The organism is Nonomuraea sp. NPDC050540 (genome assembly GCF_044457485.1).
Classification (GTDB): domain Bacteria; phylum Actinomycetota; class Actinomycetes; order Streptosporangiales; family Streptosporangiaceae; genus Nonomuraea.
Map to the genome: position 1 here is coordinate 357,224 of NZ_JBITHA010000007.1, position 56,096 is coordinate 413,319.

The following is a 56,096-nucleotide window of genomic DNA, read 5'->3' on the forward strand; positions in this document are numbered from 1 at the left end:
CACCGCCGTCACGAACGCGTCCATCAGCGCGGCGTCGCCGCCGCCGTGCCCGCCCGCGACCGTCGCGTCACCGGCGGGCGCCGCCTCGGCGACGCGGGTGCGCTCGCTGACGAAGTCGAAGACCTCCGCGCGCTCCCCGTCGCCCTCCAGCGAGCCCCGGGTCCCGAACAACCGGGTACGCCGGTGCCCGCCCTTGACGAAACCCGTCATGGTCAGCGAGCCCGTCGCCCCGCCCTCGAACTCCAGCGAGACCACCTGGTGGTCGACCACGTCGTTCCTGCCCAGGTAGACGCACTCGCCGTACGGGCCGGTGCGCAGCGCCCGCAGGATGGAGCCGTCGTCCGGCTCCGGCGTCAGCACGTTCATCGGCCAGCCGTGGCCGCGCTGGTTCTGGAGCCTGAGATAGATGCGGTCGGCGGCGTAGGGGCAGCCGGCGGAGACCCCGCAGTCGAGGCAGCGATCGGCCGCGCCCTCCGGCCGGTTCTCCGGGCGGAAGTGGGTGAGGGAGCCGAAGCTGGAGACCCTGGCGATCGGGCGATCCATCACGTACCGCAGCCAGTCGACGTCGTGGCACGACTTGGCCAGCAGCATCGACGAGGACGCCTCCTCGCTGCGCCAGTTGCCCCGGACGTAGGAGTGGGCCTGATGCCAGTAGCCGACCGGTTCCAGGTGCTGGACGGAGACGAGGTCGCCCAGTTCGCCCGAGGCGACCACGTCCTTGATCAGCTCGGTGTATCGCGTGTACCGCATCACGTGGGCGACCGCGAAGAGCACCCCGGCCTCCAAGACCGCGGCGACGACGCGCTCGCAGCCCTCGGCCGTCGGCGCGAGCGGCTTCTCCAGCATGATGTGGTAGCCCTGCGCGGCCAGGGCCTCGGTGGGGCCGACGTGCTCGCGGTCGGGGGTGGCGATGATCGCGGCGTCGGCGAGCCGTCCCGCCCGCGCGAGTTCCTCCCACGAGCCGAACCGCGCTCCGGCCGCGACGCCGGGGAGCGCGTCCGGCCTGGGGTCGGCCACGGCCACCACTTGCGCCCGGTCGGGATGCCCGGCCGCCCAGCGGGCGTAGCCGGACCCCCGGCTGCCCGCGCCGACGATCGCCAGGGTGACGGGGCTCATCGGTTCTTCCAGTACGTCACCGTCTCGTCGGCGAGCTTCCGGACGAACTCCGCCGCGGTGATCCTGCCGAAGATCAGCTCGTCGTTGACGGGGAAGATCACCTTGGTCTGGTACTCGGAGAAGTCGGAGCCCGCCCGGACCTTGACGATGCGGCCGGCGTCGAGGAGCTTCTTGATCTCCGCCACCTCCGGCGCGGCGGGGACGTCCGGCCTGATCGCGATCTCCTTCGCCGTAGAGGCCAGCTGATCCTGGTACTTCTTCTGCAGGAAGAAGGAGATGAACTGCTTGGCGGCTTCCTGGTTCTTCGCCTTGGCCGGGATGCCGAACCCGACCAGGGCCACGTTGGCCGGTGGCGCGGGCCTGCCGCCGACCGCCGGGAAGGGGAAGGCCCGGTAGTCGAAGCCCTGCTTCGCGTATGGCAGCGTCTCCCTGGGCAGCCAGGTGCCGCCGTAGATGAAGTCGGCGTCGCCGTTGGCCCACTTCTGCTGCTGGGCGGGGAACTTGCTCGCGGTGTATCCGTCGGCGAAGTAGCCGCCCTTGGCCAGCTTCTCGATCAGCTTGGCCGCCTCCAGGTACGCGGGCTTGAGCCAGGTCTGCCCGGTCTTGTCCTTGACCGCGTTCACGTAGCCCTCGTCGCCGGCGACGGCCATCGTGAAGTAGGTCAGGTAGTAGGCGTTGTAGCCGGTGAGGCTGCCGTCCTGGGCGATCGGCCGGCGTCCCTTGGCCTTCTCCGCGTCGAGCGCCGTGAAGAACTCGTCCCAGTTCTCCGGCGCCGTCGCCGCCAGCTCCGGATGGCTCTTGCCGTCGTAGAAGAAGGCGTAGCTGGAGGCCTGGTAGGGCACCATGACCGGGCTCGTGCCGCCGACGGGCGTGGCCACCGTCTTGTAGGCGTCGCCGACCAGGTCGCCCACGGTCTTGTCCTCGCCGGGAACCTTCGCCGCGTAGACGGGGGTCATGTCCAGCGCGTTGCCCGTGGAGGCCAGCGCGCTGACCAGTTCGGTGTTGTTCGTGTCGAGCAGGTCGGCGGGGACGTTGCTCGTGTTCAGGGTGGGCAGCAGCGCCTTGGTCGGGTTGCGGCCCTTCCACTGCACCTTCACCCTGATGCCGGTGGCCTTCGTGAACTCGGCGACGGCCTGCGCCATCACCTTCTGGTCGGCCTCGCCCTCCGACCACATGCTCCAGAGGGTGAACTCCTTGCCGTCCCCCGAGGAGGACGAGCCGCCGCAGGCGGCCAGCGTCAAGGTCAGCAGGGTCGCCGTGCCCGCGGCGAGAAGTCTCGTGGTGGTTCTCATCGGGATGCCTGTCTGTTCGGTCGGTCAGGAGTTCTCGTCGTGCAGGACGACGTCGTCGAGGTGGATCGCCGGGCGGGCGGGGTCGTGGTCGATGATCGTGACCACGAGCAGGACGTGGTCGACGGACTTGGCGCCGATGACGGCGGGGACGTCCTCGACGACGCCGAGCCAGGCCCAGCGGCCCGTCGTCTCCGCGGTGAACCGCAGCGGCTGGGCGTAGACGCGCAGGGTGGCGCCGGCGGCGTCGCGGGCGATGAACCGGGTCGCGGCGACGGCGGGCGACCTGCCGGTGGAGCGGTAGCGGAACCTGGCGGCCACCAGTCCCGGCTGGATCTTGACGCTCTGGGTCGCGTCGACCTGGGGGCCGGTGAGCGCCAGGCTGGCCGTACCGGAGAAGGAGGGGCCGCGGACGATCGCGGCCCGGGTGGAGGAGATCGTCCAGGGGGCGGGCGTGCCGTCTTCGAAAGAACCGTTGACCACCCGGTTGGGCGCGGCTCCCGACGCCACGCGCAGGATGAGCCTGGCCAGCCTGGCCTGGTCGCCCGTGCCGGCGGCCGCGGTGGTGAGGCGGTCGTGCAGCGCGCCCCTGTTGCCGTCGCCGCGCACGCGGTCGGCCAGCGTCCAGAACCGGTAGGGGTCGAAGCCGGTCCAGTTCAGGAAGAGCCGCTCGGGTTCGAGGCGGTGGCGCAGGATCGGGTCGGGCTTGACCTCCTGGACGATCTGGATCCGGCGTCTGGCCAGCCGTACCTTCTCGTCGAGGGTGGTCAGGGTCTCCTCGGCCAGCGCGAGCGCCTGCCGGTCCGTCCTCGGGACCGGAACGGGACGGAAGTAGCTGAGGGCCGACGCCTCGTAGTACTCGAAGGCGCGCAGCAGGATCGCGGCGCGTTTGACCTGGGCGGGCGTCTGGGCCTTGGCCGCGGCCGCCTCCAGTAACCGGCGGGCCCGCGCCACCTCGGCGGGCGTGATCTCGGCGAGGTAGTCGGCGAGGTTGAGGGAGAAGTAGGTGCGGTGCCTGCCGAGGGCGAAGAACGGCGTGCGGGGCACGCGCCCGGACCAGAAGGAGTCCCAGAGCTCGTAGTAGCGCACCAGGTCGGCCGCGCCCGCCGGGCCCACCGCCCGCTCGCACCACTCCCGCAGCAACGCCCGCACGTCGGAGCGCACGTCCCAGGTCAGCCGCGCGAAGATCCACGCCTTCGGGCCCTCACCCCAGTTCGGGTACAGCTCCGCGTAGTGGAAGGCGACGCCGTTGGCCCTGGCCCACGACCACGCCTGGCGCATGCCGTCGAGGTCGAGCCTGGGCAGCGTGTACGGCGTGCCGTAGGCGTAGTCGTACCACCCGATCCTGGTGGCCACCCGCCGCCAGGCCCTGGTGTGCCGCCGGTCGATCTCCCTGCCCTCCTCGTTGGCCCAGATGTACCTGTCGCGGGTGAGGAAGGGGACCACGCTGGGGTGCAACGGGAAGGGCGGCGGATCGACGACGTGGGTGTAGGCCAGCAGGCCGATGGTCTTGCCGGGGAACTCGGCGGCCACCCGCTCGGCGACCGCGTTGACGAAGCCGTAGTAGGCGCGTGAGGCGGAGGCGTAGCCGAAGGAGTTGAGCGCGGGCTCGAGCTCGTCCTCGCTGTAGCCGTTCAGGTCGTTGGCGCCCAGGGAGATCGAGGTCACGGCGGGGTTGTCGCGGAAGAACGTGAGCACGTACTCGGCGGCGCGGTCGACCACGTCCTTCCGGCTGTAGCGCGGCTGCCATCCGGTCGTCTGGTTCGGTCCGGGGAGCACGGTCTTCCCGTCCTTCAGCGGGTAGTAGTCGGGATGGAAGCCGGGGAGGTCGGGATTGGCGTACACCTTGGGCGGGAAGATGGCCGCCATCTTGTGGTGGAACTCGACGGGCCAGTGCGCCCGCGCCGCCCTGGAGGCCCACCGGAGGTTGATGTCGGCGCTGTCCCAGCCGTCGCCCTTGCCCAGGTCGCTGAAGACGCGCATGGAGAAGGCGGGCGTGGTGGACAACCGCTCCGCCGGTACGGCGAGGTCGCCGCGGGCCGGCACGTCCTCGCCGTCGGGCCCGGGGAACAGCCAGCGGACTCCGGCGTAACGTTCCAGGAACTCGTAGACGCCGAACCTGGTGCCCCATGAGCTGGCGCCGGCTATCACCAGGCCGTCGGCGTCGGGGCTGATCGCGAAGCCGTCGCCCGACACGTCCGCCGGTGGCGGGCCGCCGAGCCGTACGCTGGTCTGGCCCGCCGGGGCCTGGCCGGTCGTGATGGGCAGGCGCGCTCCGGTGGACTTCTCCACGTAGTCGGCCAGGGTCTTGGCGGCGCTGGTCAACTGGGCGTCGGCGGCTTCGGGAAGGACGATGACGGCGGTGGCCGTACCGGCTCGCACGAGGAAGAGTCCGGCCGACGCCCGCGCGGGCACGGCCAGGAAGGCCGGGAGCATGGCGCCCATCTTGAGGACGGTTCTGCGTTTCACAACTACCTCCGCGACTGGCTACCTGCTGTAACCCGCGGCGATGCCTTCGATCAGCCGCGTGCCCATCCACAGGTAGAGCATGAGAAGCGGGATCACGATGATCGTGATGCCGGCGAAGAGCACCGACCACTGGGCGCCGGTGTACTGCATGGTCTGCATGAAGTGCAGGAGCGACAGCGAGATCGTCGTCTTGTCCTGGAGCAGGACCAGGGCGAAGAGCGTCTCGCCCCAGTGCGAGATGGCCTGCAGGACGAACAGGGTGAGCAGCCCCGACCGGGTCAGGGGCAGCATGATCTTCACGTAGGTGCGGGTGGGCGAGGCGCCGTCGATCGCCGCGGCCTCCTCGAGCTCGCGGGGCAGCGAGGCGAAGAAGGCCGTCAGGAAGAAGACGGCGAAGGGCACGCTGGTGCCGATGAAGACGATGACCAGCCCGGTCAGCGAGTTGACCAGGCCGAGCTTGTCGAGCGCCACGAAGATGGGGATGAACAGGGTCTGCGCGGGGATGCCGAGGCCCATCGCGAAGAACACGGTGGTGGCGTTCGACCACCGCCAGCGAAACCGGCTCAGCGCGTACGCGGCCGGCGCCGCGATGACGACGGTGACCACCCCGCTGACCAGGACCAGGATCAGCGAGTTGAGCACGCCCTCGCCGAACTTGGCCGCGTCCCACGCCGTGGCGTAGTTGGACCACTGCGGCGAGGCGGGCAGCCCCCATGGATCGTTGAACACCTCGCGTGTGGTCTTCAGCGAGCTGAGGAACATCCACAGGACGACGAGCATGTCGAACACCGCCAGCGACCACGCGGCGGGCATGGCGATGAAGAACAGGGGTCCACGTGAGCGCCGGGCGCGGGACATTTTCATGATCGACTCCAGTCCTTCAGTAGTCGACGTCGTCGCGACGCTGGGTGGCGTGCCGGGCCAGAAGCGTCAGCCCGACGGTGAGGACGAGCATGAGCACGGCGCAGGCCGCCGCCATGCCGAATCCGGCCTCGCCCTCCGAGGGGAAGGCCGTGGCGTAGGAGTAGAGGGAGAAGTTCCAGATCTTGGTGGAGGGCAGTTGCCCCGTCGCGCCGGAGAAGGTCAGCAGAAACTCGAAGACCTTGAGCGCGCCGATCATCCACAGCACCATGCAGACGCCGACGACGTCCCACATGAGCGGTAGCGTCACGTACCTGAAGCGCTGGAAGGCGCTGGCGCCGTCGAGGTCGGCCACCTCGTAGTAGTAGCGGGGGATGCGGTCGGTGGCCGCCATGAAGATCACCGTGTAGCCGCCCGAGCTCAGCCACACCATGCCGAGCATGATGGTCTTGAACGCGTTGTCGCTGGACAGCCACTCGGGCACCGAGCCGAACCCGATCGCGCGCAGCCCGGCGTTCACGAGCCCGTCGGGGTCGTACATGAACCCCCACAGGATCGAGATGACCACTCCGGGGATGAGGGTGGGAAAGAAGATCACCGCTCTGACGAACTTCCTGCCCACCATGTCCTGGAGCAGCATCGTCAGGACGAAGCTGAGCAGGAACACGCCCGCGCCGACCCCGAACACGATGAGGAAGGTGTTGACGAACGAGGTGTGGAAGACCGGGTCCTTGAACATCCGGGTGTAGTTCTGCAGCCCGACGAACTCCATCGGCCCCACGCCGGCCCACTTGTTGAAGCTGATCCACACCGTGAAGACGGTGGGCGCGATCATCACCAGCAGGTAGATCACGAGCGACGGCATGATGAACGGGGCGAGGAGGCGGCGCCGGCTGCGGTCGAGCGGGCTGCCCTGGTTCTTGCGGGCCGCTCGTTCCGCCTGCCGGTCTTCCGCGCGGGTTTCGACGAGCGTGTCGACCACCATGGAACCTCCGTGGGTTGTGACCGGGGTGTGGGGATCGCGCTGCCGAGGTTGTGATCACTTCTGTCGGGGCGATGGAAGGAAGTCTGTGACCGAAACCCAGCTAATGTCAACAGGCAGAATTCATGTTTCATTTGATGCAACCGACTCGCTACGCCTGACCCGGCGGTGGTAGAACCCGCCGGGTCAGGCGTTTCAACAGTCGGCACAGGCCGTCGTTCAGCGGGTCATGGCTGCGGCGTCAGCGCGTCCGCGTAGCCGAAAAGCGCGGGAAGGCCTCCGGTGTGCACGAAGACCACCCGCTCCCCCGGCGCGAGCAGGCCCCGGCTGCAGTGGTCCAGCAGGCCGGCGAAGCCTTTGCCGGAGTAGACCGGGTCCAGCAGGATGCCCTCCGCCGCGCCCAGCGTGGCGATCGCCGCCAGGCTCTCGGCGCTCGGCACGCCGTAGCCCTCGCCCACGTAGCCGGTCAGGTTGACGACGTCGGCGGGCTCGATGGCGCTCGCCAGCCCGAGCAGTTCGGCCGCGCCCCTGGCCAGCGCGGCGATCTGGGCAGGGGGCAGGTAGGCCTCGTGGGCGGCGGTCATCGGGTTGACTCCCACGACGCGGGTCGGCAGCCCGAGCAGCTCGCAGCCCAGCTGGAGCCCGGCCTGGGTGCTGCCCTGGGAGGTGACGAAGATCCAGTCCGGCGCCTCCCCCGCCTCCACGATCTCGACGAGGGCCTCGACGTAGGCGAGCGCGGCGAGCGTCAGGCTGCGGGTCGCCCCCATGCCCACCACGTACGGCCGGCGCCCCCGCTCGCGCAGCCGCGCCGCCAGTTCGTCCTTGCGCCGCGTGCTGCTCTCCGCCGGGTCGATCGGGGTGATCGTCGCGCCCAGCAGGTGCGAGACCAGGTGGTTGCCCTGGACCGGAGCGCTCATCGCGTCCCGCTTGGGCAGCAGGAACACCTCCAGGCCCAGCTTCGCGCCGGCCGCCGCCAGCTGCCTGGAGTGGTTCGACTGCGAGGCGGAGCCCTGGATGACGCAGTCGGCGCCCTGGGCGATCGCGTCGCCCAGCACGTACTCGTGCTGGCGCACCTTGTTGCCGCCGAAGGCCAGCCCGGTGCAGTCGTCGCGCTTGACGCTGATCGCCGGGCCCTCAGCCGCCGACAGCCTCGGGCAGGCGTCGAGCGGGGTGGGCAGGTGCGCGAGCCGTACCCGCGGCAGGCGGGCGAGCCGCTCCCTCACCGTCGTGATCATGTTTCCTCCATGGTTGACGCGATGGGCGCCGATCCTTACAGTCAGGGACGCCATTCACAATCGAGGACCGCATTCACATATGTGGAGGAGATCGTGACACCAGGCCGATGGATACGATGCGGCAGCCTCGTCGACGGCCACGGAAAGTCCCCGCTCACCGACATGGCCGTGGAGGTGAACGGCCCGCTCATCGGCCAGGTCATCCCCTGGGCACAGGCGCCGGACGGCGCCCGCGCGCACGCCGTCGACCTGTCCGGGCACACGCTCGCGCCCGGATTCGTCGACGCCCACGTGCACCTGCTGTTCACCGCCCGCGAGACCCACGCGGCGACACGGGCCGCCATGCGGGCCGCGACGCCCGCGCACCTCGCCTTCACCGCCGCGCGCAACGCCGCCGAGTGCCTGCTCGGTGGCGTGACGACCGTCCGCGACTGCGGCGACCAGGACTTCCTCACCCTGGAACTGCGCGACGCGATCGCCGCCGGCCTCCTGCCGGGACCGCGCGTGCTCGCCGCCGGACCGCCGGTGACGGTCACGGGCGGGCACCTGTCGTGGTGCGGGAAAAGGGCCGACTCCCCCGACGAGGTACGGCGGGCCGTACGGGAACTGTGCGCCGCGGGCGTGGACCTGGTGAAGATCATGGCCAGCGGCGGCAACATGACCCACGGCTCCAACCCGCGCATGCCGCAGTTCGACGAGCACGAACTGCGCCTGGCCGTGACCGAGGCGCACCGTCTCGGCCGCAGGGTGGCGGCGCACTCCCAGAGCGCCGAGGCCACCCGCCGCTCCGTGGCCGCGGGGGCCGACACCGTCGAGCACTGCGGCTGGAACCTGCCCGACGGCTCGGCCGAGCTGGACCCGCGGACCGTGGACGCCATGGCGGAACGGGGCACGTGGGCGGTGCTGACCTACTCGGGAAGCACCCGGCCGATGCTGCCCGAGTACGCCGGCCACCCGTCCGGGGAACGCGCGGCGGCACTGGCCCTGTCCGCCACCGGTGACCTGCACGGCGACTACCGGTGGGCGCGCGCCATGCGCGATCGCGGAGTACGCATGGCGCTCGCCAGCGACGCCGGGGTCCGCTACACCCCGTTTCGCGCCTTCACCGACAGCATCAGGTGCGGCATGGTCTCGCTGGACCTCCGCGCGGCCGAGGCCATCGGCCTGGCGACCAGGCAGGCCGCCGAAGCGCTCGGCATCGCCCACGAGGTGGGCAGCGTCGAGCCGGGCAAGCAGGCCGACCTGGTGGTGCTCGACGGCCTCGTGCACGCCGCCACCACCAGGATCGGCGCCGTCCGCCAGGTCTGGCGCGCGGGCACGCCGGTGGTGGATCACGGCAAGCTCACCCTGCCCACCGGCCCGGAGGCGCACGATCCTCCTCGCGGAGGATGACACGCGGTATGACCAGATGCTTCGTCACGACTTGCCTCTCACAGGCGTTCACATGCGGTGAGGCACATCGTTTCAGCAGGTAGCCGCCATATTCTTCGCCAATCCGGATGAACCGCCGGGGCTATCCCCCTCCGGAGGACCTCCTCCCACGGGCGTACAGACCAGCGCCGGGGGGACGGTCTACTTGCCGGCGAAGTTCGTGACGAGCTTGTCGAACTCGCGGTCCGTCAGCGTCCTGTTGAGCTCCAGGAGCCGGTCGGCCATCCAGCCCACCGCGTAACGCGTGGCGGGCTTGCCGGCCTCGACGGCCTCCCGGATCGCGGCGGCGACGACGCCCGGGTCGGAGCCCTGGGTGTCCTCGCCGAGCTGCGACTCGGCGCGCTCGGCCATCGCCTCCGCCATGGCGCCGTAGGCGGTCGCGCCGGAGATCTCGCGCAGGTCCCGCGGCGTGTGGTCTTCGAACTCGGTCTTGATGATGCCGGGCTGGACGATCACGACATCGATGCCGAACGGCTCGACCTCCATGCGCAGGGTGTCGGAGTAGGCCTCCAGCGCGTGCTTGGTCGCGTAGTACCAGCAGCCGAGCGGCAGCGCGATCTCGCCCCCGATGGAGGAGATGTTGATGATCGTGCCGGACCCCTGTTCGCGCATGTACGGCAGGGCGAGCTGCACCAGTCGCGCGGGTGCGAACACGTTGACCTCGAACTGGTCGCGCGCCTGGTCGATGGAGACGTCCTCGGCCGCGCCGTGCACGACGGTCCCGGCGTTGTTGATCAGCACGTCGATGCGGCCCCGCTCCCGGGCGACGGTGCTGATGACCCGTTCCAGGTCTTCCGGCCGGCGTGCGTCCAGCGCCAGCGCGTGCCCGCCGGCGTCACGGATGTCCTCCATCATGTGGACGCGGCGGGCGGCGCCGTAGACGATGTGGCCGGCGCGGATGAGTTCGAGGGCGGTGGCCTTGCCGATCCCGGCGGAGGCGCCCGTGACGATGACGACCTTTTCCATGATGACTCTCCTCTTCGTTCAAAATGAAGGCTAGGATCGCGCTTGTCTTGGGACAACTCACGAAACATATAGACGCAGGCAGACAGCCTCATACTGGTGCAATGAACGTGCAGCTGAGTGCAACAACGGGAAGACTGATCACATGCCAGGAGACCGGCTGACGGCCGAGGAGCGCCGCCGTATCGCCGAGGGGATGGCGGCCGGCCTGACGTACGCGGAGATCGCCCGCAGGCTGGGCCGCTCCAGGTCCACCGTCACCCGCGAGATCGCCAGGAACGGCGGCCCGCACGGCTACCTGGCCGCCCGCGCGCAGCACGCGACGAGCTGGCGCGCCCGGCGGCGCAGGCGCGCTCCCCACGCCGGCGACGTCCCGGGCGCCCACGCCGGTGACACCCCCACGGTCAGGGAGTTCGAAGAGCGGTTCGTCGCCATGATGATCGAGACCGGGATGGCGCCCATGACGGCGAAGGTGTTCGCCGCGCTGTTCATCAGCGAGGGCGGCAGCCTCACCGCCGCCGAGCTGGTCCAGCACCTTCAGGTCAGCCCGGCTACCATCTCCCATGCCATCAGATGGCTGGAGCTCAGGGAGATGGTCACCCGGGAGCGCGAGGCGCGCCGGATGCGGTACGTCGTCGACGTCGACGTCTGGTACCGCACCTGGGCGGCCAGCGCCCGGTCGATGGCGATGTGGGCCGCCACCACCCGGCACGGCGCCGGGATCTTCGGCCCCGACACCCCCACGGGCGACCGGCTCCACACCACCAGCCAGTTCTTCGAACTCCTCGGCCACGACATGGCCCAGGCGGCCGAGCACTGGCGCCAGGCCCTTTCCATGCACCGCCGGCGGTGAACGCGCCGGCTCCGGCAACCCCCTGGGACGCGTACCGTGCGCGGATGGCCCGTGGTCGAAGGATGAGCGGATAGAGAGGCCGTCGGCGTCCGGATGGGCGGCATGCGCCCGCTTCGCAGCCGAGACGACCTACGGGATCCCGCTGGATCCGGATCCCGGAAGACTGGACACCCGCCGCCCGATGCCACTTGGCGTGCCGGTGGACGACGTGTCCGACGACCGGCTCCCCGGGGGAGTCCCCGGTGCGGGCGGCGGCAGACCGTGCACCGTGGTCGCCACGGTCACCGGACCTCGATCGCCGGCCGCCGGGCACGTATCCGAGCCGGGCCTTCCTGCCGCAGGGATCGGCCGGGCCGGCGGATCCGGCCCGTGACCTCGGTGAAACCGGCGCGGACCACACTGAGCAGATGCGTCTCCTTTTCGCGCTGCTGGCGCTGATCGCCCTGTCCGGCTGCGGCTCCGGCGCGACGCTGAGCCAGGCCGTCATCGACCGGGCCGCCCGGCAGGGTGTGGCGCCCGAGCTGATGTACGTGGTGGAACTGCCCGGGTTCACACTGGCCGAGCAGTCGGTGGGCGCGGTCGGCGACGACGGGTTCGGCGCCGTCTACACCTCCGCGGACGGCGGGCAGGTGGAGTTGCGGGTCGACCGGACACCATACAGATGTGTGGGGACCTGCGAGCGCGATGGCGACGGCTGGTACACCGAGCACGAGGGCCGTCAGGAGTACGTCGCGGTCCGCGCCAGCCACTACGTGCGGCTGGTCTGCCAGGCCGGGCAGGTGGACCGGGCCGTGCTGAAGCGGGCGGCCGAGGAAGCCAAGCCGGCCGTCGGCGACGGAACACCCTCGCCGCCTCCCAGCCCCGTCGAACGCGGCGACCTGCCGCGCGACGGCGACGGCGCGCCGATCCAGCCGACCGGCCCCGGCGGCTGAGCCACCCGACGGGCCTGCCACCGCCTGATCAGCCGTTGCAGGGCACGTCAGCGAGGTTGATTGGAATTGATTGTCTTTTCCGCGCGCCCTGAAGCCAATCAACATCCGGGTGGTAGACCGAGATCGACCCGCACTCCGTCGCACAGAGGAGATCCATGAAACGGATGATGAGCCTGGCCGTCATCGGCGCCGTGGCCGCCACCCTGTCCGCAACCGGTCCCGCGCAGGCCGAGCCAGTCCTCCAGTCGAGCGCCACCGCCTCATGCCCCAGCGGGGCGGTGTGCCTCCAGGAGCCGGACGGCTCCATAGCGCGCCGGAACATCTGGTACTCGTACGGGGCACACAATCTGGTGAACGTGTACGGCACCAAGATCCTCATCAACAGCCAGACCGGCGGAGCCGGCTTCCAGATATGCAAGGGCTACAACGGCGCCGATTGTTACCCCGTGCAGCGCGCCACGGGTGCCTACGGCGCGTACGACTTCACGCCCATCAACTCGATCGTGCTGGTGCGATAGCCGCGCCGGTCCCCGATGGAACGGAGCCGTGCGGCTCGCCCTCCTCGCGGAGGGCGCGCCGCACGGTGCTGGTCAGTCCGCCGGCAGGATGATGAACGAGAAGTCCGTATGTATCCGTCGGACGAGGGATATTTCGGATTTTATGCGGCGCTCGGTCTCGCCCCTGCTGATGCCCAGCCCCTGGGCGATCAACCGGTCGGGCCGGACGGGAACCGGGTCGGCGAAGGACACCTCCACCTTCACCGGCCAGCATGGATCCGGCCGCTCCGGCGGCGTGACGAGGCGCCAGGCGTCCGTCCAGTCCAGGGTGAAACGGTTGCGCCGGGCGAAGAACGGGTCGAGCAACCAGCGCGCGACCAGCTCGGAATCGTTGTTCTCATACGCCCGAAGGTCCGCGACCGAGCGGGCCGGAGTCCGCTCGTGCACGGTGAGTTTGCCGGTCCGGTCGCAGGCGGCGCAGCGGACCAGCAGCCAGACGTCGAGGAGCTTGCCGTTGGCGTTGACGCGGAAGCGGCCCTCGCCCGTGGTGGCGGACGCGGCCCCGCAACCGGCGCAGCGCAGCGTCAGCAGGGGCAGGCGGGTGCGCCGGACGATCCAGGGCAGCACGACATGATCGATATGGGGTTGTGAAGACATGATCTCTCTGAAGACCTGACGGGCACGCCGAAGCAGCCGGCGGCTGCGCGGCGTCGGGAAACGGGGTCAGGTCTAAAGAGCGGGCGGGGTCAAGCCGGTGTCCTCACGTCGATGGCGTGACCGCACCCTAATACCGCGTTCGCGGCCCGATCAACGCGTTTTCACGTGCGGATCATGAGCCGGTGTGGAGAGTCCGGAAGCGGCCGGGTTCCGCGGGATCCCGGTCGGCGACCTGGATGGGCGGCCAGGCCCACTGCCAGACGCCGATACCCGGTGTGCGGGAGAACCGGATCTGGCCGCGGGTGCCCTCGACCGCCACGTGCGGCCAGGATTTGGCGATGCCCGGCCGGTCCACGCCCTGGGAACGCAGCACGCCGGCCAGGACCGTGATCGTGTCGTAGCCCTCGAAGGCGACGAAGGACGGCGTTTCGGCCAGCCGTTCGCGGAGGGCGGTCTCGACGCGTGCTCCCAGGGGGCTGAGGCGCTCGGGCAGGTAGCGCAGGAACGGGATCGCGGCGCCGTCCTCGCCCAGCAAGCTCGCCCATCCGGCGAACTCCGGCTGTCCGGCCGGAGCACCGATCAAGATCCCGGACAGGCGCGGGTCGCGGCGCACGGCCCTGACGATCGGCACCGCCGGGTCCGGGTGGCCGACCAGGAGCAGGAGGGCGGTGGCGCCGTTTCCGGCGAGTTCGTCGCACACGTCCGCAGGGGCGAGCGTGCCCATGTCGAGGTCGATGACGTCGAGGTGTTCCCGGAGGATGCGGGCCCCCGACGCCCAGTAGACACTCGGCTGGGCGGCCACGGCGATGCGGCTGTGGCCCGCGCCGAGAAGGAAGTCCGCGTAGATCCGCCAGCCGCGGGACTGCGCCGGGGCCAGGCGCGCGACCCAGTCTGTCGGCTGTTCGGTGAGCGCGTCGAGAACCGCCGACGAGCAGAGGTACGGCAGGCCGAGCGCGTCGGCCCTGGCGGCGACGGCACGGGCGACGACGCTGTGGTACTCCCCCGCCAAGGCGGCCACGCCCAGGCCGGCCAGTTCGTCCACGGCCGCCGCGGCCTTCGCCGGATCGGCCGCGGTGTCCCTGACCACCAGGTCGAGCGGCCGTCCGCCGATCCCGCCGGTGTCGTTGACCTCACCGGCGGCCAGTTCGAGTCCGGCGAGCAGGTGGCGGCCCGCTTCTGCCCATCCCGGCCGGGTCAGCGGAACAAGAGCTCCGACCCGGACGGGCGATGCGTCGGCAGGTGGTGTGTTCATGTGGTGGTGTCTCCCGTGCGGCCCGGACCTTGGTACTGGTGTGCTCGCCTATTCAACGCGCACGAGGGCCGGAGACGTCAAGCTCCCCGGCGGCTATCAGGTGGGTGAGCAGGCCGTCCAGGAGCGCGGAGGCGGGCGGGCAGGTCAGGCCGGCCCCCGCCAGCGTGCGTTCGGTGCGGGAACAGTCGAAGCCGGGGCCCTTGGCCTGGCCGTACTCGGTGAAGGAGCGGGGGTAGGCGGCCACGGGGAGGGGTTCGCCGGCCGCCAGCCGCGCGCGCACCTCGGCCCGCCAGCCGGCGCCCGGGACCAGCCGCAGCGTGAGGCCGCGTTCCCGCAGACCGGCGACGATGTGGGCGGAGCTGAGCGTGTGCGGGTTGTAGTAGTGGAAGTCGCCGGTGGCGCCGCCGCGGGCGAGGTGGATGATCGCCGCCGCCACGTGGTCCACGGGCGTCATGTCCAACCGCTCACCGTCGGGGACGGCGCCCAGCGTGACGCAGGTGGCGAGGAACCTGCCCAGGAAGTCGCCGGGCGGGCAGGCGCCGGTGGCGGTGTCGCCGCTGATCCTGGCCGGTCGATGGATGCCCACCGGCAGCCCGGCCTCCCGGGCCGCGGCGGCGAGCCGGTCGGCCGCCCATTTGCTCTGGTCGTAGCCGGGGTGCAGCAGGTCGGGCTCGGGCAGCGGGTCGTCCTCGCGCACCACCCGCTCCCCCGGCGCCAGGTGCACGCCGAGCGTCGAGACCAGGTGCACGGGGATCGCGGCCGTGGCGGCCAGGCGGAGGATCTCCAGCGTGCCGCCGACGTTCGCCGGTCGCAGTCCCGCGTACGGCTTGGCGAAGTCCACCAGGCCGCCGCTGTGCACGATGAGGTCGAGGGTCCCGGCCAGGTGGCCGAGCCGCCCGGCGAGTCCATCCATCGCCAGGTCACCCGGTTCTGGCACGATCGTGCCGGCCAGGTCGGGTTTCCACAGGCCGTAGCGCTCCAGGTTGGCCCGCAGGCGAGCCGCCGGATCGGACCCTCTGACCAGGCAGTGCACGGTGATCCCCGCCGAGGCCAGCCCGGCCAGCAGGTACGCCCCCAGGAACCCGGTGCCCCCGGTCAGCAGCACTCGCCGGGGCCCGGTGACCCGGACCGGGACCCGGGAGACCACCAGGTCGTCCGGCAGCACCGCGTCGGCCCGCACGTCCGGCCCGCGCACCGCCTGCCCGTCCAGGCGGGCGGCCAGTTCGGCGAGGTCGGCGGCGGCGAAGAAGACGTCGAGCCCGACCGGCCGCCCGGTGCGCGCGGCGATCCGGCCGGCGGTCTTGGGCGTGAGCAGCGAGTGGCCGCCCAGGTCGAAGAAGTTGTCCCGGCGCCCCACGGGCACGCCGAGCGTCTCCTCCCACACCGCGGCGACGGTCCGCTCGGTGGGAGTGCGCGGGCTCTCGTACGGCACCGCCTCCACCTCGGGCAGCGGCAACGCCCGGTAGTCGATCTTCCCGTGCGGCGTCATGGGCACCGCGTCGAGCATGACCAGGTCGTGCGGCACCATGCCGGCCGGGAGCTTGCCCGCCAGGAAGGCGCGCAGCTCGGCCCGGGTGATCCGGTCCCCGGTGAGGTAGGCGACCAGCCGCCCGCGCACCCCGGTGACCACGGCCTCCCGTACGCCTTCGTGAGCCAGGCAGGCCGCCTCGACCTCGGCCGGTTCGACCCGCACGCCGTTGATCTTGAGCTGCCGGTCGTCGCGTCCCAGGAACTCCAGGTTCCCGTCGGCCCGGCGGATGGCCAGGTCCCCGGTGCGGTAGACGCGCTCGCCGCGGAAGGTGACGAAGCGCTCCGCGGTCAGCTCGGGCCGCCCCAGATAACCTTCGGCCAGGCACGGCCCGCCCACATACAGCTCGCCGGGCGCCCCGATGGGCGCGAGCGCGCCGTGCCGGTCCAGGACGTAGGCCCGCACGTGCGGCAGCGGAGTGCCGATCGGCAGGTGGGGACGCGGGCCGAGTTCCGACCCGTCGACCGTCCGGTAGACGGTCGCGCACACGGTCGCCTCGGTGGGGCCGTAGTGGTTGAAGAACGACAGGCGTCCGCCGGTCAGCCGGGCCCAGGTGCGCAGCCGGTCCACGGGCACGCTCTCGCCGCCGACCATGACGGTGGTCAGCGGGCCCGGGTCCACCGCGTCCCGGCCGGCCAGGTCGTCCACCCACTGCCGCCAGAGCGCGGTGGGCGTGTCCACCATCGTGATGCCGTGCCGGGCGCACAGCTGCAGCGCCTCCGGTCCGCTCAGCGCGAAGGGCGAGGGGTGCAGCACGATGGCGGCGCCGCTGAGCAGGGCCGGATACAGGTCGCCGGCCGAGGCGTCGAAGCTGAGCGGCGGCACCATGAGCACCCGCTGGCCGGGGCCGAATCCGTGCAGGTCGATGAAGGCCCGCGCGAGCCGTACGACGGTGTCGTGCGCCACGACGACGCCCTTCGGCGCGCCCGTGGAGCCCGAGGTGTAGATCACGTAGGCGGGACCGTCGGACGGCTCGCGCGGAGGCGCGGGCAGGTCTCGCTGAGGCGCGGGCAGGTCGCGCACCGACGTGCCGATCGCGACCGCGGCGCCGCAGTCGGCCATGAGCGCGGCCAGCCGGTCGGCGGGCTGATCGGGGTCGAGGGGCACGTAAGTCGCGCCGGCCTTGAGGGTGCCGAGCAGCGCGACGATCGCCTCGGGGCTCGCCTTGAGGCACACGGCCACGCGCGCGCCGGGCCGTACTCCTCGCTCGCGCAGTTTCCCGGCCAGGTCGCCCGCGCGCGCGTCCAGCTCCGCGTAGGTGAGCACGTCGCCGGGCGTGATCACCGCGGGCGCCTGGGGTGTACGGCGGGCCTGCGCGGCGATCAGCTCCTCCAGCCGGAGCTCCGGCTCGGCCAGGGGCGCGCCGGAGCCCAGCAGCATCGCCTGTTCTCGCGGCGCGAGCATGTCCAGCTCGCTCAGCCTGGCCTCCGGCCGGGCGGGCATCTCCCGCAGCAGCCGTTCCAGATGCGTGGCCAGGCGGGCCACGGACTCGGCGTCGAAGCGCTCGGTGCTGTAGGTGATCACCAGGTTGAGCGCGTCCGTGCCGACGACCACGTCCACGGCCAGGTCGAAGGTGGCCCGCTCCGGTCCGGTCCCCACCGTCTCGCCGGCCAGTTCGCCCAGCCGCAGCGGCTGCTCGCCGACCAGCCCGAGCATGAGCATGGTCTGGAATATCGGCGTACGCGCGGGATCGCGGCCCACCCCGAGGTCACCGACGACCTGCTCGAAGGGCACCGCGGCGTTGGAGAACCCGCGCAGCAGCCGCCTGCGCACCCCTTTGAGCAGTTCGCCGACGGTCGGGTCGCCGTCCAGCGCGGCGCGGACGGCCAGAGTGTTGATGAACAGGCCGAAGACGTTCTCGAACTCCTCCTGGTCCCGTCCGGCGACCGGGGTGCCGACGCAGAAGTCCTCCTGGCCGGTGTGGCGCATGAGCAGGGTCTGGTAGGCGGCCATCACCACCATGAACGGCGTGCACCGCCGGGCTCTGGCCAGTTCGGCGACGCCGTTCCAGACCTCGATCGGCATCGTGTGGACGAGCTTGGCGCCCGCGGTGCTCCTGACCGCCGCCCGCGGCCGGTCGGCCGCCAGTTCCAGCACGGGCGCCCCGTCGAGCTCGGCGCGCCAGAACGCGCGCTGCTCCTCGTGCTCCTGCCCGCGTCGCGCCGCGGCGTAGTCCCGGTACGGCGGAGCCTCCCGCGCCGGCGGCGCCTCGCGACCCGCGGCGAAGGCGGCGTAGAGCTCGTCGAGCTGCGGGAACATGACACGTTCCACCGACCAGGCGTCCCCGATGAGGTGGTGCATGGTCATGACCAGCACGTGATCGGCAGGTGTGAGCCGCAGGAGCGAAGCCCGGAACAACGGCCCCCGGGCGACGTCGAAGGAGGCGTCGGCCCTGGCTGAGATCAGGTCGCCCAGCCCGGCCTCGTCCGTCTCGACGACCTCCAGGTCAACCGGTACGGCCGGCCGTACCTCGGCCACGGGCGTCTCGTCCACCTCGGGGAAGACGGTGCGCAGCGACTCGTGCCGGGCGGCCAGCTCGCCGAGGGCGCGGGAGAGTGCGGTGACGTCGAGCTGGCCCCTCAGCCGGGCCGCGACCACCATCGTGTAGCTGGAGTCGCCGCCGGCCAGGCGGTCCAGGAACCACATCCGCTCTTGCGCGGGTGACAGGGTGGCGAACATCGTGGCCGATACTCCCTTTGCGGGTGCGTGCGTTCTGACCCCGGACCTGACAAATTTTCTTATAGGAAAGTTTCCTATTTGTTTGTTAGCGTGATGCTACACAGCTCCAGTGGACGTGGACAATGGACGGGCTCCGTTGAATCTGATCGTGCACTTCGATGGCCTGCCGGACCGGCAGGGCGCGCTGACCATGGGCCAGGCGAACATGGCGCGCTGCGTGCGCCGGGATCCTCCCGAGCACATGAACTTCCTGATGATCAAGCGCGTGCCACGGCGGATCGGTCTCGACCGGATCGCCGACGCCACCCTCGCGCTGCTGTCCCGGCACGAGGGCCTGCGCACGACCTTCACCGCCGACACACAGCACGTGCACGGCAAGGGCGCGCTGGAGGTCGTGGTCGTCCCCGACCACGGCGGTCCGCCGATGCGCGCCGCCGAGGAGACGGGCGCGCTCCTGCGCGCCCCGCGCTTCGACCTCGAAGGCGAGTTCCCGCTGCGCATGGCGGTGATCTGCACGGAGGCCGAGCCACGCCTGGCGGTCTTCGTGCTCCCGCACACCGCCGTGGACGCCATCAGCCTCGCCCACCTGCTACGCGAATGGGAGACGCTCCTGCACGGCCGGCCGTTGCCCGGCCCCGAACCCACCCAGCCCATCGACCTGGCCGACGGCGAACGCACCCCGGCGGCGCTGCGCCGCGCCGAGGCGGCACTCGAACACTGGCGTACCGGCCTGGCCAGGTCGCCGCAGACGATGTTCCCGATCGCCTTCGACACCGAGCACGCCATGGTGGCGCGACTGCGCGTCCGCTCGGCCGCCGTCACGCCCTGCCTGGAACGTGCCGCCGCCAGGACCGGGGCCAGCCCCTCGATGATCGTGATGGCCGCGCTCGGCACCCTCGTCGGCCACCGTACGGCCCAGCCGACCTGCCTGCTGGCCTCCCTGTCGAGCAACCGCGCCCACCCCAGGCTGCGCACGCACATCGGCCCGCTGGCCCAGGACGCCCTGGTCGTGACCGATCTGCGCGCCGCGACCTTCGACGAGCTGATCGCCCGCTTCCGGGTGGCCGCGCTCGCCGGGTACCAGCGCAGCCGCTTCGACTCCGAGGCGCTGTGGGAGGCGATCCACGCCATGGACGCCGAACGCGGCACCCGGTACGCCAGGGACTGCGTGTTCAACGACATGAGCGCCCAGGTGCCGCCCGACGACGACGAGGACCCCGTCGACGAACCCGAGCTGACCTGGCTGCCCGAGGCGGCGCTGCCGGCCAACCTCTCGCTCTGGATCAACCGGCTCGACACCGTGCTCGACCTCACCCTGTGGGTCAACCCGGCGGCGCTGTCCGGGGACGAGGCGGAGGCGTTCGGGGCGGGGCTGGTCAGGCTGCTGACGGCGGCGGGCGATCGGGTGGTGGACGTCGCCGAGATCGGGGCGGTCACCGGGGTGGCGGCCATGCCGTACGGGCCGGAGTGGGTGCGTTCCGGCACCTCGTGGGTGCGGCCGGAAGCCGTCCGGCGGCTGGTCGAGCGCGCGGTGCCCGGCGCGACGGCGAGCGTCACGCTCGACGGGGACGGCACGTTCACCTGCCACCTCGTCACCGGCACGGCCATCACCCCGGGCCAGGTGCACCGGGCCTGTCTGGACCTGCTGCCCGGCCACCCGGACGCCGTCGCCCCCCGCCGCTACGTCATCGAGCCCCTGGAGTGAGGGACCGCAGGACTGGGCAACGCCGCGATCACCCCGGCGAGCACCGGCAGCCCGATGGCCAAGAGGAGGACGACGCTCATGATCACCAGCGAAGGGTGGGCGCCCCCGCGGGAGAACCGCGGGGGCGCCGGTGCCGGTGGCTAAGGGGTGAGGCGGACGGGCAAGGGGCTCGCGCCCAGAGCCGACACCTCCACCGCCGTGCGGACATAGGTGGTGTAGCCGGACGCCGACACCGTCAGGTTGCGGACGCCGGCGGCGGCGGGCAGCCGGTAGTGGCCCGAGGCGTCGGTGACGACGCCGGGGCCGCCCGCGGTGACCGTCGCGCCGGCGATCGGGGTGCCGTCGGTCTTGGTCACCCTGCCGACGATCACCGGCGCCGCGACGGCGGGCGCCGCGATGTCGAACGTCAGCACGGTGAACGAGTGCGCCGGGAAGGTGTGGGCGTTCACGCTGGTGGTCGTGGTGGTCGTGGTCTGGATGGCGGTCGGCTGCCGCCAGGTGTTGCGGTCGAGGTAGCCGGGCGAGCCCACCGTCGAGACGGTGGCGGTCGAGCCGACCGTTCCCGCTCCCGCGAGGTTGATCGTCGCCGCCTGCGCGGCCGACGGATCGCGGTTGACGACCGACACGTAGAGCTTGGTGCCGTCCGCCGATCTGGTGGAGGTGACGTCGAGCATCGGCACGCCGTTGCGGGCGGGCAGGTTGCCCATGGCGGGGGCGTTGTAGGTGGGCCCGGTGACCGTGGTGGGCAGCAGCAGCGGCCCGTGGCGGTCGGCGATCAGCTTCTGCACCAGGTACGTCGGGGTGACGAAGCTGCCCCTGTTGCCCAGCCGGATGGCGCTGCCGTCCCAGAACTCCATGAGGGTCGAGGCCGCGTTCACCTCGTTGACGTCGCTTCTGCGCATGAACAGGTTGAGCAGCCCGGCCTCCTGCAACGCGCCCTCCAGGCTCCTGGACCTGCGGTGCTCCTCGTTGAAGTACATGGCGTTGTGCTCGGTCACCGCGATCTTGATGTCCCGGCTGGTGCCGTTGAGGATGGTGTCGGTGACCGTCGCCATGCGGTCGCCAATCACCGCGGGCGCGCCGACGGAGGCGGCGTAGACGGCCGCGCTGTCATAGGCCTGCGGCAGCGGCTGCGGGCTGTAGTAGTGGATCGACAGGTGGTCGAGCTTGGATCCCGCGTTGGCGATCATCGTGGTGTTCCAGCTCTGGTCGTTGTTGGTGCCGTCGCCGCCTTCGCCGATGAAGGTGATCGTGGCGTCCTTGGCGGCCATCGCGTCGCGGAAGGTCACGTAGCTGGCGGCGAAGGCCGCCGCGCCGGTGTGACCGGGCGTCCAGGAGCCCCACACCTCGTTCCCGATCTCCCACGTCTTCACGTCGTACGGCGCGCGCCCGCGTTTGGCGCCCCAGGTGGTACCGGCGGCGCCGTTGGTGTACTCGACCCAGTTGGCCGCCGTCGCCGCGGTCCCCTGACCCCAGTTGACGTTGAGCACCACGGGGATGTTCAGCGCCTCGGCCAGGCCGAGCACCTCGTCGGTGCCGACGTCGTTGGTCATCCACCCGGCTTCCCACTGCCCGTAGTACATGGGCGGGCGCTGGTCGCGGGGGCCGATGCCGTCGCTGAAGGTGTAGCTGTCGGCGATGATCCCGCCGGGCCACCGGATCGAGCCCGGGTTGAGCGCGGCCACCCGGTCGACGAAGTCCTTGCGCCAGCCGCCGTGCACGACCTCGGCCGGGTCCTTGGGCATGACTCCCGCCATGTCGATCCAGAGGGTGCCGGTGCCGGCCGTACCGATGAAGAGCTTGGCGTAGCGGTCGGTGACCGACGGGGTGAGCGTGACCGTGTGCTTGGACCACGTGCCTGCGACGCCGGTGACGTTGGCGGTGGCGTAGGGCGTGTAGCCCGGCGAGTCGCCGGTGTCGGGGCCGAGCGCGAGAGTGACGGGCGCGCTCAGCCCGGTCTGCTTGAGGTAGACGCTGACCTCGTACGCGCGGCCGGCGGTGAGGGCGATGCCGCCCTGGCTGATCCCTCTGCGCCCGCTGGTGTGCTGGACGTCGACGCGCTGGGCGTAGCTGCCGTTGGAGGCGGTGCGCTCGCGCTCGTAGGTGGCGACGTCGGTGTGCCCGTCGGGACGCCAGGCGTTGTCGGTGCGCCACCAGGTCAGGTAGTCCCACTTCGTCACGCTGGTGCCGTAGCCGTAGAGGAAGGCGTGGTACTCGGTGTTCTGCAGGACGGCGGGCTTGGGGAGGCTGTGGACGAGACGGCCGTTGGCGAAGAAGGAGACGGTGTCGCCGACCTCGACGCGCAGGGTGACGGGCAGCGAGATCGCCGGGCCGGTCCACGGGGTGACGCCGTCGCCGAAGACGCGCAGGGTGCCCGCTTCGACCCCGAATTCCAGATATTTCGAGAAATCGCCGCGTCCGGTGCCCGCGTACAAGTTGAGCAGGCCGTTCACTCCGGTGTAGGAGTCGAGCTTGGCCTCGACCGCGTAATCCTGCACGTCGCTCTCGACGAGCGGCTGGGACATGAGGCCGTAGCGGCTTCCGGCCGCCCCGTTGATCGTCATCTGGCTGTTGGCCGCGCCCGCGCTGCCCCAGCCGCCTTCGAGCGTGGTCGGCGTCCAGGCGCCCGAGACGCCGCCGCCCTCGAAGTGGTTGTCCCAGCGGTCGAGCATGTGCACCTGGCCGACCTTGACCTCGTCCCAGACGGTGGCCGAGGTGCCGAAGCCGTACAGGAAGAGACGGAAGTCCTGGTGGGGGACGTCGGTGCGGGTGGCCAGCTCGTGCACGCGCACGCCGTTGACGAAGAACCTGAACAGCCTGCCGTTGGACCAGTACGGGCTGACCTGCACGCTCAGCGTCGCGGGCAGGGTGACCGCGCCGCCGGTCCAGTTGCCGGTGCCGTCGCTGGTGAAGACCCTGGCCACGCCGCCCTCGACGCCGAACTCCATGAAGCGCTCGAAGCCGCCGGCGCCGCCGTAGACGTTGATGAGGCCGTTCGTGCCCGTGACGCCGTCGAGCCTGGTCTCGATCGTCGTCCAGTCCACGGAGCTGTTGGCGATGGGGTCGGACAGCAGGCCGTAGCGTGACTGCGCGCCGCCGGTCACGGTGGCGCGGCCGCCGCTCACGCTCACGCTGCCGTTGGCCGTGCCCTCCAGGCGGGACGGGGTCCAGCGGGGCGACAGGGAGGTTCCGGAGAAGGAGTCGTAGGTGCCGTCCGGGGTGAGGGCGAGGTAGTCGGCGGTGACCGTGCCGCTCCAGCCGTACAGGAAGGCCCGGTAGTCGCCGGGCAGGCCGGTGAAGCCCGTCAGGGTGTGCACCAGCGTGCCGTTGTGGAAGAAGCGCAACGTCCGCGCGGTGCCGTCGCGGCCGGAGACGTCGACGCGCAGCACCGACGGCGTGGTGGCCGCGCCGCCCGTCCAGGTGGGGCGGCCGTCGGCGTGGACCTTCAGCACGCCGCCCTCGATGGCGAACTCGGCGAAGTTCGTGAACGCGCCGGAGCCGCCGTAGACGCTGAGGATCGCATTGGCGCCCGTGGCGGAGACGATCCTCGTCTCGACGCTGACCGTGGCGTACCTGCTGCCGGGGACCGGGTTGGACATGATGCCGAAGCGGCCGGGCTGGGCGGCGGTGATGGCCGCGGTGCCGCCGGAGACGGTGAACGTCCCGGCCGGCGCGCCGTCCAGGCTGGTGGGGGTCCACTTCGAGCGGTCGGCGGTGTCGAAGCCGTCATAGAGGGTACTGCGGGCGGGTTCGGTCTCCAGGGAGCGGTTGGCGACCTTCTCGGCCCAGGCGTTGTTCATGGAGTCGGAGGCCCACTCCATCATCTGGCCGGTGACCGACGGCTGGACGACGCCGATCGGCTTGCCGGCGTCGACGGAGATGACGTTGGCGTTGATGGTGGCGGCGGCTTCCGCGGTGGCGCCGGTGAGGGCGATATTTCCGCATAAAAGGGCTAGGCAGGCAAGGACGTGCTTCACCATGCGTGGTACCTACTTCATTCCGGTGGTTGCGATGCCTTCGATGAAGCGCCGTTGGACGAGCAGGAACGCGGCGACCATCGGCAGGAGGGTGAGCACGGCGCCGGCCATCAGCAGGCCGTACTCGATGACGTGCTCGCCCATGAACAGCGCCAGCCCCGCGGGCAGCGTCTGCATGTCGGTCTCGGTGGTGAACACCAGCGGCCAGAGCAGGTCGTTCCAGTTGTACATGAAGTGGAACAGGCCCAGCGTGAGCAGCGCGGGCCCGGACAGCGGCAGAATCACCCTTCGGTAGATGCCGAACTCGGACGAGCCGTCGATGCGGGCGGCCTCGTCGAGTTCGCGCGGGATCGTCAGGAAGTACTGGCGCAGGAAGAAGATGCCGAACGCGTTCGTCGCCCGCGGCACGATCAGCCCCTGGTAGGTGTTGATCCAGTCCATGGAGCTGAGCAGCTGGAACAAGGGCACCAGCGTGACCTGCGGCGGGATCATCAGCAGGAGCAGGATCAGGACGAACACGGCGTTCTTGCCGGGGAAGTCCATCCTGGCCAGCGCGTAGGCGGCCAGGGAGTCCAGCAGCAGCGACACGGCCGTCACACCGCCCGCGAACACGACGGTGTTGAGGAACTGCCGGCCGAAGGGGATCCGCTCCCAGATCTGCGTGTAGTGGTCGGTGGTGAAGCCGCCGGGCAGCAGCGAGGGCGGATAGCGGACGATCGCGGCCTCCGGCGTGATCGACGCCACGACCATCCAGACCAGCGGCAGCAGGACCAGCGCCGCACCCACCAGCAAGGCCCCATATTTCAGGACTCGCACTAGTACCTCACCGCCCGCCGGCTGAAGAAGACGTTCTGCGCCAGCGACAGCACGAACACGATCAGCACCAGCACCCAGGCGATGGCCGAGGCGTAGCCGAACTCGAAGTCCTGCAGGCCCTTGCGGTAGACGAGGTAGACCAGCGACTCGGTGGCGAAGTGCGGCCCGCCGCGGGTCATGACGAAGATCTGGTCGAACACCTGGAGCGCGGCGATCGCGGCGATGATGAAGACGAACATCGTGGTGTGCCCCAGCAGCGGCCAGGTCACCTTGCGGAAGCGCTGCCACGGCCCGGCGCCGTCGATGGTGGCGGCCTCGTAATACATGCGCGGGATCGTCTGCAGACCCGCCAGATACATGACCATGTAGAAACCGGCGTTCTTCCAGACGCCGACGCCGATCAGGTACCACATGGCCACGTCCGCGTCCCGCACCCCGTCGCCCACGTCGACGCCGAGGCCGCGCAGCCAGTACGTGACCAGCCCGATGTCCGGATCGAGCAGGAACTTCCACGCGATCGCCACCACGCCCAGCGACACCACCGACGGCAGGAACAACGCGGACCGGAAGAACCCGCGCCCCCGGACGTGGCCGTTGAGCAGCAGCGCCAGGCCCAGGGCCAGCGCGACCGCGACGGGCGTGGCGACGACCGCGTAGAACACCGTGTTGCGCAGCGCGACCAGGAAGGCCGGGTCGGCGAGCAGCTTGGTGTAGTTGCCCAGCCCCACGAAGATCCCCGGGCCGATGGACTTGTCGTAGAAGGAGTCGGCCAGCGACTGGAGCATGGGCCAGACCATGAACACCCCGACCACGATCAGAGTCGGTGCGAGAAAGGCGTACGCGGTCGCCGTACGGCGGGCCCTCATGGGCCGGAAAGCGGCGCGATCGCCTTGGCCGCCTCGTCAAGCGCCTGCTGGACCTCGGCCTTGCCCGTGGTCACCCGCTGGACGGCCGGTTCGAAGATCTCCTCGTAGATCTTGCGGAACTCGGCCTGGCCGGGCAGCAGCACGCGGGCCTTCTCCGAATGGGCGGCGAACTGCGCCACGTACGGGTTGGCCTTGGTGTCCTCGGGGGTGACGTCGGTTCTGACGCCGGGGAAGCCGGAGCCGTTCGACCACGCGATCTGCGACTCCTTGGAGTTCCAGAACGTGAACCACTCCTTGGCCGCCTTCTGCTTGGCCGCGTCGGACCTCGCGTTGAGCACGAAGGAGGAGGCGCCGGCCAGCGTCACCGCCCCGGCGGGGCCCGCCGGGACCATGGCGACGCCGAAGTCCACCCCGGCCTCCTTGAAGCCGGTGGTCATCCACGGCCCGGTGATGTTGGTGGCCGCCTTGCCGGTCTGGAAGAGCTTGTCGGCGTCCGCGCCGCCGAGGCCGGTGGGCGAGATCCGGTCCTTGGCGACGAGGTCGCTCCACTGCCGGACCGCCTGCACCGACTGCGGGCTGTTGAGCGAGAGCACGTCGCCGCCGTTGCCCCACAGCAGGATCGGCCAGACCTGGATCGTCTGGTGGTCGGGCAGCGCGGTGCCGTACTGCTCGGGGCGGCCGTCGCCGTTGGTGTCCTTGGTCAGCTTCTTCAGCGCGGACTGCCACTCCTGCCACGTGGCCGGCGGCTTGCCGGGGTCGAGCCCGGCGTCCTTGAAGAGCTTCTTGTTGTAGTACATGAGGATCGGCGTGAACGTCATGGGCACCGCGTAGTGCTTGCCCTTGAACAGGGTGGCCTCGACGGCGGGCTTGACCAGGCCGGCCGTGCGCTCGGCGGTGAACCAGTCGTCGAGCGGGGCCAGCACGCCCTTGGCCGCGAAACGGCCGATGTGGGCGTCGTCGAAGGCGACGAGGTCGGGGCCGTTGCCGCTGGTGTAGGCGGGCAGCAGCTTCTGGAACAACACATCCCAGGTCATGATGTTCATCTCGATGCGGATGCCGGGATGCGTGTCGTTGAACTTCTTGACCAGCCCTTCCAGCGCGGGGCGGTCGGGGCCGGTGTAGCCGTTCCAGAAGGTGAGCGTGACCGGTGCGCCGGGTGTGCCGGAATTATCGGCGGATCCGCAGGCGGTCAGCGAGAGTGCGGCGACGACGGCGAGAGCGAGCAGGCGTTTCATGCGGGGTCAGCTCCGGTGAAGGTGAGACGGATCAGGCTCCAGGACGCAGCCGGGAGCAGGGCGCGCAACTGTGCCCCGTCGAGCTGCGCGTTGGTGAGCGGCACGACGGCCGCTTCGGTGGCGTGCGGGTCGGCCCCGGCCTCCAGCAGGTGGGTGTGCGCGAGTCTCAGCCGTCCTAGGGTGCGCAGGTCGGCGGTCAGGTCCAGGGCCTCGTGGGCACTCCTGTTGACCGCGATCACCGTGACGCCCTCGTCGTCGAGGGTGGCCACGGCGGACAACTGCGCGGCTTCGCCGTACCTCGCCGTGTCGAGCAGCGGCGAGCGCGGCTCCACCCGCAGCACGGTCCCCCGCGCGTGGCGGGCGGTCAGCGCGAACGGGTGGAAGATCGTCTGACGCCAGGCGGGACCGCCCGGCGAGGTGCGGATGGGCGCGATGATGTTGGCCAGCTGCGCCTGGCAGGCCACGCTCACGCGGTCGGAGTGGCGCAGCAGCGTGATGAGGAAGTCGCCGACCACGACGGCGTCGGCCGCGGTGAAGGTGTCCTCGATGAGCGCGGGCGCCTCCTCGAAGTCCCCCTGCTCACGCCCATCGTAGCGGGCCTGGTTCCAGACGTTCCACTCGTCGAAGGACAACATCATCTTCTTGGTACGGCGCAGCCGCGCCCGCACGTGGTCGGCGGTCGCGACCACGGAGGAGATGAACCGGTCCATGTCGACCGCCGCGGCGAGGAAGCTGCCGAGGTCGCCGTCCTCCTCGTAGTAGGCGTGCAGCGAGATGTAGTCGACCGCGTCGTAGGCGTGCTCCAGCACCGTCGACTCCCACGCCCCGAACGTGGGCATCTGGGAGTTGGAACTGCCGCACAGCACCAGCTCGACGCCCGGATCGACCAGCCGCATCGCCTTGGCGGTCTCGTTGGCCAGCCGGCCGTACTCGGTGGCCGTCTTGTGCCCGATCTGCCACGGCCCGTCCATCTCGTTGCCCAGGCACCACAGCTTGATCCCGTACGGCTCCGCCGCCCCGTGCTTGATCCGCAGGTCGGACAGGTGGGTGCCGCCCGGCAGGTTGGCGTACTCCAGCAGGTCACAGGCTTCCTGGATGCCCCGGGTGCCCAGGTTGACGGCCATCATCGGCTCGACGCCCGCCCTGCCGGTCCAGGACATGAACTCGTGGAGCCCGAACCGGTTGGTCTCGATCTGCCGCCAGGCCAGGTCGAGCCTGGTCGGGCGATCGGGGCCGACGCCGTCCTCCCAGCGGTAGCCGGAGACGAAGTTGCCGCCCGGATAGCGCACCACGCTGACGCCCATCTCGCGGGTCAGGTCCAGCACGTCGCCACGGAAGCCCTCGGGCGTGGCGCTGGGGTGGCCGGGCTCGAAGATCCCCGTGTAGACGCACCTGCCCATGTGCTCCACGAAGGAGCCGAACAGGCGCCGGTTGACGGGGGCGATCTCGAAGGCCGGATCCAGGCTGAGGTGTGCGTCTTCCATGGCAGCCTTTCTACATCGTTGTCTGCAACGTTGTAAACGGTCTATTTCATCGTTGTAAATCGCGATAGAGTGCTCGGCATGCGGCCCAGGCTGAAAGACGTCGCCGAACACGCGGGCGTGTCCATCAAGACCGTCTCCAACGTGGTCAACGGCTACCCCCACGTCAGCCCGGACACCCGCTCCCGGGTCGAGGCGGCCATCGCCGAGCTGCGCTACCGGCCCAACCTCTCCGCGCGCAACCTGCGCAGCGGCCGTTCAGGGGTGATCGCGCTGGCCGTACCGGATCTGTCGATCCCCTACTTCTCCGAGCTGGCGACCAAGGTGATCGAGGTGGCCGACCTGCGGGGCTGGACCGTCCTCATCGACCAGACCCAGGGCGAACGCCGTAAGGAACAACTCGTCATGTCCGGCATCCGGGCGCAGCTCATCGACGGCATGCTGTTCAGCCCCCTCGCCCTCACCCCCGAGGACCTGCGCGCGCGGACCGACCAGACCCCGATGGTCCTGCTGGGCGAGCGCATCGGCGGCGGCACGCTCGACCACATCGCCGTCGACAACGTCGCCGCCGCCCACCTGGCCACCTCCCACCTGGTCGCCCTCGGCCGCCGCCGCATCGCCGCCATCGGCGCCCAGCGCGCCGCCCGCGCGGTCACGGCCGAACAGCGCCTGCGCGGCTTCCGCCGCGCGCTGGCCGACGCGGGCCTGTCCGAGCACGCCGTCGCCGACGTCTCCGACTACCACCGCGCCGACGGCGCCGAAGCCATGGCCCGCCTGCTGGCCGGCGACCCGCCGGACGCCGTCTTCTGCTTCAACGACACCCTCGCCCTGGGCGCGTTGCGCACCCTGCTCTCCCACGGCCTTCGGGTCCCGCGGGACGTCGCCCTGATCGGCTTCGACGACATCGAGGACGGCCGCTTCTCCACCCCCACCCTGACCACCATCGCCCCGGACAAGGCCCACATCGCGGAAACCGCGGTCAACCTCCTGGCCACCCGCCTGTCGGCGGCCGGCACCGAACCCCCGCAGGACCTCTGCGCCCCGCACCGCCTGATCGTCCGCGAGAGCACGGCCACCGGCCCGTGAGTCCGAGGGTTGATCTTCATGCGATTCGCCGGGCGTCGCGTGCCCCTCGGCCTGATCGCCGAGGGGCGTTGGGTGGACCGGGTGTCAGGGCTGTCCGGCGGCGCAGAACTCGGCTTCGAGGACCTTGGTGAAGGAGGCCACCGGGTACTTCCAGTCACCGTTGACGTTCTGCACGAGCATGCGGGTGGCGTCGCGGGTGCCGTAGGCGTATGACCATGAGCCGGGGAGCGCGCCGCCCATGCCCCAGACCGTGGTGCCGCAGGACAGTTTCACCGAGGCCACGCCGAAGCCGTAGGTGGTGTTGGGGATCCACTTTCCCTCGGGGACCACGGTGGTGGCGAACATCTGACGATGCTGGGCCTGGGACAGAAGCCGGCCCTTGAGCAGCGCGGTGAAGAACCGGTCGAGGTCGGCGGCGGTGGAGACCATGTCGCCCGCCGCCCAGCCGGCGGAGGGGTTCAGCTCGGTCACGTCGTAGATCGTGGTCGTGGAGTCCTCGGAGGACAGCTTGGAGTAGTGCCGGGCGTGCGGGCCGCGGATCCGCACCTCCTTGCCCGCGGGCACGTACGTGCCGGTCAGGCCGAGAGGACGGGCGATCCGCCGGTGGACCAGTTCGGCATAGGTCTCGCCGGTCGCCTTCTCGGCGACCATAGCGGCGAGGACGAAGCCCGTGTTGGTGTAGGTCCAGCCCTTGCCCGGCCGGAAGTCGGACGGGTTGGATGTGGCGATCTTGATCAGTTGCCCCGGCTGGTATCGGTCGTAGCGGTGCTTGAGGAAGGCGGGGGTGTACATGCGGGCCAGCATCTGCTTGTCGATCAGGTGGTTGAAGATGCCGCTGGTCATGTTGAGCAGTTGCCTGATGGTGACCAGACGGCCGTCGTGGCCGTTGCCGCGTACCAGGCCGGGCAGCCACTTCTCCACCGTGTCGTCCAGGCTGAGCTTGCCTTCGGCCACCAGTTGCAGCACGACGGTGGCGGTGAAGGTCTTGGTGATGCTGCCGATGCGGAAGCGCTCCCCCGGCAGGCGTTCGCGGCCGGTTCGGGTGTCGGCCACGCCCGCCGTACCGAACCATGTGTCGCCTCCCTCGCGAACCGTCGCGAGGAGGCCGGGGAGGCCGGTGTCGGCAATGGCCCGATCAAGCGCCTGCTGAACTCCGGGGCGGTCGGGGATCTGGTCCGCACCGGTCGCGGGTGTGGCCGTGGCGGCGACCGTGGTGACGACGAGCAGGCCAAGGCCCACTCGGGACATGCGGGACTTGGTGACGAAGGCAGGATGCCCGGAGACAGGCTCACCCGCCAGGACCGCCAGGCCATCGCCGCCGGCCTGGCCGCGGGACTCACCTACTCCACGATCGCCAAGGGTCTGCGACGCCCGGCCTCGACCGTCACCCGCGAGATCCTCCGCAACGGAGGGCCGGCCGGGTACCGGGCCGAGCAGGCTCATCAGGCCACCAAGCAGCGCGCCCGGCGGCGTGCGTCGGCCCGGTCGGCACCGTCCCCGGCCCCCCGGCCGCCGAAGCCCTGCGGGACTTCCGTGAGCACTTCGCCGCCCGGGTGGGCGCGACCGGGCTGCCGCCGATGATGAGCAAAGTGCTGGCCTGCCTGTACGCCACCGACACCGGCAGCCTCACCTCAGCCGAACTGGTCCAGCACCTGCGGGTCAGCCCGGCCTCGATCTCCAAGGCCGTCAACTACCTCGAGAAGCAGGAACTGATCCGCCGCGAACGCGACCCTCGACAACGGCGCGACCGCTACGTCATCGACGAGGACGTCTGGCACCGGGCGCTCCTGGCCAGTGCCCGGGTGAACGCCGAGCTGGCCGACATCGCCGAGCGGGGAGCCGCGATCCTCGGCACCGCCACTCCCGGCGGTGCCCGCCTGCGGGACGTGAGCCGGTTCCTCGGCCACATCAACGACGACCTCGTCCGCTCCGTCGACCACTGGCGGAGCGCCGCGGACGGGTCGCGAAAGAGAGCCCGCAGCCAGCCTGTACGCCACTAGCCCGGTCGGGACTATGCGTCTTGTGACCCCGGTGCGCCGGGACAGGCCGGGTCACCGAAACCCGGCGATGTATTCAGGTCAGGGGTAGATCGTGTAGGTCTTGGTGTTGTTGCATACGATCGTGCCCGGGAGGCAGCGCTTGGCCCTGATCGTGATGCGGTCGAGGTTGGTGCGGGTCGTGGACCATTTGAAGCTCTTGTGGCCCTTGTTGCGACCGGCCTCCTTGTACCCGCCGTAGATCTCGTTGCCGTTGCTCTTCTTGAAGGAGACCTCGACCACGGCCGTCCAGACGTCCTTCTTGGTGTCCGTGACACTGCCGCGCGCCTCGCCGTAGCCGTTGCTGCACAACTTCAGGACGTAGCTGACGAAGCCGTCCTTCGTGTTCAGCTTGCTCCACTTCTCCTTGCAGCCGGCCGAGGAGACGTCCGAGGTGGCGGCGGTGGTGGAGGCCGTGGCCGCCGCGGCCGCCGTGGCCGGTGTCAGTACGGCGAAGGCCGCAGAGACCCCGGCGAGGGTGGCGAGCATCTTCGAAGGGGAGAGCTTCCGCATGAAATTCGATCCTTGTCCGTCAACGAGAACTTCGCCGTGCTCCGCCTGTGCTCAGAGCACCGCGGATGATGCTAAACACCGGCGGTATGGCCGCGGTATGTCCACGGCATGTCAGGCCTGGGAGAACCGGAAGCGGACGATGCGGGTGGAGCGCTTCATGCCCGGAAGCAGGGTCATGAGGCGGTACATGCGGCGTATGTTCGCGGGCGCCTTGGCCATCAGCACGGGTGCGTCGTACATCGGCGCCTCGTCGACGTATTCGAGCCGCGGGTGCCAGTCGGCCGGCGCGGCCGGGTCGTTGAAGCCGCAGTGGAACCGGGTGCCGTAGGCGCGCAGGGTGGGGTCCCACTTCGAGGTTCGCCAGGCCCAGACCGGCACGGTGTCGAACTGGATCTGGCCTGCGGGGAAGGCGTCGACGACGCTGGTCAGCAGTCGCCGGACGGCGGGCTCGGTCAGGTAGGGGACCAGTCCCTCGGCGATCATCAGCACGGGCCGGCCGCGGGGCGTGTGTTCCAGCCAGGTCAGGTCGGTGACGCTGGAGGAGATCAGGGTGTAGTGCTCGCGCGGTGGCAGGAACCGTTTCCGCAGTTCGATGACGGACGGGTAGTCCAGGTCGTACCAGTCGACGGTGGCGGGCGGGTCGATCCGGTACACCCGGGCGTCGAGGCCGCAGCCCAGGTGGAGCACCACCGCGTCGGGGTGGGCGGCCAGGAAGCTTCGGGCCCAGTCGTCGTGGGCCTTGGTGCGTACCACGGCGGCCAGGCCCATCTGGCTGCGGCCGAATCGGCGCTTGTCGTAGCCGGGGTCGAGGCGTCGCATCGCTCGCTCGGCGTACTCGTCGCCGAGGATCGGGTCCGGCAGCCGGTTGTCCAGTGCCTTGGCCCGGAGGACGGGGCTGAGGGTCTTCTGCACTCCGATGAGCTCAGTGTCCTTCACCCCTGTGATGGTACTCTTATTTCATGAAATTCGTGAAGTTTGAGAATAGCTCTGCGAGTGGAAGGGAGCTTGGGTGACGCGCGTGGAGGAGGGCGCCCTCGCCGGCTACCGGGAGCGGTTCGCGCAGATCATGGTCGAGTACGGCATGCCGCGGATGGCCTCGCGTGTGTTCGCCGCGCTGCTGATGAGCGACTCCGGCGAGTTGTCGGCCGCCGAGCTCGCCGAGCGGCTGGAGGTCGGCGCGCCGGCGATCTCGGGGGCGGTCAAGTACCTGGTGCAGGTGCGGCTGGTCGAACGCGGCCGCGAACCCGGCAGCCGGCACGACTTCTGCCGGATCCACGAGCACACCTGGAGCCGCTTCGTCAGCCAGTCCGACCCGATGCTGGCCCGGGTGCAGGCCGGGGCCGAGGAGGGCCTCGCGCTGCTGGGTCTCGACAGCCCCGCCGGGCGGCGATTGGAGGAGACCCGCCGGTTCTTCGCGTTCGTCCGCGACGAGATCGACCAGTCGATGGCGAAGTGGTGGCGGCTCCAGGCGGCCGAGCGCGAGACCGAATAGCGGCGCCTGAGCCACGCCGCCGGCCCGTGTGTCCTTCGACGCAGACGCCCCGGACTCTCGCCGCATATAAATTCCTCCATCACGGGGAAATCATCAGCGAGAGGGTCAACGCACATGCGCATTTCCATGGTCACACTCATCGCCGCGATCGGACTGGGGCTCCTTCCCGGCACCACCGCGCACGCGAAAACCGCGCAATTAGCCTATGAGATCGTGCCCAACGTCAACCAGAACTGGGCGCTCAACATCGGTGGCAGCAATGGCGACGGACGGGCCGGCGTCAAGGCCGGCGTCTGGTGGCGCTCACCCGGATCCCTGCCCAACTCCTGGACGCTGACCTTCAAGTTCGGCACCGCGGCGGGCGTCAGCTACTACCAGTGGAAGAACAGGTTCAGCGGCATGTGCCTGGAGCTGGAGTTGAATTCCAGCGTCCGCTTCGCGATTCAGCAGCCGTGCGGGAGTTCCACCCGCCAGCAATGGGCATTCATTCAGCAGGGGAATGGCAGCGGCGGATTCCGGGTCTCCAACAGGGCGTCGGACGTGGCCGACAATATCGCCCCCGGCCAAGGCCGCGTGCTGAAGTTCGTCGCTTCCGGTATCGGCGAGACACCTCCGGTCGGGTCCTTCGCCTTCATGGCGTTCGCCAGCAACAACGCGCACGAGTTCTGGCACTCCCGGCCCTTCACCATCTGAACCGTTCCAGAGCGCGGTTGGCCGGTTTCGGACACGGCCACAACCGTCCGCGGAATCCGGATAAAGTCGGCCAGGCTGGGAGGAGGGCAACCGTGGTGACAGCCGCGTCGGTGGTCACGCCGGCGGTGGCCGTCATGGCGTCGGTGGTGACCCTGGTGAACGTCCAGGAGTTCAAGCGCCGGTGGCTGTCCGCCCAGCTGGCCCAAGAGATCGCGCGACCGGTCCACCGCACGTACAGTCCGGGGCTGGTGGCGCTCCTCGGAGCCCTGGGGGCCGGGGTCGCCTTTCTTCTCGCTGCCCCGCTCACCCGGCTCGGGCAGGCGGGCACGGCGGGCATCGTGCTCGTCGCCGCCCTCGGGCTCGTCCTCGGCGTCGCCGGGCTGAGCTTTCTCGGTCTCGGCGCCGCCGTCCACGCGCTGTGGTGGCCGGCGGACCCGTTGATCGTGTACTGGTGGGCGATCCCGCTGGCCGCGGGCGGCATCCTGAGGCTCCTCCATCTCGCCGAGCCCGACCGGCGCGGCGCCTGGAGCATGGTCGTGGCCCTGAACCGGTACGGGCCGGTCATCAGGGGAACCGCTCCGGCGGAACCGTTCTGGCGGGTCGCCGGGCTGCTGGCGGGGCTCGCGCCGCTCGCCGCCGTGGTCGCGGCCGGTCAAGGACTCAGCCCGGCCGACCGCGCCGCCCTGGCCGCCGCCGCCGTGCTCGTGGCCGTCCAGACCACCTGGACGGACCTGCGGAGCCTCGCCATTCCCGAACGGCTCGCCCGGCTGAGCCGCCAGGCCGGAACCGCTCTGCTTCGTGGCGGCACGGTCGTGGTGGCGGCCGGCCCCGTGGGCGCGGCAGGCGCGGATCTGTGGAGCCGCGGCCCCACCGGTGTCGCCGGAGGGTTGCTCCTCGCCGCTCTGGCGACCCTGCCGTGGCTGCTCGTCGAGCTCACCAGCCGCCTCGGCCGTACCTTGCCTGCGCCCGTGCGGGTCGCCGCGACGCTGATCCGCATACCCTTGACCGGCGGCTTCGCGGCCGTCGCCCTGGCCGCCTTCCACCCGCGTCCCGGATTCGCCGTCGCCGCCCTGCTTCTGGCCGCGGCGGAGACCGCGACCCTGGCGGCGGGCCGCGGGCGCGGCGCTCCGTTCCACATCTCCTACCGGTCCGCGACCGGCTTCCTGGCCGACAATCCCGACCGCGCCCAGAACCTGGCTGGAAAGTGGCTGCGCGACGCGATACTCAACCGCCCCGCCCGGCCGGACCTCAACCTCATCCGCGCCCTCGCCAAGCGCGCGGCGCTCGCCGGGCGCGGCGACAGCACCGGAGACCCCGCTCACCGGACCGGCCGGGACGCCCTGTGCTGGGACGATCTCGCCGACCGGCTTCTCGACCTGGTCGACAGCGAGGTACGCCCCCGCTACCCCGGCAAGCACCTGGCCCGGCTGGACCTCGCCGCCGCCAACGCCCGCGCGGACGTGTCCTGGAGCCGCGCGATCGTCCTCACCCATGCCGCGGCCTGGGACGAGGCCCGCCGCCAATGGGGTGACTGCGCGACCCGCCGCATGCTCCTCGGTCACCCCGCGCACGAGCTGTTCGCCCGCGCCATGATCACCATTCTGCTGGTCCGCCTCGGACGGACCGCCGACGCCGCGAGGTCCTTCGACCGGCTGGGCCGGGCGCCGACGCCTGTCCCGGTCTTACGGGCGTGCGTCGAACTGGCCGGAGCGGCGCTCGCCGGTGGCCCCGCCCTTCCGGCGCCGCCGGTGACGGCCCGTGCTTTGCGCTCCGCCTGGTGGGGCGAGCCGGGGGGCCGCCTGCGTTCGTACTGGACCGCCGACGAAAGCGCCCTGATCCTGCGGGACGTCGCCGGATGACCGGCTCACGCTCCTCTCGCGGCTTCTACCTCTACGCGACGCTGCTGCCCCTCGCGACGACCGTCGTCGCCTTGATCTTCGGACGGCTCGGCCCTCTGAACCTCACGCTCGCCGCCGCCCTGTGCGTCACCGCGAACTACGCGCTGCAGTACCGCGCCTACACGGTCCTGACGGAGGCCATGCGGGGGCTGCGGCTCCAGAGCGAGCTGTCCTTCACCGGCCTGCAGGTCCTCGGCGGCCTGTTCCTCGGCAGCCTCGTCGGGAAGCTGTGGGACGCGCTGCCGGCCCTCCACGGCAACGAACTGTGGATCGCCCTCGCCGTCGCCCTGCTCCAGCAGTTCACCGGCCCCATCTACCGGCTGCGTCTGCGTCCCCTCGTCTGGCTGCTGTCCAGCCCTTACCGGGTCCTGTTCGACAAGGGTGTCCTGCTGTTCTACGCCGCGCTCATCACCTCCTCTCCCGGGTTGCTGTGGCTGGCGTTGTGGCTGGCGCTCTTCGACCTGCCCAGCTCCCTGGGCATGGCGATCCAGTCGCGTTACCCGGGATGGGAGGCGCGGGCCAACGACGCCCACCAGTACCTCGTCAGTGACACCGGGACCCGGCGGAGCCTGTTCGAGGAGCCCTGGCTGAGAGACTTCGTGCTCGACCGGCCCGACCGTCCCGATCTCGGCTTCATCCACACGCTCGCCAACGAGGCCACCCGGTCGGTTCAGCAGAGCCGTGCCATGACCCTCGATCTCAGCGGGCTCAGCGCTTTCACCACCACCTCCGGACTGCGTTCCCTCACCTGGGTCGACGCCGCGCTCGCCCTCCTCGACCGTGCCGAATCCGCGATCCCCGGCACGCCGGAAGCGCGCCGCCGCTTCCGGCTGGCCCGCGCCCACTGCGCCTACGCCCGGTCACTCGTGTACTTCACCACCGGCCACCGCGACGAGTTCCGGGCGTCCTTCACCGAGGCGTGCGCGATCTGGCGGCAGGAGGGCCATCAGGATCTCGTCGCCGCGGAATGCGCGCTGGTCTACCTCAGCTCCAGCGGCGAGAAGCTGTTCCTCCTCCTGACGCCCGCCGACGGCCTCGCCCTCCTCGGCCCCCTCCTCGACGACCCCGCCTTCTCCCCCGACGCCCGGCGCCGCACGCTGCTGGCCGCCTCCCTCGCCCACCAGGAACTCGGCGATCCCGAACAGGCCGCCCGGCTGAAGGCGGAAGGCTTCGCGCAGCGGCCCCGCCGCGGCGACGGCCGCCGCCTCCTGCGCCGGTACCGGGCCGCCGGCCTGCCCCGCAGGCGGTCGGCGATCGCCACCGCGGACCGGCTCCTCGCCGTGGCGACCGGCCCGTTCGCCGAGATCACCCAGTTCGCGCCGGCCGGCTCCCCCGCCATCGCCCTGGACAGCTGGCCGCCCAGCCAGGCGCGCGACCGCGCCGCACTCGGCCTGCGGATGTGGGATCTGGGCCGCCGCGACCAGGCCCACGCGCTCCTCATGGAGGTCGCCGGTTCGCTGCGGGCCGGCGACCAGCTGGTCACCGCGTTCTACGTCCTGCTCGAACTGGGCCGCGCCCAGCTCGACAGCGCCCCCTCCCGCGCCTATCGCACCCTCGATCAGGCCGCCGAGGTCTATGAGACCCTCCGGTCGCGGATTCTGGACGACGAGGTACGGCTCAGCACGGGCGCCCCCATCGAACGCCTCACCCTCCTCACCCTCGACCTGCTCCTGAACGCCCCGGGAGGCGACGGCGAATCCTGGCCCCCGGCACCACGCGCGGCGGCGTTCGCGCTGGTCGAGCGGGCCCGGTCCCGCGGACTGCTGGAACTGCTCGGCACCACGGTCCCGCCCGGCGGCACCGCCCCGCCCGACCTGCTCGCCGCCGAGGCCGAGGCGCGGCGGACCGTCGCCGGCAGGCGGGCCGCCCTCGCCGCCGCCGACACCCCGGCCGGCAGCGAGATCGCGCTGCGTGGCCTGCGCGAGGCCCTGTCGGAGCTCTCGGCGGCCCAGGACCGCATCGCCGCCGTCGACCTGGCAGGCGAGGAGTACGTGAGCCTGTCCCGCGGCGCCCCCCTCACCTTCGCCGAGGTGAAGGCGTTGCTGCGACCCGAGGAGTCCGGGTGAGAACCGTCCTGGCCGAGTATCTGGTCACCGAGCGGGAGACGTTCCTGTTCCTCCTGGACGCCGAGGCCGACGAGCCGCGTACCGAACGCATCCCGCTGACCCGCGACATCCTGCGCACGCATATCACCGACCTGGCGATCGCCCTGCACGCCGGCCGTACCGCGTCGGCTGACGGCCCGCTGGCCGCGCTCATCGCCCCGCTCGCCCAGGTCAGCGCGCCCGGCGACCTTCTGTGGATCGTCCCGCACGACACCCTGCACTATCTGCCGTTCGGCATGCTCGCCCTGGACGGCGCTCCCCTGGCGGCCCGCAACCCGTCGTGCACCACGCCCAGCGCCACCGTCATGCGGTACTGCCAGGCCAAGCACGACCCGTCGCGGCGCCGCGTACTGGCCTACGCCGACACCGCACCCGGCCGGCCGCTGCCCCACGCCCGCCGCCAGGCGGAAGGGCTCGCCCGCGTCTTCGGCGACGACGCCGTCATCCGGCTCGGCCCCCACGCCACCTCCGCCGCGCTCGACACCGACCTCGGCCCCGAGCCCGCGCGGATCATCCACTTCGGCTGCCACGGAACGTTCGTGCCCGAGTCACCGCTGCGTTCCGGCATCACCCTCGCCGACGGCGAGCTGACCGCCGAGCGCATACTCGGCCGCTCCCTGCGTGCCGACCTCGTCACGCTCAGCGCCTGTGAGAGCGGTGTCAACGCCCGCCGTCCCGGCGACGAACTCGTCGGCCTCACCCGCTCGCTGATCTACGCCGGGGCGGCCTCGGTCCTCGTGACCCTCTGGGCCGTCGACGAGTTGTCGACCAGCCTGCTGATGGCCGACTTCTACCGCGAGCTCGCGGCCGGCGCGGGGAAGGCGGTCGCGCTCCAGCGCGCGCAGAACACGCTGCGGTCGATCACCGGTGACGAGGTGATCCGCCGGTGCGAGCGGGAGCCCGGTTCGTCCGCCGAGGACATCGCCGACGTGCGCTTCCGGTGCGGTGATTTCGCCGCCGCCCGCGACGCCTACGGCCGTCTCCTCGACGCCGCCGATCCGGACGACGAGCGGGCCGCCCGGCTCCAGGCGGCCGAGACCCGCAGCAGGTGGGCGGCCTCCGCCGCGGATCGTCCCCCCGACTACACGCGGCGGATCTACAGTGATCCCTACCATTGGGCCCCCTTCGTATTGGTTGGTGACTGGCGATGAGCCCGACCTTGCTGTCCGAGGCCGACGGCTTCTTCACCGCCCTGCCCTGGCGGATGGAATTGGAGACGGCGCGCACGACGCTGGCGTCCGGCGGCCTCGGGATCGTCCACGACGACGCCGGGCACGCGGTCGCGGCCGTCCGGCACGCCGACCTGGCCGGCGTCGCCGGACCGGACCTGCGTACGGCGGTGGCCCGCCTGGCGCCGGTCATCGAGGTGGCCGCCGACGTGACCTTCGCCGAGTTCGCCGCCTCGCCCGCCGTCACGCTTCTCGATCTCGGCGCCAGGGTCCTCGTCCTGCGGGACGGGGACCGTACCGTGGGGATCGTCCCCGCCGAGGTGTTCGCCGCGCACCTCGCGTCACCGGACTACACGCCTCCGGCGCCCGTCATGGCCGGGGCGGGCGGCCTCGGCGACGCCACTCTCCCCGGTCAGCCGCGGACGGGGCTGGCGCCCGTGGTCTGCCGGGAACCCGGATGCGGTCACCTCAACCGGCTCGCCCATTACCGGCACGGCGCGCCGCCCTGGTGCCAGCGCCCGGAACCGCCGCGCCACCGGTTGCTGATGGGCGGCTGAGGGCGTGCTCGGCACCGTCGTCAAAGAGGCCGGAGGGCTGCTCGACCGCCGCTTCTTCCTCAACGGCCTGCTTCCCGTGCTGGCGTTCCTCGGATGCTGCCTGCTCACCGTGGCCGCCGCGAGGGGAGGAGTCGCCGGGGCGATGACCGCCTGGCAGCGCCAGGACGCCACCGTCAAGACCGTTCACGTGCTGGCGTTCCTGGTCGTCGCGCTCCTCGCGGCAGCGTGGCTGGCCAGCGCCGCGACCAGCCTCGTCAGGCTCTACGAGGGCTATTGGCCCGGCCCGATCGGCCGTCCGTTACGAGCCGTCGGCCTGCGCTGGCACCGCAACCGCCTGGCCGCCCTCGACCCCGGCGACGACGCGGACTACGCCCGTCTCCACACCGGCTATCCCAGCGACCCCGCCGAGGTCATGCCGACCCGCCTCGGCAACATCCTCAAGAACGCCGAACTCCACCCCGAGGACCGCTACGGCCTCGACGCGGTCGTCATCTGGCCGCGCCTGTATCCCCTTCTCCCCGAAGAGCAACGCGCCGCGCTCGTCGCCGCCCGCACCGAGCTGGAGTTCTTTCTCACCGTCTCCGTCCTCGCCGCGGTCTACAGCGCCGCCTCCGGGATCTTCCTGATCCTCGCCGGGGCCGCTCCCGGCCTGTTCCTGCTGTGCCACGGCGCCGGCGGCGTCGCCGCGCTGCTCGCCTACCGGGCCGCCCTGCCGAGCGCGCGGCTGTACGGCCAGCAGGTCAAGGTCACCTTCGACGTCCACCGCGCCCTCCTGCTCACGGCGACCGGCCGGAAGGACACCGAGGATCTCGACGAACGCCTTCGCTGGCAGGCGCTGGCCCGCCACTGGTATCGCGGCATTCCTCTCGCCGCCACCTACCACGCGGCCGCCGCGAGCCCGGAGCCCGACGACCCGGCCCCGGACGAAACGCCCGCCCCGTCCCGCCGGGCCCTCCCCCCGGCGGCCGTCGTCCTCGCCGCCCTGCTCCTCACGAGCGCCCTCGGCGCCGTGCTCCTGCGATGACCGGTGACGCCCCGGTTCCGGCCGCGTGCCAGAACCGGGGCGTCACCGGCGCCGGACCCTGCCGGCCAGGTCTAGCGGGCCGGAGCCGGCGCGCAGGCGGGCTCGGCGGGCTGGGCCGGTACGCTGACCGCGTCCCACGCGGCCTTGACCGTGACGCAGGCCGGGTCGGCCGGGCCGTACAGGTCGATGGCCGACATGACGGAGGCGGTACGGACGTGGACGTAGCGCCAGCCGGACGTCTTGCGCAGGAGGGACTGCATGAAGACGCGTCCGGCCTTGACCAGGCCGATGCCGGTCACCGAGGCCGGGCCGCCGGCGCAGATCGGGCTGGAGGGCTTCCCCCTGCCGGGCGTGCTGCCTTCGGCCAGCAGATAGAACCAGTGGCGCATCGGGCCGGAGGCGGCGTGGACCTCGGTGGCTGGGATCTGGGCGCTGTAGCAGTTGGGGTGGCCGTCCAGGCTCGGGTTGTAGGTGTGGCGGAGTGGTCCGCCGCCGATCAGGTCGGACCCCTCGCCGATCTCGTAGTCGGGCAGGTCGACGGGGTTGTTCGCGTACCACTCGGTGAGGGTGCCGAAGATGTCGGCGGCGCCCTCGTTGATGCCGCCGTTCTCGTTGCCCGCGCCGGTACCGCCGGGTGTGGTCTGGTAGACGACGTGACCGTACTGGTGACCCACCAGGTCGAGCTGGGTCGGGAAGCTCTGGCTGCCGGGGAAGTCGACGGTGGAGCCGGGGATGGGCGTGCCCGTCACGATCCGGGCGGGGGCGCCGCGGCCGCTGCCGTTGATGCCGTTGCGGCCCAGCCAGTCGCGCAGCATGTCCCACATGCGCTGCACGCCGTACAGGACGTCGACGCAGGCGGTGACCGTGTCGTTGCGCCGTCCGTTGCCGATCGTGGCGCCGGACGGCAGTTTGACGGGCATGGTGCCGTTGATACCGCAGGAGATACCTGGACGTAACGGGTCGGTCAGGATGTAGTACCCGCCGGATTCGGTGACGTCGATCTGGACTCCGCCGTTGTGGTGGCCGAGTCCGGAGGCCGGGACGAAGGTCAGGGCGAGGCTTATGGCCGCCGAGAACGCTGTCGCCGCATAGACAGGAAGCTTCACGATGCTCCTTCCAAGGGCTTGTGGCGTCTGGAGGTTAAGATCCGCCTGACCGGCCGTCAACCCGCCGGAAGGGGCGCGGGCCGTACCGTGATCACGCGACCATGAGCGCTTCGGCGGGCAGGCGGCGGGCGAGCCGGATCACCGTGAGCGCGGCCGCCGCCAGCAGCACGCCGAGCGTCGCCCACAGCAGCGCCGGGACCGTAGTGAGCAGTGCCGAGAACCCGGCCGGCGCGACGACGGCGGCGACCGCCCAGGTCAGCTGGTAGATCGCCAGATAGCGGCCGCGCATGGCGGGCGGCGCGGTGCCCGCGGCCAGTCCCCAGGAGGGGACGGTGTGCATGAGCTCGCCCACGGTGAGGATGATCGTGGCCGCGACGAGCCCGCCGATCCGCACGGGCCCCGGCGGCAGCAGCGCCGTCGCGGCGTAGGCGCCGCACGCCGCGATGAGCACCGCCCCGCCCAAGGCCAGGGAGTGCGTACGGCGGGCCGCACGCTGCAGCCGCCGGACCAGAAGCTGACCCGAGGCCGCCAGGAAGGTGTTGAGCGCGTAGAGCACCCCGAGAACGGCCGCGGGAGCCCCGAGCACGGTGACCGCGTAGATCGGCAGCGCGACGGGAAGGATCATGTGCGCCAGCGTGAACGCCTGCTCGGCCCCCACCAGGGCGATGAACGGCCGATCGCCCAGAACCCGCCGGTAGCCGCCACGCGGACCGGCGTCTCTGGCGGCCTGGACGCGTGGCCCCGAGAGGATCAGGCAGGTCGAGGCCACCATGAAGCTGGCCGCGTTCACCACGGCGATGACCGTGAACCCGGCGCCGCCGGCCAGGGAGACCGCGCCCGCCGACAGCAGCCCGCCGAGGCCGAAGGCGACGTTGCGGGCCGTGGCCATGAGCGCGTAGAGCCGGTCGCGCCGCGCCCCGTCGGCCAGGACCGCGACATAGCCGGCCGAGGCCGGATAGTAGGCCCGGTCCCCCACCGCGACCAGCGCCGCGACGATGATCAGCGCGGTGAATCCGTCCACGAGCGGGTAGGCGGCGAACGCCAGCGCGCGCAGCACGTAGGTTCCCACCAGCACGCTGCGCGCGTCGAAGCGGTCGATCAGAATGCCCGCGACCGGATTGGCGGCCAGCCCGGCCGCGGCAGCCACCGTCACGCCGAGTCCGACCACGGCCATGGACAGCCCGGTGACCTCGTGGATGAACAGCAGGGTGAGCGGAACGTAGAGGCCGCTGCCCAGCGCGTCGACGAACATCCCCGTCAGGAACGCCCGCCCGCCCCGGACACGTGTGGCGGACGTGACAGGCATGCGGGCCAGTCTCACCAGATCACGCGCCGGGCGGATCAGCCCTTGTGCCCAGGCACGCTCCGTCGTTGGTCCTAGGTACATCCGGTTCCCGGACGCGCAGTCCGATGTATCCCTGGCCGGGGAAGGCGCGGTACTTCGCGCCGTCGCTGAAGAAATACCGGGTGCAGGGGGTGGGGCGGCTGTAGGCGGTGACCGATTCGCTCACGCCGAGGATCCCGACCGCGTTGACGATGAACGGCAGGGTCTTCTCGCCGTGCACCAGGCCGATGTCGATCTGCTGCGGGGTGGGCTCCCAGCCCTGCGGCATCCTGGCCATGAGCGCGTCGCGCGTCCCGGCGCGCAGGAGCGGCCCATAGGCGGGGTCGGCGATGGCCTCGCGGGCGTAGGCCAGCCCGCGACGGTACTCCGCGGTGCCCGCCCACTCCGCGAACTCACTGACGCGCAGGTCCGGGCGGCCCGCGGTGTCGCGGGCGCGCCGGATCCTGGCCGCCATCTGGCTGATGTCGGCGCGGGCTCTGCGGTAGGCGTGATGGTCCGGGCGGCCTCTGGCGAGATAGGTCGCGGCGGTCATCTCCAGGTCGGAGACCAGGACGTCGACCCGTCTGACCGTCCGGGCCGCCCACCGGAACGTCGCCGCGAGCCGGGCGGCGGAGAAGTAGGGGTTTCCCGGGCTGACCAGCAATGTGATGTGCTCGCGCCCGGCCAGGATCCGGGCGCACCGGGCGCTGCACGGCTCGACGTCGACGAGCGGGGTTCCCGCGAGAGGCTTCATCCCTCCGTGTCTTCCCGGGCGTGAACCGCGGCTCACCCGCCCGCGGCCCCGTTCACCGGTTCTTGGCGGTGAACGTCAGATGGGTGACGCCGGAGGGCGTGGAGACCGCTTCGATGTGGTACGTCGCCTCCAGCGCCTCCAGGCCGTCCCAGAGCCGGACGCCGCGGCCGAGCAGGATCGGGACCTGGACCACGTGCATGTGATCGACCAGGCCCTCGGCGAGGAAGTCGCGGACCACCGAGGGGCCGCCGCCCAGGCGCACGTCCAGGCCATCGGCCGCCTCGCGGGCCGTCTTGAGCGCCTCGGCGGGTGAGGTGTTCAGGAAGTGGAACGTGGTGCCGCCCTCCATCTCGATCGACGGCCTCGGCCGGTGGGTCAGGACGAAGACCGGCGTGCGGAACGGCGGGTTGGCGCCCCAGGCGCCCTTGTAGCCGGGGTCGTCCTGCCAGCCGGGCGGTCCGAACTTGCCGGCGCCCATGATCTCGGCGCCGATGCCGGGAGCGTGCATCGCGGCGAACACGTGGTCGGCGCCGACGCTCCCGGCCTGGCCGCCGGCCCGCTCGGTCCAGAACCGGGTGGCGAACATCCATTCGTGCAGGCGCTCGCCGGCATGCCCGAACGGGGCGTCCGGGGCCTGACCCGCTCCGGTGGCGAAGCCGTCGATCGAGATCGAGAGGTTGTGAACGCGTAGCTCGGACATCGGCGTGCTCCTTCGACGGTGAGCTTCATGGCGAACACCAGCATGCTGCCTTCCCCTCAGGCCGTGTAGTGGCCTCTTCGCGCAAACTGTTTGAAGTGTTATAGTCACAATCAAACAGTTGGAGGTGGCTATGTCCGACCATGCCGCCCGGGGGCGCCTGCGCCGCCTGGTTCTCGCCGCTCTCGGCCCGCCGCTGGTGGTGCTCGTGCCGATGGTGCTGGTCGCCACGCTGGGCGAACGCCTGCCCGAGAGGGTCACCGTGCACTCCTGGTCGTTCGGCACCCGGATCGGCTTCACCTGGCAGGAGTGGTCGGCGCAGCCGGTCTTCGGGATGATGGTGTGGGCGCAGGCGCTGCTGGCCGTGGCGTTCCTGACGTACTGGCATGTGCCGCTGGGCCAGCGCCTCGTGGTGGCGCTCGGCTGGACGGTCGGCCTGCTCATCCCGGTGGCGTACGGACTGTGGGCCCTCGGGCTGACCTCCTCGCTCGGTGGCGAGGTGCGGCTGGGCTGGCCGATGGCCGCGCAGGTCGCGGGCACGGTGGCCGCGTTCGCGCTGGGCTGGGTGGTGGCCGGGCCGCTGCCGCGGCATCCGGAGACCGACGTGGTTCCGCCGCCGTGGTTGCGTGCCATGCCGATCGGGGCGGCGCAGCGGGTGATGTTCGTGGCCTGGGCGTGGTCGGTGCGCAGGCTCGTGAGTGGTGCGATGCTCGTGGGCCTGGCGATGTGGCTCGGCTTCTGGCCGCTGCTGGCGTGGGCGGTGTTCGAGGCCGCACAGGCGCGTACCCGGCTGCAGATCGACGCCGGCGGCCTCAGCGTGACGCTGCCGTGGCTGGGCCTGCGGCGTACGGTGCCGTGGACCCGCGTCCGGCACGCCGACGTGACGAGCGAGCCACCCAAGGGCCGCTACAAGCTGGACGACGGCAGCTGGGGCTGGGGCGCGCTGGCCGGGAAGGGCCCGGTGCTGGTGGTGTCGCTGTCCGACGACCGGCGCCTGGTCTACTCCACGAGCCAGGCCGGCACCGCGGCCGCGCTGGTCAACGGCTGGCTGCACCGCCTCCGGGCGGGCTCGTGCTGATCACCGTGGACTTCGCCTCCGCCCAGCCGCTGTCGGACCAGGTCGCGGGCGCGGTGCGTACCGCCCTGGCCGACGGTACGGCGGCGCCGGGCGACCGGCTGCCCTCGGCCCGCAACGTCGCCGCCAGCCTCGGCATCAACCTGCACACCGTGCTGCGCGGCTATCAGCAACTACGCGACGAAGGCCTGGTGGAACTGCGCCGGGGCCGCACCGCGGTCATCTCGGGCACCACCGACCAGCTGCGCCTCCGGCTGGAGGCCGCCGCACGGGAGTTCGCCGCCACCGCCCGCCAGGCCGGTGCGAGCGACGAGCAGGCCATGGCCGCCGCCCAGGCCGCGCTGCGCGGCCTTCCCTGATCACCCGGCGTGCCCGGCGCGGTGTGGCGCCGGGCACGCGGGTGGCCCGGGTCAGGTGGGGGGTGTAAGCAGCCTGCCCAGGGCCGGGAGGTGGACTATCCGGTGACGAGCGTCAGGCCGTAGGTCTGCAGGATCTCGTTGACGGGCTGGTGGTACGTCGTTCCCCCGCTGGTGCAGTTGCCCGAGCCGCCGGAGGTGACGCCCTGGGCCTGGCTGCCGGAGATGAACGAGCCGCCGGAGTCACCGGGCTGGGCGCACGCGCTGGTGCGGGTCAGGCCGGTGATGGTGCCTTCGGGGTAGCGGACGGAGGCGTTGTGCTGCTGGATGGTTCCGCAACGCCATCCGGTGGTGGAGCCGGAGCGGCAGATCGAGGCTCCGACGGAGGCCTGGGTGGAGCCGCGGACGATGACGTTCTGGCCGCCGGAGCCGCGTACCCACGGACGGACGGTGTTGCCCGGGGCGGCGACCCACGCGTAGTCGTTGCCGGGGAACGACGAGCCCTGGAAGGTGCCGGTCGGCTGGGTGGTCCGCGCGCCGGTACGGCCGCAGTGGCCGGCGGTCACGAAGCCGGGGGTGGAGCCGCGGGTGACGGAGAAGCCGATCGAGCACCGGGTGCCGGAGCCGATGTAGTAGGCGGCGCCGCCGACGATGTTGATGAACGGCCGGGGGCTTTCCGCCGACGTGGTGATCTGGACGGCGCTCCTGTCGACGCCGGCGCGGGTGACGAACGCGTCGGCGGCCCGCTGGGTGGGGGCGGCGACGACGACGGTGTTGGTGCTGACGTCGACGTACCAGAGGCTCGCCCGTCCGGAGGCGGCGCGGTCGAGCTGGTCCTTGACGGCGTTGAGCTGGGCCAGGGTGCGGGAGACGACGACGGGCTGAGCGCCCTGGGCCTCGATCGACGCGACGGCGGCCTGGTCGGTGGTGGCGACGTTCAGCCGGGAGGCGTCGGCGTTCAGCCAGGCGCCCGCGTAGCTGGCGCCGAGCTGGGCGGAGAGCCTGGCCTCGGCGGCGGCGGCGCGCCGCTCGTTGGCGAGGCGGGTGTGCACCTGCTGTTCGGTGAGACCGAGGTCCCGCTCCATGGCGTCGACCATGGCCGGGGGCGCCTGCTCGGGGGCGGGGGACGGCGGCTCCGCGTGGGCGGCGGTGGCCAGGCCCGTTAAGCAGAGCGCCGCGACGGTGGCACTGGCGAGCACGGTTTTACTCGACATATCCACTCCTTTTTGGGGGTGGTGTCAAGCTAGCGGCTTCGCAGCCCCAAAAAGGCCCCTTCATCCCGCCATGAGCGTCCGTTGAGTCGCCGTTAAGGATCGCACTGTCAATATATATTGACAGAGGCGCGGGCGTCAATATATCTTGACAGCATGAACGACGATCCCGCGGTGGGGCTGAAGGCCGTGGTGGCCCTGCGCAAGCTCGCCGACCATCTGGAAGCGCTTCACGTGCGCAACGCCAGGCAGCGCGGATGGTCCTGGCAGGCGATCGCCGACGCGCTGGGCGTCACCCGGCAGGCCGTACACCAGAAGCTCGCCCAGCGGACACAGGACTAGGAGCCGCACGATGTTCGAGAGGTTCACCCCCGACGCGCGCCAGAGCGTGCTGGCCGCGGCGAGCATGGCCGCCGAGTCGGGCGCCGCCAAGGCCGAGCCCGACCACCTGCTGCTCGCCCTGTCCAGGGCGGGCGGGGCGGGCGCCGACATTCTGAGCGGCCACGGCGTCACCGCCGACGATCTGACCGCGGCCGCCCGGGGCCCCCGGCTGCGCGCCGGGCTCACCGACGACGAGGCCGACGCCCTCGGCGCGGTCGGCATCGACGTCGAACAGGTCTTCCGCCGCATCGAGGAGACCTTCGGGCCCGGCTCGCTCGACCAGCCGGACTCGCCGCCGTCGCGCAAACCCGGTCGCGTCGGCGGGCCGTACAGCCCGCAGGCCAAGAAGGTCCTGGAGATCAGCCTGCGCGAGGCCAGGGCGCTGGGCGCGCGCGAGATCGGCACCCCGCACCTGCTGCTCGCGCTGCTCCGGCTGGGGGTGTCCCCGCCGCTGGCGGCCGTGCTGGCCGGGCACGGGGTGACCTATGACGGGGTACGGCGCGGCGCCGGCGGGACGGCGTGAACACCAGAGCGCTGCTGGGCTGCGGCGTCGTCGCCGGCCCGGTGTTCGTCGCCTCGTTCCTGCTCCGGGGCGCGTTCCTGGCGGACTACGATCCGCTCCGGCATCCGGTCAGCTCGCTCGCGCTGGGACCGGCCGGATGGGTGCAGTCCGCCACCTTCATCGGGTGCGGCCTGCTCGTGGTCGCCTTCGCCGTCGCGCTGCGGGGCCTGTGGGGGCGCCTGCTGATCGGCGTCTGGGGGCTCAGCCTGGTCGGCGCCGGGGTCTTCGTCACCGACCCGGTCGGCGGCTACCCGCCCGGCACTCCCCCGCTGTCCGACTACACCACCTCCGGCCTGCTGCACGACCTGTTCGCCATCCCCACCCTCCTGGCGCTGCCGCCCGCCTGTCTTCTTCTGGCCCGCCGCTTCGGGCCCGCGTGGACGGTCTATTCGCTCGTCACGGCGGTGGCGTTCCCCGCCCTCTGGATCCTGGCCGGGCTGGGCTTCGAGCAGAACCCCTCGCTGGTCGAGGTGGCGGGCCTGTTCCAGCGAGCCGCGATCATCACCGCGTGGGCCTGGATCACCGCGCTCGCCGTGGTCCTGAGGCGAGGCGCGCCCGCGGGTATCCGGGATCAACCGCTTCCCCCGCCTGGCGCTCGCGCCCGGTGACAGCGGCCCCCGCCGGCGCCCCGACTTCGCCCTGCGCGGCCTCCGCGTCACTCTCCAGCCCGCCCGGCTGTGAGCCGATCATGCCGAGCCTGAGCGATCAGGCCCGCCACGAGAACCTCGACCGAAGCGGTTGCGCGTCAACGCGGAGCCCCCGCCCATGTGTCGGGGGCGCGGGTGGGGTCAGGCCGGCGCCGCTTCTGTCGTGGCGGGGCTGACGCTCACCGGGCGCCGCCGGATCCGGCCGGGAACGCCGCGCGCAGTGCCCCGACGGGCGTGCTGCCACCTCTGACGCCTCAGGTCGGTCATCGCGTGTCGCGGATCCCGAGAATGTAGGTCGCGGTCAGCGCGACGGCACGGTCCTCGTCCTGGGACAGGTCCGCCAGAGCTTGGGACGCGGTGGTTCCCGGGATGTCGGCCAGCGCCTGTGTCAGCCGCAGACGTGCCGGCGGTTCGATGCCTTCGCGGGCGAGGCGGTCCACGAGCCTGGCGGCGATCCGTTTCGCCGGCGCGGGACGGCTCGCCAGCGCGCTCAGGGCGTCGGCGGCGCCGACGTCGTTGGTCCCCTCGACGACCATGTCGATGAGCGCCGGGACGGCCTCGGCCACTCCGCGTGCTCCGAGCGCCAGGGCCGCGTGCCTGCGTACCACGAGGTCGGGGTTGGTGAGGGCCTGCCGCAGCAGCGTGGTCGCCCCGTCGTTCGTCAGCTCGGCGATCGACTGGACGGCGCGTTCGCGCACCTCGGCCGCCGGTGAGCCGAGGCCCTCCGCCAGCAGGGCCAGCCCGTCCTCGCCCGACTGCGCCAGAGCCCAGCGAAGGGCTCCGGCGACGTTCGGGTCCGTCTCGTTCAGCGCCGCCTCGACCAGGGCTTCCACCGGCAGCGCGGCCTCTTCGACCGAGGTCAGGGCCGCGCTCTGGCGCTTGCCGGCGCTCTTCGAGCCCAGCGCCTGCAGGAGCGCGACGATCTGGAAGACGTCCTCCCAGCCGGTGGGTTCCACGGCGTCGATCCGGCGCAGGCGCGTGAGCAGTTCCGTCTCGGCCGCGATGCGTTCGCGCGTCTGGCGGATGAGGCCGGCGACGAGTTCGGCGGGCGTGAAGGCGGGGTCTTCGAGCGCCCGCCTGACCTCACGCAGCGACAACCCCAGGGAGCGCAGGCTCTCGATGTGGAAGATCCGCTGGATGTCCCGGCTGGAGTACTCCCGATAGCCCGCGTCGCTACGGCCGGTCGGCCGCACCAGGCCGAGCGCGTCGTAGTGCCTGAGCATGCGGGCGCTGACCCCGGACCGCCGCGCCACGTCACCGATCAGCACGGCCCGTCACTCCTCCCCGCCGGCGCCGCCGAGGGCCACGACCCGCTTGGCCTCCTCGATCGCGAACGCGAACCCGGCGTCCGGGTCGCGCAGCAGCCGCTCCGTGGCGAGCGCGTGGGCGCGTACGCGCGGGTCGGGGTCGGTCGTCGCGGCGCGCACCGTGGGCACCATCGCCTCGCCGAGCGCGACGAGCGCCCGGCTGAGGCTGAGCTGCGTCTCCCGTTCGCCGCGTCCGAGCTGGGTCGCCAGCACCGCGGCCAGCTCGGGCTCCTCGCCCGCCGGCACGAGCACGACGGCGGCCCGCCACGCGCTGCGCGCCACCTCGTCGTCGGCGTCGGCCAGCAGCGCCCGGGTGATCGCCGGCCACGCCCGCCGGTCCCCGATCTTGGACAGGGTGTGCAGCGCCTGGCTGCGTGCCTGCGTACGCTCCGAGCGGAGTTCGCCGAGCAGCTCCGGGACCGTCATGGACGCCGGGTGGCGGGTGAGCGCCCACGTCAGCATGTCGCGCACGTAGAACTCGGGTTCGACCGCGCTCCTTTCGATGAGCCTGCCGACGAACCGCGGGTCGGGGGCCGTACCGACCGCCATCGCCGCCCGCAGCCGCACGGACGAGCTGTCGTCGTCCAGAGCCTGGAAGGCGCGCGTCGCATCCGTGTCCTGGTTCTGCGTGGTCATCGGGACCACCTCCTCGGCAACCAGTGAAGACCTTGTCACTGTGTCAAGGTCAAGCAGGGTGTTCCCCGCCGGGCCGCCACCAAGCCCCGGCCGTCGAGGAAGATCGCGGGTGAGCTGCGGGTTTCAGCGCCGTTTCAGCGTCACGGCCGCGGCGGCCGACACGCTACGGGGGTGACTTCGCAGCACACGATCACGGATCCGGCGGCGCTCAGCGTGGACGGCCGGCCGATGACCGTCCACGACTTCCTCGCCGCCTGCGCGCGCGGCCTCGACCCCGCCGCCGAGATCTCGCCGGAGGACGCCCGGCTGGCCGGGTGGCGGGCGGCGTTGCTGGCCGGCGGCCTGCCCGCCGTACGGGCGATGGGCACGGACGCGACGTTGTGGACGCAGGCGGGCCTCCGCCCGCGGATGCTCGGAGCGGTGGAGGAGCGGACCGGACGCCGGCGGGCCGGCGGGGCAGGTCAGTGTGAGGGGCTGAGCCCGGCCAGGTTGTGCCAGAGTTCGTAGCCCACGAACGCCAGCACGGGCAGGCCGAGCGCCGCCAGCAGCCGCGTCGGCCACACGACCGGCGCCGCCTTCGGAGCGGCGGGCGGCGTGCGGCGCAGCGGCCGTGGTTCGGGGGCCGCGGTGAGCTCGGGATGGCGCGACAGGAACCCGTACGGCAGGCAGGTCACCTGATAGGCGCCGCACCCGGGGCAGCTCACGCTCACCCAGGGCGGCTGGACGGTCACCGAGCCGCGCTTCCACACGCGGATCTCCCCGCCGTGGTGATCGTCGGAGACCGTCCGGACGCTGTAGCGCTGTTCCCACATGTGCTGACACCGGTGACAGCCGAAGGACCAGACCTCTTGGCTGCTGAACTCCTCGTGCACAGGATCACCCCCGGGCAACGACGCGCCGACGACCCGAGTGTGCGCCGGGCCCGGCAGCCGCGCAAGACGACCGTAGGTGTCACCCGGAGCCACCAAATGCTCACCAACTGTTCCTGGCCTTCCATCGTGCACCCGGGCTCCACGTCGGCGATCTTGAAAAGGCCGAGGCTCTCACGGGGCCACGGCGGGCGGCGCGGCCGGTGTACGCGAGGGTCCTCCTAGGCTGGTGGCCATGCGGATTGAGGTGCTGGGGCCGGTCCGGGCCTACGGCGACGGCGGGGCGCCGATCGACGTCGGCGGGACCAGGGTGCGTGCGCTGCTGGCCAGGCTGACCCTGGCCGGCGGCGAGGTGGTGCCGGTCGATTCGCTCATCGACGGGCTGTGGGGCGATCTCCCGCCCCGCGAGAGCGTCAGGGCGCTGCACGCGCTGGTGTACCGGCTGCGGCGGGCGCTGGGCGACGGCGAGGTCGTCGAGCTGGCCTCCGGTGGCTACCGTCTGCGCGTACGCGCCGAGGACGTCGACGCCGGCCGGTTCGAGGAACTGGCCAGGCAGGGGCGTGGCGAGCTGGCCGCCGGCGCCGGAGGCAGGGCCGCCGCGCTGCTGGGTGCGGCGCTGGCGCTGTGGCGGGGCGACGCGCTGGCCGACGTGCTCGACCTCCCTTTCGCCGGGACGGCGGCCGCCCGCCTGGAGGAACTGCGCGCCGCGGCCACCGAGGACCGGTTCGAGGCGGAGCTGCTGCTGGGTAACCACGGCGAGATCCTGGCCGAGATGGAGGCGGCGGCCGCGGCGTATCCGCTGCGCGAGCGGCTGGCCGTCCTGCGGATGCGGGCTTTGCACGCGGCGGGCCGTCAGGTCGAGGCGCTGGCGCTGTATGAGGAGGTGCGCCGCACGCTCGCGGAGGACCTGGGCATCGACCCCTCCGAGGAGCTGCGCGCGGCGCATCTGGCGGTGTTGCGCGGCGAGAGCGGGCCGTCGCGGCGCTCGCGTGCGACGCCGGGCCGGCTGCCGGCCCCGCTGACCGGCTTCGTCGGCCGGGATGAGGAGCTGAAACTGCTCGCCGGGCTGCTGGACGGCTCGCGGCTGGTCACGGTCGTCGGTCCCGGAGGAGTGGGCAAGACCCGGCTGGCGGTGGAGGCGGTGAGCCGGCACCGGGCCCATCGGCGCGGCCGCGTCTGGCTCGTCCCCCTGGCCGGGGTGGACACGCCGGCCGGTCTGCCCGAGGCGGTGCTGGGCACGGTCACCGCGGCCGAGGCGCTGCCGCCGGGCACGCCGCTCGATCGATCGGTCGCCCTGCTCGCCGGTGGCGAGGGCGTGCTGGTGCTGGACAACTGCGAACAGGTCTCGGAAGCGGTGGCCGGCTTCGCCGGGCACCTGCTCGAACGCCTGCCGAACCTGACCATCCTGGCCACGAGCCGGGAGCCGCTGGAGGTCGTGGGTGAGGCGCTGTGCCGGCTGGCCCCGCTCACCCTGCCCCCGGCCCACGCCGATCCGGTCCGCGCCGCGCGGGCGAGCGCGGTCCGGCTGTTCCTCGATCGGGCGGCCGCGGTACGGCCCGGCTTCGCGCTGGAGGAGCCGACGGCGGGCCCGGTGGTGGACATCGTGCGCCGGCTCGACGGCCTGCCGCTCGCCCTGGAACTGGCCGCGGCGCGGCTGCGGACGATGGACGCCGGTGAGCTCGCCCGGCGCCTGGACGATCGTTTCCGGCTGCTCGGCACCGGCAACAGGACGGCCCAGCCGCGGCAGCGCACGCTGCGCGCTGTCATCGACTGGAGCTGGGACCTGCTCACCGACGAGGAGCGGACCCTCGCCCGCCGGATGTCGATATTTCCTGCCAAGGCCGGTCTCGGGCAGATCGAGGCGGTGTGCGGTGGAGACGCGGCGTATCTGCTGGATTCGCTGGTCGACAAGTCGATCGTGGAGCGGGCCGGTGACGGCTACCGGATGCTGGAGACCATCCGGACCTACGCCGCCGGGGAACTGCGCTCCGCCGAGGAGCGCGAAGCCGTACGGCGAAGGCTCACGCGCCACTACGCCGGCCTGGCCGAGCGGCACGAGCCGCTGATGCGCGCGCCCGGACAGGCGGAGTCGCTGCGGTTGTTCGAGTTCGAGCACGACAACCTCGTCTACGCCCTCCAGGCGGCCGTCGAGGACGGCGACGCCGAGGCGGCGGCCCGGATCCTCGGCCCGCTGTACTGGTACTGGGACATGCTGCGCTATGACGGCCGGGCCGACGTCTACGTGGCCAGGGTGCTGGAGTTCGGCGACGCGCTGCCGCCGGCGGCCAGGGCCGCGTTCGCCACGATCCACCTGCTGGCCGGTGAGGCGGACGCCGGGCAGGTGCGGGCCGCGGTCGAGGACTGCGCCCGGACGGGCGCGCTGCGCCGCTATCCGATGCTGCTGACCATGACGCTGACGGCGGCCTTCATGGCCGGTCTCGACGACCTGGTCGACCGGGAGACGGCCCGGGTCAGGGAGGGGTCCGACGACTGGGCCGTCGCGCACACCCACCTGGTCGAGGCGCTGCGCGGCCGTACCCGCGGGGACTGGGCGGGTGGCGCGAGCGCCGCGGCGCGGGCGTTGCGCGCGTTCGAGCGGGCGGGCGACCGGTGGTGGACCGCGATGATGCTGAACGGCACGGCCCAGATCCACGGGATCGAGGGCCGCGACGACGACGCGGTGGCCGACTTCGAGCGCGGCATCGCGATCAGCGGCGGCCTCGCGTGGCAGGAGGAGATCTCCTCGCGGCTCGGGCTGGCCACGCAGCGGATGCGCGCCGGCGATCTGAAGGGCGCGGGCGAGGACCTCGCGTCGGCGTGGCAGGCGGCCGGGGACCGTGGGCGGCCGATGCTGGAGATCCAGGTTCACGCCTGTTCGGCGGAGCTGTGTCGCCGCCAGGGCGAGCCCGGCCGGGCCGACCGGGAACTCGACCGGCTGGAGCGGGTGGCCCGCGAGTGGTCCCTGCCCGAAGCGGCGAGCCAGAGCCTGCTGCTGCCCGCCCGAATGGCGAACCTGCTCACCGCGGGTGACGCCGCGCGGGCGCGCGCCCTGCTGCCCTGGGCGCTCCGGGCGGCCCAGGCGAACATGGACCTCGCGCCGGCCGCCGAGTTCCTGGCCCGGCTGTTGTCGCTGGAGGGCGATCCGGCGGGCGCGGCCACCGCGCTCGGGATGAGCGAGGTCATCCGCGGCACCTTCGACCGCGGTGATCGGGAACTGGGCGCGTTCGCGGCCGGCCTGATGGAACGGCTCGGCCGTACCGGCTATGCCAGGGCCTACGAGCGGGGCGCCGGCCTGCGGCGGGACGAGGCGATCGACACCGTCATGAGGTCTGGCCGCTGAGGCGGATGATCCCGCGTGAGGCGGCGACGGTCACCGCGGCGGTGCGGTCGTCGACGCCGAGCTTGGCGAAGATGTGCAGGAGGTGGGTCTTGACCGTGGCCTCGCTGATGCACAGGTGGGCGGCGATGGCCTTGTTGCTCATCCCCTGGGCGACGGCGTCCAGGACCTCGATCTCGCGGCCGCTGAGGGCGCCGGGCGCGTCGGCCCGCGCCCACGACAGCACCCGGGTGGCGATCGCCGGCGACAGCGCGCTCTCTCCGCGCGCCGCCGCCCGGATCGCGTCGAACAGCTGCTCGCGGCGGGTGTCCTTGAGCAAGTAGCCGATGGCTCCGGCGTCGATGGCGCGCGAGATGTCGCTGTCGGTGTCGTAGGTGGTCAGGACGATCACCTTGGCGCCCGGGTCGTGCTCGCGGATCCGGGTGATCGCCGTCGCG

Annotated in this window: 49 protein-coding genes (2 of these 49 running past the window's edge); 22 read left to right on the forward strand and 27 right to left on the reverse strand. The window is 71.6% G+C overall.

Going from position 1 to position 56,096, the window contains the following annotated elements; all coding sequences use genetic code 11:
• From ACIBI5_RS25960 to ACIBI5_RS25985, 6 genes are all read right to left on the reverse strand, one after another.
• Positions 1-1,116, reverse strand: the 5' portion of a protein-coding gene (locus ACIBI5_RS25960) for a Gfo/Idh/MocA family protein (protein ID WP_397250956.1). It extends 114 nt beyond the left edge of the window; the window shows 1,116 of its 1,230 coding nt (coding positions 1-1,116); it begins with the start codon at positions 1,114-1,116; its stop codon lies beyond the left edge, outside the window.
• Positions 1,113-2,408: an ABC transporter substrate-binding protein gene (locus ACIBI5_RS25965; protein WP_397250958.1), complete on the reverse strand. Its 1,296-nt coding sequence runs from the start codon at positions 2,406-2,408 to the stop codon at positions 1,113-1,115. Before ACIBI5_RS25965 ends, ACIBI5_RS25960 begins: the two co-directional genes overlap by 4 nt.
• Before the next feature lie 24 nt (positions 2,409-2,432).
• Positions 2,433-4,874 (reverse strand): DUF4838 domain-containing protein, encoded by a 2,442-nt coding sequence (locus ACIBI5_RS25970; protein WP_397250960.1) that lies wholly within the window; start codon positions 4,872-4,874, stop codon positions 2,433-2,435.
• An 18-nt stretch (positions 4,875-4,892) separates the two neighbouring features.
• Entirely contained in the window at positions 4,893-5,738 is an 846-nt protein-coding gene (locus ACIBI5_RS25975; RefSeq protein WP_397250962.1) for a carbohydrate ABC transporter permease, read from the reverse strand.
• Positions 5,739-5,754: 16 nt separating this feature from the next.
• Complete coding sequence (locus ACIBI5_RS25980; protein WP_397250964.1) at positions 5,755-6,720, reverse strand: carbohydrate ABC transporter permease; 966 nt, start codon at positions 6,718-6,720, stop codon at positions 5,755-5,757.
• 224 nt (positions 6,721-6,944) lie between these two features.
• Positions 6,945-7,952 (reverse strand): D-cysteine desulfhydrase family protein, encoded by a 1,008-nt coding sequence (locus tag ACIBI5_RS25985; RefSeq protein ID WP_397250965.1) that lies wholly within the window; start codon positions 7,950-7,952, stop codon positions 6,945-6,947.
• A gap of 93 nt (positions 7,953-8,045) precedes the next feature.
• Between ACIBI5_RS25985 and ACIBI5_RS25990 the strand changes: the two genes are divergently transcribed.
• Positions 8,046-9,344, forward strand: coding sequence for an amidohydrolase family protein (locus ACIBI5_RS25990; RefSeq protein ID WP_397250967.1), 1,299 nt, complete (start codon positions 8,046-8,048; stop codon positions 9,342-9,344).
• 180 nt (positions 9,345-9,524) lie between these two features.
• Here the strand turns inward: ACIBI5_RS25990 and ACIBI5_RS25995 are convergent, their stop codons facing one another.
• A complete protein-coding gene (locus ACIBI5_RS25995; protein WP_397250969.1) occupies positions 9,525-10,349 on the reverse strand; it encodes an oxidoreductase in 825 nt (274 codons plus the stop codon).
• Between the two features lie 142 nt (positions 10,350-10,491).
• Between ACIBI5_RS25995 and ACIBI5_RS26000 the strand changes: the two genes are divergently transcribed.
• The 3 genes from ACIBI5_RS26000 to ACIBI5_RS26010 all read left to right on the forward strand — a co-directional run bounded on the left by ACIBI5_RS26000 (position 10,492) and on the right by ACIBI5_RS26010 (position 12,649).
• Positions 10,492-11,199, forward strand: coding sequence for a helix-turn-helix domain-containing protein (locus ACIBI5_RS26000; protein WP_397250971.1), 708 nt, complete (start codon positions 10,492-10,494; stop codon positions 11,197-11,199).
• A 407-nt stretch (positions 11,200-11,606) separates the two neighbouring features.
• Complete coding sequence (locus tag ACIBI5_RS26005) at positions 11,607-12,131, forward strand: hypothetical protein (RefSeq protein WP_397250973.1); 525 nt, start codon at positions 11,607-11,609, stop codon at positions 12,129-12,131.
• Between the two features lie 155 nt (positions 12,132-12,286).
• Complete coding sequence (locus tag ACIBI5_RS26010; protein WP_397250975.1) at positions 12,287-12,649, forward strand: hypothetical protein; 363 nt, start codon at positions 12,287-12,289, stop codon at positions 12,647-12,649.
• 72 nt (positions 12,650-12,721) lie between these two features.
• On the opposite strand, the gene ACIBI5_RS26015 is transcribed toward ACIBI5_RS26010, so the two are convergent.
• From ACIBI5_RS26015 to ACIBI5_RS26025, 3 genes are all read right to left on the reverse strand, one after another.
• Complete coding sequence (locus ACIBI5_RS26015) at positions 12,722-13,255, reverse strand: DUF1062 domain-containing protein (protein WP_397250977.1); 534 nt, start codon at positions 13,253-13,255, stop codon at positions 12,722-12,724.
• Positions 13,256-13,457: 202 nt separating this feature from the next.
• The gene (locus tag ACIBI5_RS26020; protein WP_397250979.1) at positions 13,458-14,537 is read right to left on the reverse strand and encodes an ABC transporter substrate-binding protein; all 1,080 of its coding nucleotides are present in this window, start codon (positions 14,535-14,537) and stop codon (positions 13,458-13,460) included.
• Positions 14,538-14,589: 52 nt separating this feature from the next.
• A complete protein-coding gene (locus ACIBI5_RS26025; RefSeq protein ID WP_397250981.1) occupies positions 14,590-18,744 on the reverse strand; it encodes an amino acid adenylation domain-containing protein in 4,155 nt (1,384 codons plus the stop codon).
• 148 nt (positions 18,745-18,892) lie between these two features.
• On the opposite strand from ACIBI5_RS26025, the gene ACIBI5_RS26030 reads away from it, so the two are divergent.
• A complete protein-coding gene (locus tag ACIBI5_RS26030) occupies positions 18,893-20,449 on the forward strand; it encodes a condensation domain-containing protein (RefSeq protein WP_397250983.1) in 1,557 nt (518 codons plus the stop codon).
• Between the two features lie 140 nt (positions 20,450-20,589).
• Here the strand turns inward: ACIBI5_RS26030 and ACIBI5_RS26035 are convergent, their stop codons facing one another.
• From ACIBI5_RS26035 to ACIBI5_RS26055, 5 genes are read right to left on the reverse strand one after another with little or no spacing between them, the layout of a single operon-like run.
• The gene (locus ACIBI5_RS26035; RefSeq protein WP_397250985.1) at positions 20,590-24,429 is read right to left on the reverse strand and encodes an alpha-L-arabinofuranosidase C-terminal domain-containing protein; all 3,840 of its coding nucleotides are present in this window, start codon (positions 24,427-24,429) and stop codon (positions 20,590-20,592) included.
• A gap of 9 nt (positions 24,430-24,438) precedes the next feature.
• Positions 24,439-25,242, reverse strand: a complete 804-nt coding sequence (locus tag ACIBI5_RS26040) for a carbohydrate ABC transporter permease (RefSeq protein WP_397250987.1) — start codon at positions 25,240-25,242, stop codon at positions 24,439-24,441.
• Entirely contained in the window at positions 25,242-26,108 is an 867-nt protein-coding gene (locus ACIBI5_RS26045) for a carbohydrate ABC transporter permease (protein ID WP_397250989.1), read from the reverse strand. Before ACIBI5_RS26045 ends, ACIBI5_RS26040 begins: the two co-directional genes overlap by 1 nt.
• Complete coding sequence (locus tag ACIBI5_RS26050; RefSeq protein WP_397250991.1) at positions 26,105-27,343, reverse strand: ABC transporter substrate-binding protein; 1,239 nt, start codon at positions 27,341-27,343, stop codon at positions 26,105-26,107. The genes ACIBI5_RS26045 and ACIBI5_RS26050 overlap by 4 nt, the downstream gene beginning before the upstream one ends.
• A complete protein-coding gene (locus tag ACIBI5_RS26055) occupies positions 27,340-28,827 on the reverse strand; it encodes an alpha-N-arabinofuranosidase (protein ID WP_397250993.1) in 1,488 nt (495 codons plus the stop codon). The genes ACIBI5_RS26050 and ACIBI5_RS26055 overlap by 4 nt, the downstream gene beginning before the upstream one ends.
• 78 nt (positions 28,828-28,905) lie before the next feature.
• On the opposite strand from ACIBI5_RS26055, the gene ACIBI5_RS26060 reads away from it, so the two are divergent.
• Complete coding sequence (locus ACIBI5_RS26060; protein WP_397250995.1) at positions 28,906-29,910, forward strand: LacI family DNA-binding transcriptional regulator; 1,005 nt, start codon at positions 28,906-28,908, stop codon at positions 29,908-29,910.
• 84 nt (positions 29,911-29,994) lie between these two features.
• On the opposite strand, the gene ACIBI5_RS26065 is transcribed toward ACIBI5_RS26060, so the two are convergent.
• Positions 29,995-31,158 (reverse strand): serine hydrolase domain-containing protein, encoded by a 1,164-nt coding sequence (locus ACIBI5_RS26065; protein ID WP_397250997.1) that lies wholly within the window; start codon positions 31,156-31,158, stop codon positions 29,995-29,997.
• 24 nt (positions 31,159-31,182) lie between these two features.
• Here ACIBI5_RS26065 and ACIBI5_RS26070 point away from each other — a divergent pair, with 24 nt between their 5' ends.
• Together ACIBI5_RS26070 and ACIBI5_RS26075 are read left to right on the forward strand one after the other, a co-directional pair.
• Positions 31,183-31,491, forward strand: coding sequence for a helix-turn-helix domain-containing protein (locus ACIBI5_RS26070; protein WP_397250999.1), 309 nt, complete (start codon positions 31,183-31,185; stop codon positions 31,489-31,491).
• Positions 31,488-31,910 carry a MarR family transcriptional regulator gene (locus ACIBI5_RS26075; protein ID WP_397251001.1) on the forward strand — a complete coding sequence of 141 codons (423 nt, stop codon included), beginning with the start codon at positions 31,488-31,490 and terminating at the stop codon, positions 31,908-31,910. The genes ACIBI5_RS26070 and ACIBI5_RS26075 overlap by 4 nt, the downstream gene beginning before the upstream one ends.
• A gap of 78 nt (positions 31,911-31,988) precedes the next feature.
• Here the strand turns inward: ACIBI5_RS26075 and ACIBI5_RS26080 are convergent, their stop codons facing one another.
• Together ACIBI5_RS26080 and ACIBI5_RS26085 are read right to left on the reverse strand one after the other, a co-directional pair.
• A complete protein-coding gene (locus tag ACIBI5_RS26080; protein ID WP_397251003.1) occupies positions 31,989-32,459 on the reverse strand; it encodes a hypothetical protein in 471 nt (156 codons plus the stop codon).
• A 111-nt stretch (positions 32,460-32,570) separates the two neighbouring features.
• Positions 32,571-33,395 carry a class I SAM-dependent methyltransferase gene (locus tag ACIBI5_RS26085; protein WP_397251005.1) on the reverse strand — a complete coding sequence of 275 codons (825 nt, stop codon included), beginning with the start codon at positions 33,393-33,395 and terminating at the stop codon, positions 32,571-32,573.
• 73 nt (positions 33,396-33,468) lie between these two features.
• Between ACIBI5_RS26085 and ACIBI5_RS26090 the strand changes: the two genes are divergently transcribed.
• The 7 genes from ACIBI5_RS26090 to ACIBI5_RS26120 all read left to right on the forward strand — a co-directional run bounded on the left by ACIBI5_RS26090 (position 33,469) and on the right by ACIBI5_RS26120 (position 41,397).
• The gene (locus ACIBI5_RS26090) at positions 33,469-33,951 is read left to right on the forward strand and encodes a GbsR/MarR family transcriptional regulator (protein WP_397251007.1); all 483 of its coding nucleotides are present in this window, start codon (positions 33,469-33,471) and stop codon (positions 33,949-33,951) included.
• 114 nt (positions 33,952-34,065) lie between these two features.
• A complete protein-coding gene (locus tag ACIBI5_RS26095) occupies positions 34,066-34,644 on the forward strand; it encodes an RICIN domain-containing protein (protein ID WP_397251008.1) in 579 nt (192 codons plus the stop codon).
• Positions 34,645-34,736: 92 nt separating this feature from the next.
• Entirely contained in the window at positions 34,737-36,503 is a 1,767-nt protein-coding gene (locus tag ACIBI5_RS26100) for a hypothetical protein (protein WP_397251009.1), read from the forward strand.
• The gene (locus ACIBI5_RS26105) at positions 36,500-38,608 is read left to right on the forward strand and encodes a hypothetical protein (RefSeq protein ID WP_397251010.1); all 2,109 of its coding nucleotides are present in this window, start codon (positions 36,500-36,502) and stop codon (positions 38,606-38,608) included. The genes ACIBI5_RS26100 and ACIBI5_RS26105 overlap by 4 nt, the downstream gene beginning before the upstream one ends.
• The gene (locus ACIBI5_RS26110) at positions 38,605-39,798 is read left to right on the forward strand and encodes a CHAT domain-containing protein (RefSeq protein WP_397251011.1); all 1,194 of its coding nucleotides are present in this window, start codon (positions 38,605-38,607) and stop codon (positions 39,796-39,798) included. Before ACIBI5_RS26105 ends, ACIBI5_RS26110 begins: the two co-directional genes overlap by 4 nt.
• Positions 39,795-40,373 (forward strand): hypothetical protein, encoded by a 579-nt coding sequence (locus ACIBI5_RS26115; RefSeq protein ID WP_397251013.1) that lies wholly within the window; start codon positions 39,795-39,797, stop codon positions 40,371-40,373. Before ACIBI5_RS26110 ends, ACIBI5_RS26115 begins: the two co-directional genes overlap by 4 nt.
• 4 nt (positions 40,374-40,377) lie before the next feature.
• Positions 40,378-41,397: a hypothetical protein gene (locus ACIBI5_RS26120; RefSeq protein WP_397251015.1), complete on the forward strand. Its 1,020-nt coding sequence runs from the start codon at positions 40,378-40,380 to the stop codon at positions 41,395-41,397.
• A 71-nt stretch (positions 41,398-41,468) separates the two neighbouring features.
• Here ACIBI5_RS26120 and ACIBI5_RS26125 read toward each other — a convergent pair whose 3' ends face one another.
• From ACIBI5_RS26125 to ACIBI5_RS26140, 4 genes are all read right to left on the reverse strand, one after another.
• Complete coding sequence (locus ACIBI5_RS26125) at positions 41,469-42,503, reverse strand: M4 family metallopeptidase (protein ID WP_397251017.1); 1,035 nt, start codon at positions 42,501-42,503, stop codon at positions 41,469-41,471.
• Between the two features lie 91 nt (positions 42,504-42,594).
• Positions 42,595-43,809: an MFS transporter gene (locus ACIBI5_RS26130; protein ID WP_397251019.1), complete on the reverse strand. Its 1,215-nt coding sequence runs from the start codon at positions 43,807-43,809 to the stop codon at positions 42,595-42,597.
• A gap of 19 nt (positions 43,810-43,828) precedes the next feature.
• On the reverse strand, positions 43,829-44,581 hold the full coding sequence (locus ACIBI5_RS26135) for a tRNA-dependent cyclodipeptide synthase (RefSeq protein WP_397251022.1): 753 nt from the start codon (positions 44,579-44,581) through the stop codon (positions 43,829-43,831).
• A 52-nt stretch (positions 44,582-44,633) separates the two neighbouring features.
• On the reverse strand, positions 44,634-45,281 hold the full coding sequence (locus ACIBI5_RS26140; protein WP_397251024.1) for a dihydrofolate reductase family protein: 648 nt from the start codon (positions 45,279-45,281) through the stop codon (positions 44,634-44,636).
• A gap of 130 nt (positions 45,282-45,411) precedes the next feature.
• Between ACIBI5_RS26140 and ACIBI5_RS26145 the strand changes: the two genes are divergently transcribed.
• Both ACIBI5_RS26145 and ACIBI5_RS26150 read left to right on the forward strand, forming a co-directional pair.
• Positions 45,412-46,356 carry a hypothetical protein gene (locus ACIBI5_RS26145; RefSeq protein WP_397251026.1) on the forward strand — a complete coding sequence of 315 codons (945 nt, stop codon included), beginning with the start codon at positions 45,412-45,414 and terminating at the stop codon, positions 46,354-46,356.
• Positions 46,350-46,712, forward strand: coding sequence for a GntR family transcriptional regulator (locus tag ACIBI5_RS26150; RefSeq protein ID WP_397251028.1), 363 nt, complete (start codon positions 46,350-46,352; stop codon positions 46,710-46,712). Before ACIBI5_RS26145 ends, ACIBI5_RS26150 begins: the two co-directional genes overlap by 7 nt.
• A 95-nt stretch (positions 46,713-46,807) precedes the next feature.
• Here ACIBI5_RS26150 and ACIBI5_RS26155 read toward each other — a convergent pair whose 3' ends face one another.
• Positions 46,808-47,923 carry an alpha-lytic protease prodomain-containing protein gene (locus ACIBI5_RS26155; RefSeq protein ID WP_397251030.1) on the reverse strand — a complete coding sequence of 372 codons (1,116 nt, stop codon included), beginning with the start codon at positions 47,921-47,923 and terminating at the stop codon, positions 46,808-46,810.
• A 153-nt stretch (positions 47,924-48,076) separates the two neighbouring features.
• Between ACIBI5_RS26155 and ACIBI5_RS26160 the strand changes: the two genes are divergently transcribed.
• From ACIBI5_RS26160 to ACIBI5_RS26170, 3 genes are read left to right on the forward strand one after another with little or no spacing between them, the layout of a single operon-like run.
• Positions 48,077-48,262: a hypothetical protein gene (locus ACIBI5_RS26160; protein ID WP_221340737.1), complete on the forward strand. Its 186-nt coding sequence runs from the start codon at positions 48,077-48,079 to the stop codon at positions 48,260-48,262.
• 10 nt (positions 48,263-48,272) lie between these two features.
• Positions 48,273-48,824 carry a Clp protease N-terminal domain-containing protein gene (locus ACIBI5_RS26165; RefSeq protein ID WP_397251032.1) on the forward strand — a complete coding sequence of 184 codons (552 nt, stop codon included), beginning with the start codon at positions 48,273-48,275 and terminating at the stop codon, positions 48,822-48,824.
• Positions 48,821-49,471 (forward strand): DUF998 domain-containing protein, encoded by a 651-nt coding sequence (locus tag ACIBI5_RS26170; RefSeq protein WP_397251034.1) that lies wholly within the window; start codon positions 48,821-48,823, stop codon positions 49,469-49,471. Before ACIBI5_RS26165 ends, ACIBI5_RS26170 begins: the two co-directional genes overlap by 4 nt.
• A gap of 302 nt (positions 49,472-49,773) precedes the next feature.
• Here the strand turns inward: ACIBI5_RS26170 and ACIBI5_RS26175 are convergent, their stop codons facing one another.
• Positions 49,774-50,778 carry a HEAT repeat domain-containing protein gene (locus tag ACIBI5_RS26175; RefSeq protein WP_397251036.1) on the reverse strand — a complete coding sequence of 335 codons (1,005 nt, stop codon included), beginning with the start codon at positions 50,776-50,778 and terminating at the stop codon, positions 49,774-49,776.
• A gap of 6 nt (positions 50,779-50,784) precedes the next feature.
• Entirely contained in the window at positions 50,785-51,453 is a 669-nt protein-coding gene (locus tag ACIBI5_RS26180) for a HEAT repeat domain-containing protein (RefSeq protein ID WP_397251038.1), read from the reverse strand.
• 171 nt (positions 51,454-51,624) lie between these two features.
• Here ACIBI5_RS26180 and ACIBI5_RS26185 point away from each other — a divergent pair, with 171 nt between their 5' ends.
• Positions 51,625-51,960 carry a hypothetical protein gene (locus tag ACIBI5_RS26185; RefSeq protein ID WP_397251040.1) on the forward strand — a complete coding sequence of 112 codons (336 nt, stop codon included), beginning with the start codon at positions 51,625-51,627 and terminating at the stop codon, positions 51,958-51,960.
• On the opposite strand, the gene ACIBI5_RS26190 is transcribed toward ACIBI5_RS26185, so the two are convergent.
• A complete protein-coding gene (locus ACIBI5_RS26190; protein WP_397251042.1) occupies positions 51,915-52,325 on the reverse strand; it encodes a hypothetical protein in 411 nt (136 codons plus the stop codon). The two genes, ACIBI5_RS26185 and ACIBI5_RS26190, sit on opposite strands and share 46 nt — an antisense overlap.
• Before the next feature lie 232 nt (positions 52,326-52,557).
• Here ACIBI5_RS26190 and ACIBI5_RS26195 point away from each other — a divergent pair, with 232 nt between their 5' ends.
• Positions 52,558-55,662, forward strand: coding sequence for an AfsR/SARP family transcriptional regulator (locus ACIBI5_RS26195; protein WP_397251044.1), 3,105 nt, complete (start codon positions 52,558-52,560; stop codon positions 55,660-55,662).
• On the opposite strand, the gene ACIBI5_RS26200 is transcribed toward ACIBI5_RS26195, so the two are convergent.
• Positions 55,643-56,096, reverse strand: the 3' portion of a protein-coding gene (locus tag ACIBI5_RS26200; RefSeq protein ID WP_397251046.1) for a response regulator. The gene runs 188 nt beyond the window's last position; 454 of the gene's 642 nt are visible here — the last part of the coding sequence; the start codon falls outside the window, past its right edge — the gene reads right to left on this strand; it ends in the stop codon at positions 55,643-55,645. The two genes, ACIBI5_RS26195 and ACIBI5_RS26200, sit on opposite strands and share 20 nt — an antisense overlap.

What these genes read in the sequence shown, in the direction of transcription:
- ACIBI5_RS26080 (WP_397251003.1), bottom strand. Translation starts at nt 32,459, where the DNA reads ATGCGGAAGCTCTCCCCTTCGAAGATGCTCGCCACCCTCGCCGGGGTC.
- ACIBI5_RS26195 (WP_397251044.1), top strand. Translation starts at nt 52,558, where the DNA reads ATGCGGATTGAGGTGCTGGGGCCGGTCCGGGCCTACGGCGACGGCGGG.
- ACIBI5_RS26050 (WP_397250991.1), bottom strand. Translation starts at nt 27,343, where the DNA reads ATGAAACGCCTGCTCGCTCTCGCCGTCGTCGCCGCACTCTCGCTGACC.
- ACIBI5_RS26070 (WP_397250999.1), top strand. Translation starts at nt 31,183, where the DNA reads ATGCCCGGAGACAGGCTCACCCGCCAGGACCGCCAGGCCATCGCCGCC.
- ACIBI5_RS25980 (WP_397250964.1), bottom strand. Translation starts at nt 6,720, where the DNA reads ATGGTGGTCGACACGCTCGTCGAAACCCGCGCGGAAGACCGGCAGGCG.
- ACIBI5_RS26115 (WP_397251013.1), top strand. Translation starts at nt 39,795, where the DNA reads ATGAGCCCGACCTTGCTGTCCGAGGCCGACGGCTTCTTCACCGCCCTG.
- ACIBI5_RS26130 (WP_397251019.1), bottom strand. Translation starts at nt 43,809, where the DNA reads ATGCCTGTCACGTCCGCCACACGTGTCCGGGGCGGGCGGGCGTTCCTG.
- ACIBI5_RS25995 (WP_397250969.1), bottom strand. Translation starts at nt 10,349, where the DNA reads ATGGAAAAGGTCGTCATCGTCACGGGCGCCTCCGCCGGGATCGGCAAG.
- ACIBI5_RS26135 (WP_397251022.1), bottom strand. Translation starts at nt 44,581, where the DNA reads ATGAAGCCTCTCGCGGGAACCCCGCTCGTCGACGTCGAGCCGTGCAGC.
- ACIBI5_RS26180 (WP_397251038.1), bottom strand. Translation starts at nt 51,453, where the DNA reads ATGACCACGCAGAACCAGGACACGGATGCGACGCGCGCCTTCCAGGCT.
- ACIBI5_RS26055 (WP_397250993.1), bottom strand. Translation starts at nt 28,827, where the DNA reads ATGGAAGACGCACACCTCAGCCTGGATCCGGCCTTCGAGATCGCCCCC.
- ACIBI5_RS26025 (WP_397250981.1), bottom strand. Translation starts at nt 18,744, where the DNA reads ATGTTCGCCACCCTGTCACCCGCGCAAGAGCGGATGTGGTTCCTGGAC.
- ACIBI5_RS25965 (WP_397250958.1), bottom strand. Translation starts at nt 2,408, where the DNA reads ATGAGAACCACCACGAGACTTCTCGCCGCGGGCACGGCGACCCTGCTG.
- ACIBI5_RS26140 (WP_397251024.1), bottom strand. Translation starts at nt 45,281, where the DNA reads ATGTCCGAGCTACGCGTTCACAACCTCTCGATCTCGATCGACGGCTTC.
- ACIBI5_RS26035 (WP_397250985.1), bottom strand. Translation starts at nt 24,429, where the DNA reads ATGGTGAAGCACGTCCTTGCCTGCCTAGCCCTTTTATGCGGAAATATC.
- ACIBI5_RS26105 (WP_397251010.1), top strand. Translation starts at nt 36,500, where the DNA reads ATGACCGGCTCACGCTCCTCTCGCGGCTTCTACCTCTACGCGACGCTG.
- ACIBI5_RS26145 (WP_397251026.1), top strand. Translation starts at nt 45,412, where the DNA reads ATGTCCGACCATGCCGCCCGGGGGCGCCTGCGCCGCCTGGTTCTCGCC.
- ACIBI5_RS26155 (WP_397251030.1), bottom strand. Translation starts at nt 47,923, where the DNA reads ATGTCGAGTAAAACCGTGCTCGCCAGTGCCACCGTCGCGGCGCTCTGC.
- ACIBI5_RS26000 (WP_397250971.1), top strand. Translation starts at nt 10,492, where the DNA reads ATGCCAGGAGACCGGCTGACGGCCGAGGAGCGCCGCCGTATCGCCGAG.
- ACIBI5_RS26095 (WP_397251008.1), top strand. Translation starts at nt 34,066, where the DNA reads ATGCGCATTTCCATGGTCACACTCATCGCCGCGATCGGACTGGGGCTC.
- ACIBI5_RS25985 (WP_397250965.1), bottom strand. Translation starts at nt 7,952, where the DNA reads ATGATCACGACGGTGAGGGAGCGGCTCGCCCGCCTGCCGCGGGTACGG.
- ACIBI5_RS26075 (WP_397251001.1), top strand. Translation starts at nt 31,488, where the DNA reads ATGATGAGCAAAGTGCTGGCCTGCCTGTACGCCACCGACACCGGCAGC.
- ACIBI5_RS26020 (WP_397250979.1), bottom strand. Translation starts at nt 14,537, where the DNA reads ATGAACACACCACCTGCCGACGCATCGCCCGTCCGGGTCGGAGCTCTT.
- ACIBI5_RS26160 (WP_221340737.1), top strand. Translation starts at nt 48,077, where the DNA reads ATGAACGACGATCCCGCGGTGGGGCTGAAGGCCGTGGTGGCCCTGCGC.
- ACIBI5_RS26010 (WP_397250975.1), top strand. Translation starts at nt 12,287, where the DNA reads ATGAAACGGATGATGAGCCTGGCCGTCATCGGCGCCGTGGCCGCCACC.
- ACIBI5_RS26005 (WP_397250973.1), top strand. Translation starts at nt 11,607, where the DNA reads ATGCGTCTCCTTTTCGCGCTGCTGGCGCTGATCGCCCTGTCCGGCTGC.
- ACIBI5_RS25975 (WP_397250962.1), bottom strand. Translation starts at nt 5,738, where the DNA reads ATGAAAATGTCCCGCGCCCGGCGCTCACGTGGACCCCTGTTCTTCATC.
- ACIBI5_RS26045 (WP_397250989.1), bottom strand. Translation starts at nt 26,108, where the DNA reads ATGAGGGCCCGCCGTACGGCGACCGCGTACGCCTTTCTCGCACCGACT.
- ACIBI5_RS26165 (WP_397251032.1), top strand. Translation starts at nt 48,273, where the DNA reads ATGTTCGAGAGGTTCACCCCCGACGCGCGCCAGAGCGTGCTGGCCGCG.
- ACIBI5_RS26065 (WP_397250997.1), bottom strand. Translation starts at nt 31,158, where the DNA reads ATGTCCCGAGTGGGCCTTGGCCTGCTCGTCGTCACCACGGTCGCCGCC.
- ACIBI5_RS26060 (WP_397250995.1), top strand. Translation starts at nt 28,906, where the DNA reads ATGCGGCCCAGGCTGAAAGACGTCGCCGAACACGCGGGCGTGTCCATC.